The organism is Arthrobacter oryzae, assembly GCF_003634095.1.
Taxonomy (GTDB): Bacteria; Actinomycetota; Actinomycetes; order Actinomycetales; family Micrococcaceae; genus Arthrobacter; species Arthrobacter oryzae.
Genome location: NZ_RBIR01000002.1, coordinates 403701 through 460497, shown reverse-complemented (window position 1 = coordinate 460497; position 56797 = coordinate 403701). Strand labels below are relative to the sequence as shown.

Here is a 56797-nt window from a genome sequence, read left to right as displayed (position 1 = left end):
ACAACCCGGCCGAGGTCCAGGTCAAGTCCAAGACCACCACGGGCGCCAATACCCGCCAGCGCTACCTGCAGGTCATGGGCCCGCACAAGCTCGATGCGCTGACCCGCATCCTCGAGGTCGAAGAGTTCGAGGGCGTCATCGCTTTCGTGCGGACCAAGATGGCCACCGAGGACCTTGCCGACAAGCTGCGCTCCCGCGGCTTCCAGGCTGCAGCCATCAACGGCGACATCCCGCAGCAGCAGCGTGAGCGCACGGTCGAGGCCCTGCGCGACGGCAAGATCGACATCCTGGTTGCCACCGACGTCGCCGCCCGCGGTCTCGACGTCGAGCGCGTCAGCCACGTGGTCAACTACGACATCCCGCACGACACCGAGTCCTACGTCCACCGCATCGGCCGCACCGGCCGCGCGGGCCGTTCCGGCGACGCGATCCTGTTCATGACGCCGCGGGAGAAGTACCTGCTGCGGTCCATCGAGAAGGCCACGCGCCAGCCGGTTGAGCAGATGCACCTGCCCACCGCCGAGTCGGTCAATACCCTGCGCCTGGGCAAGTTCGCGGAGAAGATCACCGAGACGCTTGCCTCCGAGGACGTCGCGGCCTTCCGCGACCTCATCGCCTCCTACGAGGAAGAGCACAACGTCCCGGCCGCCGAGATCGCCGCCGCACTGGCCGTCATGGCCCAGGGCGGGCAGCCGCTCCTGGTCAAGGAACTGCCGGCCGCGCCGGAGTTCCAGAAGCGCGAGCGCTCCAAGGACGGCTTCGGCTCCCGCGGCCCGACCCGCACCCTGACCGAGGGCAACGCCACCTACCGGATCGCCGTCGGACGCCGCCAGCGCGTCATGCCGGGTTCCATCGTGGGTGCCATTGCCAACGAAGGCGGCATCTCCTCGGCCCAGATCGGCGGCATCGACATCCGTTCGGACCACTCCCTCGTGGAGCTCCCGGCGGACCTGAGCGCCGATCAGCTGAAGGCCCTGTCCCGCACCCGGATCGGCGGCGAGCTGATCCACCTCGAGCTCGACAACGGCCGCAAGCCCTCCGGTGACCGCGGCTCCTACCAGGGCAACCGCGGCGGCGACCGCGGTGGGGACCGTGGCGGCTACTCCGGTGGCAGCGGCAACTTCAAGGGCAACGGCGGCTTCAAGCGCGAGTTCCGCAAGGACGGCGAGCGGTCCTCCGCTGACCGTGGCGGCCGCTCCTTCAGCGAGCGCTCCGAGCAGCGCACCTTCGGCGCCGACACCCGCAAGCCCCGCACCGAAGGCGGCTTCAAGCCCCGCAACAAGTGGTAATCACCAGCACTAACTGAGAACGGGCCGGCTCTTGAGCCGGCCCGTTCCGCTTTAACCATTCCACCCGCATGTTCGCTTCATCACACCCCGCGCAGAATGCCGTCCGGGGGTGGCGCTCTTGGCTCCCCGGAGCGCCCCGGAAGCCCGGATTTCCGCCACATTCGGCAGGTCCGACGCCGTCCGGCCGCCGATTTGTTGGTGGACGAATCTTCCGGTAGAGTATTTACTCGTTGCCCCCCTAGCTCAGTGGTAGAGCGCGTTCTTGGTAAGAACGAGGTCACCGGATCGATTCCGGTGGGGGGCTCTGAATGAGGGCCTGTGTCAAGGCGGTTTTTGACCGGCTTAGCGCAGGTTTTCCTCATTTATGGCGGTGTAGCTCAGTTGGTTAGAGCGCACGACTCATAATCGTGAGGTCGGGAGATCGAGCCTCCCCACCGCTACAGAACAACCCCGCAGGCCAGGCCTGCGGGGTTCTTTTGTCTTAACCCCGGTTGCCCTATCACGTATGGTCCCCACCGGCGCCCGATAGCAGCCACAGGTGATAGCGCAACGGGGACGCGGGACCGGGCGGAACCGTGACAAGCGCCCCGGTTCGCCGTAGCTTTGCTGCATCTGACGGACGGGGATATCGGTGGACCTTTTGGGATCGGTCTTGGCGCCGTTCAAATGGCTGGTCTCGGCCATCATGGTCGGCTTCCATGACGGACTCAGCACCATCGGCATGGCGCCGGCCGGCGGCTGGACCTGGACTCTGTCCATCATCGGGCTGGTGCTGGTCATCCGTGCCGCCCTAATTCCCGTCTTCGTCAAACAGATCGAGGCCCAACGCCGGATGAGGCTCCTGCAGCCGGACCTGAAGAATCTGCAGGACAAGTACAAGGGCAAAACAGACCAGCTGTCACGCCAGGCCATGGCCCAGGAACAAATGGCGCTGTACAAGAAGCACGGCACCAACCCGTTCTCGGCCTGCCTGCCCATGCTGATCCAGATGCCGTTCTTCTTCGCACTGTTCCAGGTCCTCTCCGGCATCGGCTCGGCGGCCGGCCAGAATCAGGGCATAGGCGCCATGAGCGCCGAGCAGGTCAAGCAGTTCGACGAGTCCACCATCTTCGGCGCCCCGCTCTCCGCGTCCCTGCTCCATGGCAGCGACGGCAACCAGACCGCCGTGTGGATCCTCTCCATCGTGATGATCCTGGCCATGACGGCCTCACAGTTCATCACCCAGCGGCAGATCCTGGCCAGGACCGTGGCCGAGGACGCCGTGCCGAGCCCGCTCATGGCCCAGCAGAAGATCATTCTTTACAGCCTGCCGGTCGTCTTCGGCGTGGGGGGCATAGTCTTCCCCATCGGTGTGCTGATCTACTGGACCACCACAAACCTCTGGACCATGGGGCAGCAGTTCTTCGTCGTGTGGGACAGAATAGGTCCATGACGCGCATCGCAATCATCGGCGGCCACGGCAAGGTGGCTTTGGAACTGTCCAGGATTCTCGCAGCAGACGGGCAGGAGGTCACCTCCTTCATCCGCAACCCGGCCCACGCGGCCGACGTCGCGGCCACGGGCGCCACGCCCTCGGTCCTGAACGTGGAGAACGCGGCGACGGCGGAGATCGCCGACGCCCTGAGGGACCACGACGCCGTGGTGTGGTCCGCCGGTGCCGGCGGCGGCAGCCCCGAGCGGACCTACGCCGTGGACCGGGACGCAGCCGTCCGCTCGATGGACGCAGCGGCGGAGGCCGGCGTCGGGCGCTATGTCATGGTGTCCTATTTCGGCGCGGGGCCGGATCACGGTGTCCCCTCGGACAACGGCTTTTACGCCTATGCGGAAGCGAAGGCCGCCGCGGACGCCTACCTGCGCGGCTCGGGGCTCGAGTGGACCATTCTGGGCCCCGGGGCCCTCACGGACGGACCCGGGAACGGGATGATCGACGTCGACCCCGCCGATACGTCAAAGGGAACCGACACCGCCCGCGCAAACGTCGCCCTGGTGGCGGCTGCGGTCCTCGGGCTGCCGGCCACGATCGGGCGCACCATCGAGTTCCGGGACGGCACCTTACCGCTTGCGGCCGCACTGCAACCCGAGTCCTAGGAGCCCCCGCCGGAGCCGTTCGCCCCGCACCGGCGGCGGAACCCAGGCCGATAGGCTAGTGGGGGAGGTCCGTGCATCCACCCGGGATGTGCGCGGACGCCTCCTTGGGAAGCAGGCACATGGACCAGCTGGCGCTCATCGTCGGACTGCTGCTGGCCACCGTGATGGCCGTGGGGCTGGGAGACCGGCTCAGGCTGCCCTACCCGGTGCTAATGCTGCTCTTCGCGGCCGCCCTGACGTTCATTCCGGGCTTCCCGGAAGTGCAGATCCCGCCCGAGCTGATCCTGCCGGTCTTCCTTCCGCCGCTGCTCTTCGCAACGGCCCAGCGCAGCTCATGGGCCGTCTTCCGGGTCCGCTGGCGCACCTTGCTTATGCTCGCGGTCGCGCTCGTGGTGGTGTCCACCGCGGTGGTGGCCGGCGCGGCCTGGCTCATGATCCCGGGCATCGGCGTCCCGGCCGCGATCGCGCTGGGGGCGATGGTGGCCCCGCCGGATCCCGTCGCCGTGGATTCCATCGCCAGCCGGGTGCACATGCCAAGGCGGCTCATCAATGTTCTGCAGAGCGAGGGGCTCTTCAATGACGCCGCCGCCATCGTCATCTTCCAGGCCGCCGTGGCCGCCGCGGCCGCCGGCACGAAAATCGCCTCCGACGTCGTCCTCCAGTTCGTTCTCGGCGCCGCGATCGCAGTGCTCGTCGGGATCGGCATGGGCTGGCTCACGAGCCTGATTACCCGGCTCGTGGCCTCGATGGTGGCCCGCAGTGCCGTGACCCTCGTGGTGCCGTTCGCCGCCTACATCCTGGCCGAGGAAGTGCACGCCTCCGGGGTGATCGCCGTCGTCGTCACGGCCCTGGAAATACAGCGCCACTCCAGGCCGCAGGATGCCGCCGAAAGGGTCACCCGCACCGCGTTCTGGGATGTGGTGGAGCTGCTGATCACCGGGCTGGCGTTCGGGCTGGTGGGGCTGGAAGTACGGCAGGTCATTCAGGAGGAGGGCAGCGCCGTCCTTGGCATGGCCGGGAGCGCGGCCGTTGTGTGCGTCCTGGTGTTCGCCGTGCGGTTTGCGTGGCTGGCCATGATGTCCGGCTTGTCGCGGGCCAGGAAGGACGTCCTGCGCCCTACGTCCGCGAAGGACGTGCTGATCCTGACTTGGTGCGGCATGCGCGGGTTGGCCACGCTGGCGCTGGCGCTGGCCCTCCCCTTGACCATCGCGGACGGCACGCCGTTCCCGGCCCGGAGCCAGTTGCTGGTGATCGCCTGCGCGGTCCTGCTGGCCACCCTGGTGTTGCCCGGGCTCACGCTGCCGTGGCTCATGCGGGTCCTGAAAGCGTCCGAGGACGGCTCGGAGGAACGCGACGCGGCCCGCGTCCTCGCCCGCCGCGCGCAGCAGGCAGCGATCGCCGCGCTGAAGGACAACGCGCTCATGAAGGAGCTGCCGGCGGAGAAAGTGGCGTTGGTGAAGGAGAAGATGACCAGGCTGCATGCGGAGCTGCTGGACGGCAGCCTGAAAAACGAAACCGCGGGGGAAAAGCGCAAGCGCGGCCGCGAACTCGCCATTGCGGTGCAGACGATCGCCCTCGATGCGGCCCGCCAGGAAGTGGTGACGGCCCGGAACGAGCCGGGCATGGACCCGGAAGTCGCGGACCGGGTGCTGCGGCAGCTGGATTTGCGCACCATGATCATGCCCGAGTGATGAGCCCCTGGGGTTTAACCCGGGTGGGATGGAACGGTAACGGGGGCGCCCGGGCGGTTGGTGGCCCGTCAAGGCCGGCGGCCGCCGGCTGAGTGCAGCAACCAGCCTAGGGGAGCACTACGCTGCCTTGCGCGGCAGACCAAGTGATCGTTCCGTTTTGGAATCGCTGGCTGCAGGCGCCGGTGACCAGATCGCAGTTCTGCGCTGAAGCCGGATAGCCAAGCCGTCCCTTTTCATAGCCAAGGCTGCCCCAGGTGGTGCGGATGGGACCCGAGGTGGCGAACGCGCCGGTCGCGGGGGACCAGTGGATGGTGCCGCCCTGGAAGCTCTGATAACAGCCGCCGTTGATCAGCCCGCAGGTTTCTTTGCCGGCGGGGTAGCCCAGGTTGCCTTTTTCGAAGCCGAGGCCCGCCCAGGTGGTGCGGATGCCGCCCCAGGTGGCGAAGGCGCCCGTGGCGGGGGACCAGTGGATGGTGCCGCCCTGGAATGCCTGGTAGCAGCCGCCATTGACCAGCCCGCAGATTTCATTGCTGACGGGGTACCCGAGTTTGCCGTTTTCATAGCCGAGGCCGCCCCAAGCCGCACGGATGGCTCCCCAGGTGGCGAAGGCGCCGGCGGCGGGCGACCAGTGGATGGTGCCGCCCTGGAAGCTCTGGTAGCAGCCGCCGTTGGCCAGCCCGCACGTTTCCTTGCCGGCGGGGTAGCCGAGTTTGCCCTTTTCGAAGCCGAGGCCCGCCCAGGTGGTGCGGATGCCGCCCCAAGTGGCGAAGGCGCCGGTGGCGGGCGACCAGTGGATGGCCCCGCCCTGGAACGCCTGGGAGCAGCCGCCGTTGACCAGTCCGCAGACCTGGCTGGCTACGGGGTAGCCGAGCTGTCCTCGGGAGGAACCAAGGGCCGCCCAGGCGGTCCCGATGGGCCCAGAGGTTGCGATGGCGCCCGCCGCAGCGGTCCAGTGAATGAATCCTCCCTGGAAGGACTGATCGCAGCTCCCGTCCTGTCCGCAGGTTGCGTTGGTGGTTGGGTAGGCGAGTTTCCCGTTTTCGTAGCCCTGGGTGCCCCACGCCTTACGGATCGGGTCCCACGTGGCGAACGCTCCGACGCCGGGCGCGTAATAGACGGCACCGCCCTGGAACGCCTGGGAGCAGCCTCCCTGAACCAGCCCGCAGACCTCACCGGCGGTAGGGTAGCCGAGCTTCCCGTTTTCGAAACCGAGGTTCGCCCACGCGCCGCGGATACCGCCCCATGTGGCAACCGCGCCGGTGGCGGGCGACCAGTGGATGGTGCCGCCCTGGAACGTCTGGTAGCAGCCGCCGCTGGTCAGGCCGCAGGTTTCAGTGCCGGACGGGTAGCCGAGTTTGCCTTTTTCATAGCCCAGGCTCGCCCAGGTGGCGCGGGTGGCACCCCAGGTCGCGAAGGCGCCGCTGGCCGGCGACCAGTGGATGCTCCCGCCCTGGAACGTCTGGTAACAGCCGCCCCCGGTCAGTCCGCAGATCTCATTGGACAAGGGGTAGCCGAGCTTGCCGTTCTCGTAGCCCGTGGCGCCCCACGCCGTGCGGATCGCGCCGAGGGTTGCGATGGCCCCGCTGGCCGGCGACCAGTGGATGGTGCCGCCCTGGAATGCCTGGTAGCAGCCGCCCCCGGTCAGGCCACAGCTCTGACCGCTGGTCGGGTAGCCAAGCTTGCCGTTTTCATAGCCCAGGGCGCCCCAGGAGGCGCCGATCGCACCGACTGTTGCCACTGCTCCGGTGCCTGGTGTCCAGTGGACAGAGCCGCCTTGAAAGTTTCTGTAGCACCCGCCGGCCCGGAGACCGCACGTGACGGTGGATGTCGGGCTTCCCAGGGCGGGTGTGGCGGTCGCGACAGGGTCGATTGCCTTGCCGGCGATGGAGAGCAGGGACTCCACCGTGACGCTTGCCGAGGTGGAGGTGATCGCATCGATGCTTACCCGCGTGCCTGCGTGGGTGGTAAAGGTCTGTCCCGGCTGCCAGGTCTGGCGGGGGTTGTAATAGCCGGCAAACGGCCTGGAATCCGGCAGCAGAATCAGCGAGCCGGCCCCCAACTGCTGGACGATCTTGACGCCACTGTTGAGATCCACAGCCTCGGTGGTGTCATAGCTGACAGGCAGCCGCAACTCGAGGAAATAGGTTTCGCCGCTCACGGGATCCGTGAACTTTGCTGCCCGGCTCGCGGCGGTACCGGCCCATGCCGTCAGGGTGAATTTCTTCATGCCGGTGAGCGGCCCTGCGTCAACGATTTCATCGCCGCGGCCAAAGCCGCCATAGGCCCAAAGAGTTGAGCTGATGGCGGGCTGGGTGCGCTGGGAGATGCCCATCAGATCCAGGCTGTCGCCGTATTCACGGATGCTGCAGCTGGAATCGGCGAACGTCCCGTCCGGGTTCGTGGCAACATCCTGGGCGCCGCTTCCACACTGGAGGCTGTTTGCGTGCATGAGTCCGAGCACGTGTCCGAACTCGTGCGTCAGGACGCTGTTGGTCAATGTCGCCGGGAGCGGCATGATGACCCGCCCGCTGAGCCCCGGATAACTCCAGCCCGCGCCATATGCGCCGTCAGAGAGCGTGGGCGTGGACACGAAGATCACAAGGGCGGTATTGGTGCTGGGAGTCCACCCGAGTTCCCCGGCAATGGTGTTCATCATGTCCGGGTAACGCTGCGTCGAGGTGGCCTTGCTGGTACGGCTCTCCACCTTGGTCACCGTCATCGACAACCGGCCGTTGGACATGGTCTTCCAATAGTTGCTGCTGTTGGTGATGGCAGCCTGTGCTGCTGCTTGCGGGATGGTCGCCTTCTTGTCGGCCAGCTGGACCAGGACCAGGCGTACTTTGATGTCGCCGGAGCGGGTCAGCGCGAAGGACTGTGTGGTGAATGCCGTCGCGGCGGCGCCGGCGGGTGCGCCCTTCCTGCCGGCCGGGGGCGGGTTTTCGAACGTGTGCGCAATGAACGGCTCGCCGGAGCCTCCCCCCGGCAGTGACTCCATGGTCGTGAGCGGCGGGTTCACGCCGGCAGTGGCGGAGGAAGTCGGAGACGGCCGGGCCGTCGTCACGCCGGGTGCTGGGGCGGTGGTGGCTGACGGCGTCGGGGTCGTTGCCGGAGCGGCGAGAGTTGCCGGAGCAGCGGCAGTCACCGGAGCTGTTGGCGTTCCGGTCGCGACCGGCGTCGGTGACTGCACAGCGTAAGCTGGCGTGCCGGCAGCCGAAACCAAGCCAAGGACAAGCGCGGCGAACAACGCAGTCTTCATCCGTAAAGAGTTCACGTTTATCTTTCATGAGACCGCCGTCCAGCCGACGGGTCAGCTGAACGGCCGCGGGAGACCGAAGAATGACGTCAGTCTACGGATGGCGGGCCGGAACAACGGGAATTCTGCGCCAAACCTGCGACTCGCGTATCCAATCGTTGTCGAATCTTGAGAAACGGCCGGCGGTGCACGGCAGGTGCTCAGCCGGCCGGTGCCAGATCCAGCGCGTTCGCCTCGACGTAATCCAGCGCGTGCCGGACCGCGCCGACCGTGACGATCGCGTCGCCCAGCGGCGAGACCGTCACCCTCGGGGGTGTGGCCGTGAAACGAGGAAGCGCGGCGGTGATGCCGGGCAGCAGGGCGCCTGCGGACTCGGCGACGGCGCCGCCGATCACCACCTGCTCGGGATTGATCAGGCTCGCGATCGAAGCGATGACGCGTGCCATCCGCTCCGACATCCGGTCCAGGATGGCCAGCGCCGCCGTGTCGCCTGCCGCCGCGTCCTCGAAAACGCGCGGCGCGCTGGCGGGACCGCCTGCGGAAGGTCCGCCGTCGGCCGCGGACCACCGCCTCGCGAGGGCGGCGATTCCGTCGCTGGAGCCAACGCCCTCCACCATGTCCAGAAATCCCATCTCGCCTGCGGCCCCGCCCCTGCCATGGAGCAGCCGCCCGGATTCCATCACCCCGGCACCCAGGCGTTCGCCCGCCAGGAGCACCACCAGATCGTCTACGCCCGCGCCGGAGCCCCGCCAGCGCTCGCCGAGCGCGGCCAGGTTGGCGTCGTTCTCCAGGAGCACTGTCCAGCCGTGCAGGTCCTTCAGCGCGGAGCGGAGCCCGACGTCGAACAGGCTCCAGAACCGCTGGGTCACGAGCACGTTCCCGTCCCGGTCCACGGGCGCGGCGATTCCGGCCCCGACGGCCAGCACCCTGCCCGGGCCTGTTCCCGCGGCCTCCAGCGCCTGGCGGCAGACCAGGTCGATGACGCTGATCCGCTCCTGCGCCGGGATGTCCTCTGCGCGGAAGCTCTCGCTGGACCGGCCGATGACCGTGCCGCGGAGATCGGCCACGGCGGCGGTGGTGGTTGCGGCGCCGATGTCGAGGCCCAGCACCACGCCGGCCTCCCGGTTGAAGGCAAACCGCCGGGCCGGGCGGCCCTTCCGCGGGTTGTCCGGGTCTGTCCGGGGCTGGTCCACTTCCACGATCCAGCCGCGGCTGATCAGGTCCTCGCAAACGGCGATCACGGAGGCGCGGGTCAGGCCGGTCAGGGCCATCAGCTCGGATCCGGTGGCGACGTCCACGCCGCGGATGTGGCGCAGCACGGCCTGGGCGTTGACGCGGCGCAGCAGCTGCGGCGTGGCGGCGGCTGCGTGCGGCATCACTTCTTGACCTCTTCTGTTCCCGGACCCATAATTGTTCAGGCAATATATTTAGCTTGTATCTAAAATAACAGAAGCTCATTCCCGGCCCCGAAGGATCATCCCTTGTCCAACACCGCCACGCTGGCAACCCTGTCCGGTTCCGACCTCGCCGCCGACCCCAACTGGTGGCGCCAGGCCTCGGTATACCAGATCTACCCGCGGAGCTTCTCCGATTCCAACGGTGACGGCCTGGGCGATATCAAGGGCATCACCGCCAAGGTCCCGTACCTGAAGGAACTCGGGATCGACGCCGTCTGGCTGTCCCCCTTCTACCCCTCGGCGCTGGCCGACGGCGGCTACGACGTCGACGATTACCGCGACGTGGACCCCAAGCTCGGCACCCTGGCCGACTTCGATGAGATGTCCGCCGCCCTGCACGCCGCCGGCATCAAGCTGATCGCGGACATCGTCCCCAACCACTCCTCGAACCGGCACGAATGGTTCCGCGAGGCCCTGGCGTCCCCGAAGGGCTCGGCGGCCCGCGAGCGCTACATCTTCCGCGACGGCCAGGGCGAAAACGGCGAGATCCCGCCGTCGGACTGGGAGTCGGTGTTCGGCGGCCCCGCCTGGGAGCGCATCACCGAGCCCGACGGCACGCCCGGCCAGTGGTACATGCACATTTTCGCCAAGGAACAGCCGGACCTGAACTGGGCCAACCGCGAAATCCGCGAGGACTTCCTCAAGACACTGCGCTTCTGGTCAGACCGCGGCGTGGACGGCTTCCGCGTCGACGTCGCCCACGCCCTGACCAAGGACCTCACCGAGCCGCTCATCTCCAAGGTGGAGCTGAGCGCGGCCAACACCGGCACCGACGGTTTCCCGGACGGCTCGCACCCGTTCTGGGACCGGGACGAAGTCCACGAGATCTACGCCGAATGGCGTGAGGTCTTCAACGAGTACCACCCGCCGCGCACCGCCGTCGCCGAAGCCTGGGTGCACGAGAGCCGGCGCGCCCGCTACGCCAGCCCGCAGGGCCTCGGCCAGGCATTCAACTTCGACCTCCTGCAGGCCGACTTCGACGCCGGAGAGTTCCGCGAAATCATCACCCGGAATCTCGCCGACGCCACGGAATCCGGCGCCTCCTCCACGTGGGTCTTCTCCAACCACGACGTCGTCCGCCACGCCACCCGCTACGGGCTGCCGAAGGGCGGCGGCAAGCACGCCCAGGGCCAGGACGGCAAGGGCTGGCTGCTGGCCGGCGCACCGCCCGAGGAGCTCGACGTCGAACTCGGCCTGCGCCGGGCCCGAGCCGCCACCCTCCTGATGCTGGCCCTGCCGGGATCCGCCTACCTGTACCAGGGCGAGGAGCTGGGCCTGCAGGAAGTCGCGGAGATCCCCGACACCGAGCGCCAGGACCCCACCTTCTTCCGGAACAAGGGTGTGGAGATCGGCCGCGACGGCTGCCGCGTGCCGCTGCCTTGGTCCCCGGAGGGCGACTCGTTCGGTTTCGGCGCCGGCGGCGCGCACCTGCCGCAGCCGGCCTGGTTCAGCCGCTACGCCGTTGCCGCGGAAGACGGTGTGGAAGGGTCCACCCTGGAGCTCTACCGGCAGGCCTTGAAGCTGCGCCGCGAACTCCAGACCTCGGAGGAACTCCAGTGGCTGGAGTCCGGCGCCGCCGACGTGCTGCACTTCAGCCGCCCGGGCGGCTGGCAGACGGTGACCAACTTCGGCGATACACCCGTTGAACTGCCCCTTGGCGAGGTGCTGGTCAGCAGCGGCCCGCTCGACGGCGGCCTGCTGCCGGCCAACACCACCGTCTGGCTGCGGTGAGCCCCGCACCGGCCGCGGCGTCCGGCACGTCCGCCGCGGGAGTGGCGCTGGGCCAGGAGCTCATCTATGGCTGCATGGGCCTGGGCGGCAGCTGGTCCGCGCAGCCGTACTCGTCCGCGGATGTGGACGAGGCGGCTGCCGCCGTCGAAGCGGCACTGGACGCCGGGATAACGCTCTTTGACCACGCGGACATTTACCGCAACGGCAAGGCCGAGGCCGTCTTCGGCGAGGTCCTGGCCCGCACCCCCGGGCTGCGGGAAAAGATCCGTCTGCAGACCAAGTGCGGCATCCGGCTGGGCGAACAGGGCCTGGAGGCGTATTACGACCTGAGCCGGGACGGCATCCTGGAACGGGTGAACGAAAGCCTGGCCCGGCTCCGGACGGACTATGTGGACGTGCTCATGCTGCACCGGCCCGATCCCCTGATGGACCCGGCGGAGGTGGCGTCCGCCGTCGGGGAGCTCATGGCCGAGGGCAAGGTGCGGGCGATCGGCGTGTCCAACATGTCGGGGCCGCAGATCGAGATGCTGCAGGACCGCCTCGAGGCGCCCGTCGTGGCCAACCAGCTCGAAATGAGCCTGCTGAAGCGGGCCTGGCTCGAAAGCACCGTGCTGGTCAACCATGCCGAGGGCACGGACTACAGCTTCCCGCACGGAACCGTTGAGCATTGTGTCCGGCATGGCATCGGGCTGCAGGCCTACGGCTCGCTGGCCCGCGGGCTGTACACCGGGGCGCCGGCCGCCGAGCCGTCGCCGGCGGAGGAGGCCACCAGCGCCCTCGTGGCCGCCCTGGCCGCAGAGAAGGGAACCACGGGGGAGGCGATCGTGCTGGGCTGGCTCATGAAGCACCCGGCAGGGATCGCGCCCGTGATCGGCACCGCCAAGCCCGGCCGGATCCGCGCCTGCGCCGGTGCCGCCGAGGCCGCCGCCGGCCTGACCCGCGCCGAGTGGTACGGCCTTTGGGTGACGGCGCGGGGCAGCAACATCCCCTAGCCTCCCCTTTGTTCCCGACCGGCTGGCAGGGATGCCGTTTGAGCGCTGAAAAACGGCTCCTGCTGCCAGCCGGTTGGGCGCGGATGTGATTTTGGTCGTAATGGTCGCCCCGGAGGGCCGGATCGCTTAGCCGCAAAGGCCCCCGGGCGGCTAGCGTAGATGCATGACCTCTACCACCACCACCGCCGAATCCCTACGGCCCCAGCGCAACATCCCGGCCGACATCGCCCGCTCCTGGCTGCTGGTCAACGCGATGAAGCCCGAACTCTTTGACCAGTCCGCCGTCTCCCGGGCCGATGCGATCATCCTCGACATCGAAGACGCAGTGGACCCGTCGCAGAAGGACACCGCCCGCGCCAACGTCGTGAACTGGCTGACCGCCGGCGGCAGCGCGTGGGTTCGGATCAACGACGCCACCAGCCCGTTCTGGGCCGATGACCTCGCCGGGCTGCGCGGCACCCCCGGCCTGCTGGGCATCATGCTGGCCAAGACAGAATCGGCCGACCAAGTCACGGAGAGCTTCCACCGGATGGACGGCAAGACGCCGGTGATTGCGCTGGTGGAATCCGCCGTCGGCATCGAGGAAGCCAACAACATCGCCAAAGCCCAGGGCGCCTTCCGCCTGGCCTTCGGCTCCGGCGATTTCCGCCGCGACACCGGCATGGCGGCCACCCCGGAGGCCATGGCCTACCCGCGCGCCAAGCTGGTAGTGGCCAGCCGCGTCGGCAACCTGCCCGGCCCCATCGACGGCCCCACGGTCGGCACGAACCACCCGATCCTGCGCGAACAGACCGGCATCACCGTGATGATGGGGATGACCGGAAAGCTCTGCCTGGCGATCGACCAGACCCCGGTCATCAACGAGGTCATCAGCCCCACCCCGTCCGACGTCGCCTGGGCCACGGACTTCATGGCCGACTTCGAAGCCAGCGGCCGCGTCATCCGGGACGGCTCCGACCTGCCGCGCCTGGGCCGGGCCGAGAAGATCATGAAGCTCGCGGTAGCCTTTGGGGTGCAGCCGGCCCTGTAGCGGCCCCACCACTTGAGGAGACCCCGTGCCCGATGCCCGTTATCTGGTTCACGGGGTCTTTTGGGAGGGTCAGGCGTCGGTTCCCGTGCTGCGGCTCCAGGACAGCGACGGCGTGTTCACCGACCTGACGCTCGACGCCGGAACCCGGCTCGGCTTCCGGATCGCCGCGGAGGGGAAGTCCTGCCTCGGGCGCCACGTGGTGCACGGACCGGCGGCCCGGGACCACGTCCTGTGCCCGGAGCAGGCGCCGGCCGTGAAGAGCAGCCAGTGCGAACGGTGCTTTGTGCTGGACGACTCCCGGCTCATCCACGACTTCCACCGCGGCGGCCGGGTTCCGCCCGGCCTGCGCGCCTACCTCATGCAGCCGCACTGGCTCTATGTCGCCACCTTCGCCGGCGGTGCCAGCAAGGTGGGAACCGCATCCCACCTGCGCAAATGGAACCGGCTGGCCGAGCAGGGCGCCGTCGTCGCCCGCTACGTCGCCCGTGCCGACGACGGCCGGCTGGTTCGGATCCTTGAGGACATGATCACCCGCGACGCCGGGCTGCCGCAGCAGGTCCGGTCCGCCGCCAAGGCCGCGGCACTGGTGAGCCCGGCAGCCGCCGTCGAACTCGATGCCCTGAACGGACGGCTGGCCGGGGAGGCCCGGACACTTCTGTCCAGGGTCCCGGCGGGCGGCTTCGGAATCGTCGACGAACCATGGCAACGGCCCGGCCTGTCGGAGCGCGCCTGCCTGCTGGACGGCGTCCGCGGGAGGGCCGCCCGGCACCCGTATCCGCACGGGTTCGACTCGGGGGACCACGGCTTCGAGATCGCCTCCCTCAGCGGCAGCATCGCGGTCGCGGCGCTGGACAGCAGCGAACTGGAATTCGTGGTGAACCTGGGGCAGCTCAAGGCCCGGGTGATCGAACTCGGGAATCACAGCTCCGACGTTCCGGCCGTGCAGGAAGCATTCTTCTGACGCGGGAATTGCCTCGCGACGCGCGAAATGCCCGACGCGCCCGTATGCCGGTGTCGCCAGATAAATGGCGCCTCCCGGGGCCCGCCCCGCCGCCCGCGTCGTGCGCCCCGGTAGACTGGCACGGTGCTGAATGAATTCTGGGCCACCGCGTCAACCACCTACAAGGTGCTCGTCTTCGGCGCCATGGGCCTGATCGCCGTAGGCATCGTCCTGAACGTGGTGGGCAACAGCACCGGCAACCAGGCCCTCGCCGTGGCCTCGCTCCCGGTCATCGGGCTGGGCCTGATCCTGCACCTGGCCGGGGTCGTCGTCCGCGGCCAGTCGGTCCGTAAGAACCTCAAGCGCTAGCGGCCGCGTTCCGCACCACATGGCTCCGGGCATGCTCGACGGCGTCCGCGAGGGACGTGAACAGGTGCTTGTGATGGCGCAGTGAGCGGATGACGCCCACATTGGTCACGAGCGCCAGATGCTGCGGCTGGACCCCCTTGAGCAGCACCGTCACGCCGCGCAGCTCGAGCGCGGAGATCACCTCGACCAGCATGTGGGCACCGGTAGCATCCAGCATCCGCAGCTGGGACAGCCGGATGATGGCCACCTGGACGTCCTTGACTTGGCTCATCTCCTGCAGGACCCGCTCCGCGGCGCCGAAGAACATGGCCCCGTCCAGCCGGAAAATGGCGATGTGCTCGTCCCCCGGAACCGAGGGCCCCGGCAACGCCTCGCGCCGGACCCCGCTCAGGGACGCGAACGTCCGCAACGTGAAGACCGCTGCCGCGGCGAGTCCGATCTGGATGGCCACAATGAGGTCGAAGGCGACCGTGATGAGGGCGGTGGTCACGAACACCGCGGCGTCGGCCCGGGTCGACCTGAGGATCGCCGTCACCGTGTACCGCGAGACCATGCGGGTGGCCGTGACCATGAGGATGCCGGCCAGCGCCGCCAGGGGGATCCTGCCGACCAGCCCAGCCGCCAGATAGATGATGGCCAGCAGCACCAGGGCGTGCACCACGGCGGCCAGCCGCGTCTTGGCCCCGGAGCGGACGTTCACGGCGGTTCGGGCGATCGCGCCGGTGGCCGGCATGCCTCCGAAGAAGCCAGCAGCGATCGACGCCAGCCCCTGGCCCGTGAGCTCCCGGTCGGGGCTGTACGCGCCGGACGGACGGCCGTCCGGACCCACCATGCCCGAGGCCACCCGGGCCGAGAGCAGGGATTCGATGGCGGCGAGAGTGGCGACGGAGACGGCAGGCATGAGCAGGCCGCCCAGTGCGGCGGGGTCCACGGACGGCATGGAGGGCGCCGGCAGGGAGTGCGGGAGTGCGCCGATCCGGGGTATGTCCAGGGCCAGCGCCTCTGTCACGACGGTGGCGAGCAACACCGCGATCAGGCTCGCGGGCAGGGACTTGTTGAACCTGGGGAGCACATACATCACGGCCGCGACTCCCGCCACCACGGCGAGCGTCTGCAGCACCGTCGGCACCGTGGCCTGTGCAGCGCTCTCGACGGCGGCCACCAGGGTGTTGTGGCCCGGCGTCCCCGCCGTGCCCGTGGCCAGGGGCACCTGCTGGAGGAAGATAATGGCGGCAATGCCGAGGGTGAATCCCTCCACAACAGGCCAGGGGATGAACGCGACGGCCCGGCCGAGCCCGCTGGCTCCCAGGACCACGACCAGCAGCCCGGCCAGTACCGAGACCAGGGCAATGCTGCCGACGCCGTGGGCCGCGACCACCGGGGCCAGGACCACCACCATGGCGCCGGTCGGACCGGAGACCTGGACAGGGGACCCGCCCATGACGGCGGCGACCAGCCCGGCCACCACCGCGGTGATCAGTCCTGCCTCAGCCCCCACCCCGGAACTGACCCCGAAGGCCAGCGCCAGGGGGAGCGCCACGATGCCCACCGTGATGCCGGCGAACAGGTCGGTCTTCCAGGCGGAGCGCAGGAGCTCGTAATCGCGGCGCGAGGGCACAAACCGGGCGAAGCGGCCCCGGCCCCTGGTGGCTGCCCCGGCCGGGCCTGACGCGCGGGTGGAGGTCACGGCGCTGCGCTGCCGCGTTGACCTGCGCCGCCCAGCTGACCTGCGCCGTCCAGTTGACCTGGGACGTCCAGCTGATCTGCGCCGCCCGGACCGGCCACGGCGGCTGGGTTTGCTGCGCTCTCGAGGTGTCCGCCAGGCAGTCCCCGCGCGATCCGCAGCTGTTCGCTGGAGCCGGCCAGGGTGTCCAGCAGGAAGACGCGGGCAATCGCGAGCAGTTCAGAGATCTTGGGGTGGGCCAGCCGGTAGGTCACCACGTTTGCCGACCTGACGGACGTCACCACCCCGTGCCGGCGCAGCGTGGCCAGGTGCTGGGACAGGTGCGAGGCCTCCAGCCCGGTCTCCGCCAGCAGGTAGCTGACCGGGGCGGCAGTGTCCGGTGCAGCTGCCAAAAGCTCAAGGATCCGGATGCGGGCCGGATGGGCGAGGGCCTTGAACAGATTGGCCTTGATCTCATACAACGGGGTTTGCGCGGGGGAGATCATCGGCGGCCGACGGGCTGGGCGGGAACGAAACTCATGGCAGGAAGGCGCTTTCCCGCAAGGCGGCGCGGCGGGGCGCCGGCAATGCGCGGGTTGATGGAATGATGTTTTCATCATATCCTGCCGGTCAAGAGCCGCCGCAGCCCGGCCCGTACCTGTCATGAACCGAGGCTGCAGCAGCCGTGCCGATAGGCTGGAACCATGACTATCAATCCGGATCTGCAGGGGCGCAGCTACCCTGCCGCAGAGGTGTATGACGTCGGCCGCGAGAAGATCCGCGAGTTCGCGCGCGCGGTCAAGGCCACCCACCCCGCCCACTTCGACGTCGCCGCCGCCCAGGCGCTGGGGCACAACGACCTCGTGGCGCCCCCGACCTTTGCCATCATCGTGGCGCAGCGCGCCGATGCCCAGCTGATTGAGGATCCGGAATCCGGAATCGATTTCTCCCGGGTGGTCCACGCGGACCAGCGGTTCACCCACCACCGCCCGATCGTCGCCGGCGACCGGCTGGTCGCCGAGCTGCACGTCGACGGCGTGCGCGCGATGGGCGGCGGAGCCATGATCACCACGCGCTCGGAGATCTTCGCGCTTGCCCCCGACCTTGCCCCTGACGCTGGCGCTGACGCTGATGCCGCGGGCGTCCGCGAGCCGGTCGCCACCGCCACCTCGTCCATCCTGGTCCGCGGAGAGGGACAGTAGCCATGAGCATCAATTTCGCAGAACTCACCGTCGGCCAGGACATCGGCAGCCGCAGCATCGCCGTCACCCGCACCGACCTCGTCAAGTACGCCGGCGCATCCGGTGACTTCAACCCGATCCACTGGAACGAGGCCTTCGCCACGGGCGTCGGGCTGCCGGGCGTGATCGCCCACGGCATGTTCACCATGGGCGCCGTCGTCCAGCTCGTGACTGACTGGGCCGGCGACCCCGCCGCCGTCCTCGACTTCCAGACGCGCTTCACCAAGCCGGTTCCGGTCGCCGACACCACGGGAACGCCGGAGGCCGGTGCAGTGATCGAAGTGAGCGGCGCCATCGGAGCGCTCGACGCCGCTGCCGGCACCGCCCGCGTCGACCTCACGGTCGTTTCGGCCGGCCAGAAGGTCCTCGTCAAGGCCCAGGCCGTCGTCAGGCTGGCGTGACCATGACGCTGCCTCGATGACGAAGGACACCTTCGTCCCGGCCGCGGAGATCACACACTGGCGGAACGCCGTGGTGGTGGCCTACGCGGCCAGCGGCATCGCGTTTTCCACATGGGTGTCCAGGCTGCCGGCCATCCGCGACGGCCTGCACCTGACACCGGGCACGGTCGGGCTGCTCCTGCTCTGCCTGACCGCCGGGTCCTTCCTGTCCGTGTCCGCCTCGGGCCTGATTGTTCTCCGGCTCGGCTCCAAGCGCACCATCCGGATCGGCAGCATCATGGTCGGCGTCGGGCTGACCCTCGCGGGCTTCGGGACGTCCGTGCTCGCCAATCCGGTGGTGGTCGCCACGGGACTGACCATCATCGGGCTGGGGACCGCCAGTTGGAACACCGCATCCAATGTCGAAGGCGCCGCGGTGGAACGCGCGGTCCGGCGGCACATCATGCCCCGGCTGCACGGCTCCTTCAGCCTGGGAACAGTTGCGGGGGCCGGCCTGGGCGCGTGGGCTGCCGGCGCCGGAATTCCGGTCTTCTGGCACCTCGCCGCCGCCGGCCTGCTGGTGGCGGCCTCGGTGACCACCGCCGCGGCATGGTTCCGCGCCGACGTCACGCCGGTGCAGGCGGAACGCCAGTTCACTGCGTCCGGGACGGATACCTTCGAGGATCCGTCCACCGGGCCCATTCCCATCGTCAGGCAGACCGATGCCGTCCCCGAGCAGCCGCTGGACAGCAAACGGCAGATCGCCCAGGCCTGGCGGGACCGCCGCACCCTGCTCCTTGGCGTCCTGGTGCTGGGCCTGGCCCTGGCCGAAGGGGCGGCGGGGGACTGGGTGGCCCTGGCCCTGGCCGACGGCCACGGCCAGTCGGACGCCGCCGGAGCCGCCGGATACGGCCTGTTCGTGACGTTCATGACGATCGGCCGTTTCGCCGGCACCTTGGTCCTGGACCGCTTCGGCCGCGTCCCGGTGATGCGCTGGTGCGCCGCACTGGCGGTGCTGGGCCTGGGGTTGTTCGTGTTTGCCCCGCAGCCGTGGCTGGCCTACGTCGCGCTGGCCATCTGGGGACTCGGCGCCTCGCTAGGCTTCCCCGTGGGCATGTCCGCCGCCGCCGACGATCCCGTCAAGGCCGCCGCGCGGGTGTCCGTGGTGTCCACGATCGGCTACGGCGCGTTCCTGTGCGGGCCGCCGCTGCTGGGCCTGCTGGCCGAGCACGTCGGCATTCTGCACTCGCTGCTGGCCGTCATGGTGATGCTGGCTGTCAGCTTCCTGCTCTCGCCGGTGACGCGCAAGCTCGCCGAGCCCGCCCGGCTGGCTCGCTAAGGGCATGGACAGCTAGTACCGGCTTAGGCCACCGGATGATCCCGGCTAGGCTGGTCAGGTGACCCAGATCCAGCTCTCCACCCTGACCACCGCCGCCGTCGGCGGCCCCGCCGGCAGCTACAGCGAGGCCCGCAGCGAGGCCGAGATCATCGACGCCGTCCGGGCGGCCGACGACGCCGGCCGGCCGCTGCTGATCATCGGCGGCGGCTCCAACTTGCTGGTCTCCGACGACGGGTTCCCCGGCGCGGTCCTGAAGATCGCGTCGCAAGGCTTCACGGTCAACGCCGAGGACTCCTGCGGCGGCGTGTCAGTGGTGGTGCAGGCCGGCCACAACTGGGACGCCTTCGTTGAGCACGCGGTAAAGCACGCGTGGTCCGGCGTCGAGGCGCTCTCCGGGATCCCCGGCGCCACGGGGGCCACTCCCGTGCAGAACGTCGGCGCCTACGGGGCCGACGTGTCACAGACGATTGCCGCAGTACGCACCTGGGACCGGGAACGCAGTGCGGTGAAAACCTTCACCAATTCCGAACTCAAGTTCGGCTACCGTGACTCGGTCCTGAAACGGACCACCGTCAACGGCTCGCCGCGCTATGTGGTGCTCACCGTGGAATTCCAGCTCCCGCTCGGCCGGATGAGCGCACCGGTCCGCTACGCCGAACTCGCCCGGGCGCTCGGCGTCGAGCAGGGGCAACGGGCCTACGCCAACGACGTCCGGCGCGAAGTGCTGCGGCTCCGGGCGTCCAAGGGCATGGTCTGGGACGCCGGCGACCGGGACACCTACTCCACGGGGTCCTTTTTCACGAACCCGATCGTCACCGGCGAGGTCGCGGCGCGGCTGCCGGAGGAGGCCCCGCGGTACCCCGGAGGCGGGGACGGGCTGACCAAGCTCTCGGCGGCCTGGCTGATCGACCAGGCCGGGTTCGGCAAGGGCTTCGGTCTGGACCCGGACAGCGTCTCCGGCGGCCGGGCGTCGCTTTCGACCAAGCACACGCTCGCCATCACCAACCGCGGCGGGGCGACCACCGCGGACATGCTGGCCGTGGCGCGCGAGGTGCGCGACGGCGTCGTGGAGCGCTTCGGGATTGAGCTTCACCCGGAACCGCTGCTGATCGGCGTGGAGCTCTAGGCAAGCCGGCCACGGCCGGCCCCACGCTCACGCGGCGGCCTCGACGGGCTTCTTGGCGTCCTGCCTACCGGTCTGCTTACCGGTCTGGCTGCCAGTCTGGGCGGCGGCGTGCGGCCTTGCTGAAGAGCATGAAGGTGAAGCCGGAGGCCGCTGCGCCGAGCAGGAAGACCTGGCAGAACGCCACGGACTGAACGCTGGGCCCACTCGGCAGGACCAGCCCTGCACACGCAAATGCGACGGCACCGGCAAGCAGCGCCAGCGAGCCGAGCAGGAACGTCTGACCCCTGGCGGGGAACTCTCCGGAGTACTCGAGCCGGAGCTCCTGCCCGCGCGGGGCGACGGGGCCGGGGTTCACATCCTCCCGCGTCCGGGCCCGCGGCCGCATCGCGGCCGCGATGACGAAGCTGCCCACGGACACAGCCATGCACGTTCCGGCCACCAGCTGCAGCGTGCTCATCATGGGAGAAAGCCGGGTGCCGCTGGCAATAGCGACGGCGAGCCCGGCAGCCATGCCGGCGGCGCTGGAGGCCCAGCCCAGCAGGGCCAGCTTCCGGCACAGGGGCCGCAGCTGCGGCCACACCTCACTCATAGTCATGCATCAAGGGTAGAGAGGCCCGCTGTACGGCGGCTGGGAACAGTCAGGCAACAACCCGGGCAACTGCCGTGCCGGCCGCTAGCAGTTCGCGCAGGCGTCCCGCCCATGGCCGCCCGACCCGAGACCGGCTTACCATGGGGTCCGTGGCAACAGTGACGGACGCCCGGCTCAGCCCCGGAATCATCGGCCGGTTGCGGCTGGCCGCCCAGGGCCTGCTGGGACCCGGGTTTGGGTCCGTCGCGGACGCAGCCCGCGGCATGACGGCGATGCAGGCCCAGGACCTGCAGGCTGTGCTGTGGGCTGTCGGCCAGCGGGTGCCGGGCTCCCGGGTCGAAGACGTCCGCGGGGCATTGGACCGGGCGGAGATCGTCCGTTCCTGGCCCATGCGCGGCACCTTGCACGTGGTGGCGCCCGAGGACTTGAAATGGATGCTGGCCATTACCTCTGAACGGCTGATCCGCGGCCTGGCCGGGCGCCACCGGGAGCTCCGGATTAGTGCCGCGGATGCCGACTCGGCCGGGGTGGCCGCCTTGCGGCTGGTCTCCGCGGGTGCGGCCAGCCGGGCCGAGCTGTTCCAGGCGTTCGAACGGGCGGGCCAGTCCGCGGCCGGCCAGCGCGGCATCCACCTGCTGGGAATCCTGTGCCAGCGGGGATTGCTGGTGCAGGGTCCGCTGGCAGGCAACCAGCAGCTCGTGGTGGCGTTCGGCGACTGGATCAAGGAGTCGCGGGCCCTGGACCGCCCGGACGGCATTGCCGAGTGGCTGCTGCGCTACCTGTGCAGCCATGGGCCCGCCACGGTGCGTGATTTTTCCTGGTGGGCCGGCATTCCCCTCACGGAAGCCCGCGCGGCCCTCGACCGGGTCAAGGACCGTCTGGTGGAGCTGGAGTTCGGGGGTGCCAGCTACTGGCTCTCGCCGGCAACGGCCGCGCTGCTGGACGACGGCGTGCCGGGGCAGCGCACGGTCCTGGCGCTGCCGGGGTTCGATGAATTCCTGCTCGGCTACGCGGACCGGTCCCTCGTGCTGCCCCCGGCGCACGCAGACAAGATCGTCCCCGGCGGTAACGGGGTGTTCAAGAAAACCATTGTTGCGGGCGGCGCGGTGATTGGCACGTGGGCGGCGCAGTCGGGCGGCCGGGACGCCGGTGTCCTGCCCCAACCCTTCGATGCCGTTAACGGGCTGCGGCCTGCCGCTCAAAAGTCCTTTGAACTGCAGGCCGCGAAGTACCGCGGGTTCCTTGGTGACGGAAGGCGCCCTGTACGGCTCTAGAGGTTTCCGGTGGCGATGCGGAGCATGCGGCGCAGCGGCTCGGCGGCGCCCCACAACAACTGGTCGCCGACCGTGAACGCGCTGATGTACTCCGGGCCCATCTCCAGCTTGCGGATGCGGCCCACCGGAATGTCCAGGGTGCCGGACGCCGCCACGGGAGTGAGCTCGGCCATCGAGGCTTCCTTCGTGTTTGGCACCACGCGGGCCCATTGGTTGTCGGCGTCCACGAGCTTCTCGATCTCGGCCACCGAGAGGTCCTCGCGCAGCTTCAGGGTCAGGGCCTGCGAGTGCGAGCGCATCGCGCCGATCCGGACGCACAAGCCGTCCATGACGACGTGGTTCTCCGCCGAGGTGCCGAGGATCTTGTTCGTCTCGACGCCGGCCTTCCATTCCTCCTTGGACTGGCCGTTGCCGAGGTCGGCATCGATCCAGGGGATCAGGGAACCGGCCAGCGGGACGCCGAACTGCGTGGCGTCGACGCCGGAGCGCTGGTGCGCGAGGACCTTCCGGTCGATCTCCAGGATCGCCGATGCGGGGTCGGCCAGTTCGGCGCTCACCTCTGCGTTGAGGCTGCCGAACTGGTTCAGTAGTTCACGCATGTGGCGTGCCCCGCCGCCGGAAGCGGCCTGGTACGTCATGGACGTGCCCCACTCGACGAGGCCGTTCTTGAACAATCCGCCAAGCCCCATGAGCATGCAGGACACGGTGCAGTTGCCGCCGATGTAGTCCTTCACCCCGCCGGAGAGGCCGGCGTCGATGACGTCCCGGTTGATGGGGTCGAGCACGATGATGGAGTCATCGTTCATGCGCAGGGTCGATGCGGCGTCGATCCAGAGGCCGTCCCAGCCCCGGCTGCGCAGCTCGCCGTGAACCTGCTTGGTGTAGTCCCCGCCCTGGGCGGTGACAATGATGGGCAGCTTCGCCAGCGTCTCGACGTCGAACGCGTCCTCGAGCTTGCCGGCCGCGCCCGCCGCAGCACCGGCAATGGCCGGGGCGGCGCCGCCCGCGTTCGAGGTGGAGAAAAATACGGGGTTGATGGTGGCGAAGTCGCCCTCGTCCTGCATGCGCTGCATCAGGACGGAACCGACCATGCCGCGCCAACCGACCAGGCCGACGGACGGGGTAGCTGCTGTAGTCATGGGCCCAGTTTAGACTTCAGGGGCCGCCGGGCGCAGTCGGTTACGTCACGGAAGGAGGCGATGGGGTGATTTCCCCGTCGCCTCCTTCCAAGACCAGGGCGGTCCGTGCGGGCAGCGCTAGTTGCCGTGCGGCTCTTCCAGGAGCGCAGCTTTGCGCCGGCGCAGGGCAAAGACTGCCCCGAACGTGAAGACCTGCGTCACCACCACCAGCACGATCGCGCCTACGATCTTGTTCCCGCCCAGAATCATGGTCAGGCCCACGATGGCCGAGAGCAGCGCCAGCAGGGGCAGGAGCATGTACCCCAGGACAAAGAGTGTCTCGGGCTTCCTCAGCACTACTTGGCCTCCGTCCGGCGCCACAGCGTCATCCGGTAGCGGGTGCCGTTGGCCGAGGTCAGCCAGCCGTCGGCGGGAAGGCTGGCGGCGGCGGTCCAGTCGTAGCCGAGTTCGGGGGCGAAGGTATCCCCTTCGCTGGTGGTGTCGATAGTGGTCACGACCGCGACGTCGGCAAGGTCCACTGCCTGCGCGAAGATCTCGCCGCCGCCGATGATCCAAACCATTTCGTGGCCGGGGGCGAACTGGGACTCCAAGAGTGCATCGTCGAGGGTCTTGACCGCGGTGGCGCCCTCCGCGCCGGGCGTCCCGCCCCAAGCCTCCTGCCGGGAGATGACGATGTTTGTCCGGCCGGGCAGGGGACGATATTTGTCCGGGAAGGATTCCCAGGTCTTCCGTCCCATGATGACCGGATGGTCCTTGGTGAGGCCGCTGAAGTGCTTCATGTCCTCGGGAAGGTGCCACGGCATGGCGCCGTCCTTGCCGATGACGCCGGTGCTGGTCTGGGCCCAGACGAGGCCCAGGCCGGTGGTAGAGGCGCGGAGTTGCTCAGTGAAATCGCCGGGCTGCACGCCCGGGGTGTCTGCTTTGCTCATACGGCTATCGGGGCCTTAATCGTCGGGTGGTGCTGGTATCCGACCACGTCGAAGTCCTCGAGCGTGTAGTCGAAGATGGAATCCGGCTTGCGGGTGATTACCAGCTGCGGGTAGTCGTAGGGCTCGCGGGCGAGCTGCTTGAGGACCTGGTCCATGTGGTTGTCGTAAATGTGGACATCGCCGCCGGTCCAGACGAATTCGCCCGGTTCCAGTCCGGTCTGCTGCGCGATCATGCACGTCAGCAGGGCATAGGAGGCGATGTTGAACGGCACGCCCAGGAAGGTGTCCGCCGAACGCTGGTAAAGCTGGCAGGAGAGCTTGCCGTCTGCCACGTAGAACTGGAAGAACGCGTGGCAGGGAGGAAGTGCCATGTCCTTGAGCTCGGCGACGTTCCAGGCCGAGACAATGTGCCGGCGCGAGTCCGGGTTGGACTTGAGGTTCTCGATCAGTTCGGCGATCTGGTCGATGTGGCCGCCGTCAGGTGTGGGCCAGGAACGCCACTGGACGCCGTAAACGGGCCCCAGTTCGCCGTCGGCGTCTGCCCACTCGTCCCAGATTGTCACGCCCTGGTCCTGCATCCATTTGACGTTGGTATCGCCGCGCAGGAACCAGAGCAGCTCCACGGCCACGGATTTGAAGTGCACCCGTTTGGTGGTGATGAGCGGGAAGCTCTTGCTCAGGTCAAAGCGGAGCTGACGGCCAAAAACGCTAAGGGTGCCGGTTCCGGTCCGGTCCGATTTGTGCGTGCCGTGCTCGAGGACGTCACGCAGGAGGTCTTCATAGGGCGTAGGAATGCTCACGGTTCCAGTCTACTGAGAAGTCGCCGCCGGTCCTTATCCGTCTTGCTGGGTGAGCTTTGCCCGCAGGATTGCCAGCAGTGCGGTGTCGTCGAAACCGGCGCGCCTGCCCTCGGCAATGTATTGCTCGACGGCGGTGGTCACCGCCGCGGCGACGGCCCCCGGCCCCGGGGTGACTGACGGCGCGCCAATGACGGGACGGCGGCCCGCGACTACGGTCCCGTTCCGCCGCCGGGTCTCGACCAGACCGGCCCGTTCGAGTTCCTTATAGGCCCGCGCGACCGTTCCGGCGGCGAGGCCGAGATCGCCGGCGAGGCTCCGGACGGCCGGCAGCCGGGTCCCCGGTGCCAGCGCCCCGACGGTGATCAGCGAGGCGATCTGCTCCCGGATCTGCTCGAAGGGGGGAACAGGTGACTGGAGATTGACGGAGATCCCCGCGGTCACGCGGCGACTTCCTGCCGCGGCAGGGGAGCGGGGGGCCGCCGGACAGCAATGCCCACCGGGATGACCGCGATGACCGCGGCAGCGACGCCGAGAACCGTGCCGGCCGCGATCGCAGGCCCCCAGAAGGTCGCGGCCGGGTCGGTCCCCCCGAAAGCATCGCGGCCCAGCACCGCCGCCCAGGCGTTGCTCCGGGTGAGCAGCAGGACGGCGGCCTGGGCCGTGACGGTGGCCGTCAGGGTCCGCACCACCCGGTGGACGGTGATGGCGCGCAAGGCTGCGTCCAGACCGCCGGGCGCCCCGCGAACACCCCGGCGGAACCTGGCCGTGAGCAACGCGGGGAGGGAGGCGACGCATGTTCCGGCCGTGAACAGCCCTGCCGGAACCCAACCCGGGCCTTCGGCCAGCCGTGCCTGCCCCGCCGCCGTGACACCCAGGACGGCGACGAAGACCAGCAAGGCCAGGACAGCCGTGGTCAGCCTGGCGGGGCTCACCGGTTGCCGGGGCCAGCCGCGCGGCGCCTCGGAACTGCCATAGTTGCGCTGCAGCAGCAGCTCGCCGGCGGTGATGACGAACAGGACGGAAACGGCCGCGAGCGCGAGGAAGCCCGCAATGCCGGAGCCATCAGCGGCAATGAGGGCCTGGGACAGGAAGACGCCGGCCACGAGCGGCACGGTGGCCGCCAGCCCGAGCAGCGCCCCGAGGGAGGCGACCAGCCTGGCACCCGGGTGCTGGCGGCCGGTGGCCGCCACTGCTCCCCGGCGGTTCCGGCGGCCGGGTTCGGCGGACGCGAGCCGAGGGGGCCGCCACCACCACATGACCAGCAAGACCACGGTGCACGCCAGGCCGGCCGGATTCATCCACGCCGCCGGTCCCTGGGCTGGATCCGGGCGGGCAGCGAAGTTCCCCGCAATGGCTGTCAGTCCTGCGGCCACCGTCGAGACCGTGCGCAGCAGCCTGTTCATCGCGATGGTCCGCAGCACGGCGTTGTCGGCGGCGTCGAGGGATTCCAGTTGGCGGCGTCTTGCGATCAGCCGCAGCACCAGCCACGTCCCTGCGGCCAAAACCAGCAGGGCACTTCCGATCCAGCAAGCCACCTCGGATCCGGGAATGCGGCCGTCACCGCCGCCGACGTAGTGGCCGTCCGTGCCGTCGCTGACCGTGGCGGGAGCTACGGCCGGGAATCCCGGCAGAGTGGCAGTCCGGGTGATCGCCACAGCGGCCGTAACAAAGATGGCTGCGGTGGTCACCGCCAGCCGGCGGGGTAGGAAGTCGCCGATATGCCGGACCGAAAGCACGGCCTGCCGCCGCATTCGCCGCGGGCCCGGGTAACTGATCTGCCCGAGGGCGTGTACCGTCAGGCAGCCCAGGACCGGCCACGCCAAGGCCGGAGCGATCGTCTCGGCACTGACCAGGGCGCCGCCGGCCGATGGGCTGGCCGGGATAATGCCCAAAGTCGTCGCGCCCTGGAGAGAGCTCGCGAGCCAGCCGATCACGCCGACCCACAGCCCGTGCTCGGATACGGTCTGTGGCGACGTTCCGGTTCCGGGAGCCCAGATCACCCAGCGCAGCACGGCGTACACCACCAAGGCCGCGACGGCGGGGCCGAGCAACACCATCGGCGGAAGGTAGAACTGGAACGGCATGAAATCCCCCAAGATTCAGCAGCAATGTACCAAGTTATTGATACAAACTAGGGCTGCCGTCCCCGGTGGTCAAGGACTTCAGTCGTCGAAGGGCTTGAACCGCTCCACGGCAACGACCTTTTTCTTGCTGCCGTGTGCCACGTGGCACACGATGATCTCGCCCGGGGCCAGGAACGGGTCCGAGGACGGCAGCAGGTCCCGGAGCCGGGAGTTCATGTGTTTTGCCAGTTGCTTCAGGACGGTCGGCAGCGCCGGCCGGTGGGTGCACAGGGCCACGGCCCGCTGTTTGTCGAACAGTCCCTCAACGACGGCGGCCGTCTTTTGCGGGCTGCGGCCGTGCCGGTGCTCGGTGAGGGCCTCGTTGAGCTTCACCTTGGCTTCCGCCGCCTTGGCGTAGGGCGCAATGGTGGCCACGCACCGCAACCACGGGCTCGAGACGATCCGGGCCGGCTTCCATGCCTGCAGGAGCCGTCCCACCGACTGCGCCTGGCGCATGCCGGTGGCCGCCAGCGGCCGGTCGCCCTCGGCCTTGGTCCACGAAGAGCGGGGTTTGGCCTTCGCGTGCCGCACGATCAGCAGCGGCCACGTTGCGAGTTCCCCGCGGTCATGGGCGTTCACGAGGTGCTGCAGGGGCTCCATGTCGCTCGGGTTGCTGAGGAGGCGGGCTGCCTTCTCAGGCGGGCACCACATGATGCTGTCGACCTCCCTGCCGTCCGGCACCAAGACAGCGCCGTCGACGTCGACCGCCCAGTAGTGGACCACCTTCAGCCCGGCGGGCACGTGGTAGTGAATGGGCGGCAGGGGGATCCCCAGCGGAGCGGAGAGCCCGATCTCCTCCACCACTTCGCGGACGGCGCACTCCGGGATGGTCTCGCCGGGGTCAATCTTGCCTTTCGGCCAAGACCAGTCGTCATACCGCGGGCGGTGGATGAGCAGGACCTCGAGCTGGTCCTTGTCTACCGAATTGAGCCGCCAGGGGATGGCGCCAGCAGCCGTGACGGCAACTTCTTCGTCCGGACGATCCGTCTGGTCCGCAACCATTGCATCGCTGCTCACACTCACGGCCCCTACCGCAGGCTAGTCGTGCGTTGACGCGAGCGGGAAGCCAGCAGCCAGGACTGGACGTCGTCCAGGTTCCGGCCGTCTTCAGCGAGGTGGTGCCGGGTCCATTCGCCCTGCTTGTCCAGATGCCAGCTGGCGGTTTCGGGATCCATGTAGCGTTTGAGCAGATCCAGGACGTAGCTGGTGTCGTCGCCGCTCGAGAGCTGCACGAGGGCCTCCACCCGGCGGTCCAGGTTCCGGTGCATCATGTCGGCCGAACCGATGAAGACCACCGGGTCGCCGGCATTCGCGAAGGCAAAGACGCGCGAGTGCTCCAGGAAGCGGCCCAGCACCGAGCGGACGGTGATGTTCTCGCTCAGGCCGGGAACACCGGGCCGCAGGGAGCAGATGCCGCGGACAATCACATCCACCGGCACACCGGCCTGGGACGCGCGGTACAGGGAATCGATGATGGCCTCGTCCACCATCGAATTGACCTTGATCTGCACCCGGGCGGGGATGCCTGCCCGGGCGTTCTTGATTTCGGTTTCGATCCTGTCGATCAGCCCGGACCGGACCGAGCGCGGCGCCACGAGCAGCCTCTTGAACGTGGACTTCGGCGCGTAGCCGGACAGCTGGTTGAACAGCTTGGAGAGGTCCTCGCCCACCTGCTCGTTGGCCGTGAGCAGGCCCAAGTCTTCGTAGTAGCGGGCCGTGCGGGGATGGTAGTTGCCGGTGCCGATGTGGCAGTAGCGGCGCAGGCCGTCCACTTCCTGGCGGACGACGAGGGAGAGCTTGCAGTGGGTCTTGAGCCCCACAATGCCGTACACCACATGGACGCCGGCCTGCTCCAGTTTCCGGGCCCAGGAGATGTTGGCCTGCTCGTCGAAGCGGGCCTTGATCTCCACCAGGGCCAGGACCTGCTTGCCGGCCTCGGCGGCGTCAATCAGGGCATCGACAATCGGCGAGTCCCCGGAGGTGCGGTACAGGGTCTGCTTGATCGCCTGGACCTTCGGATCCGCGGCTGCCTGTTCCAGGAAGGCCTGGACGGACGTGGAGAAGGAGTCGTAGGGGTGGTGCAGGAGGATGTCCCGTCGCCGCATGGCGGCAAAGACGTTCGCCGCCTTCGAGGTCTCCGATTCGTTCAGGTACCGGGACGTGTGCGGGACGTGCTTGGGGTAGTGCAGGTCCGCCCGGTCGATTCCGGCAATAACGGACAGGCCGCGCAGGTCCAGCGGCGCCGGCACGGAGTACACCTCGGATTCCTCGACGCCGAGCTCGCGGATCAGCAGCGCCCGGATGTTCGGGTTGATGTCATTGGTGACCTCCAGCCGGACCGGAGGGCCGAACCGGCGGCGCAGGAGTTCCTTCTCCAGCGCCTGCAGGAGGTTCTCGGCGTCGTCCTCTTCGACCTCCACGTCCTCGTTGCGGGTCACGCGGAAGGTGTGGTGCTCCAGGACCTCCATGCCGGCGAACAGCTGGTCCAGGTGCACCGCGATGACTTCTTCGAGGGCGATGAACCGGGCCACGCGCCCGGGGACGGAGCCGGCGCGGGCGCCGTCGATGGAGATCAGGCGCGGGAGCTGGTCAGGGACCTTGACGCGGGCGAAGAGCTCTTTGTCGCTGACCGGGTTGCGGACCACCACGGCCAGGTTCAGGGACAGCCCGGAAATGTAGGGGAACGGGTGGGCCGGATCCACGGCGAGCGGGGTCAGGATGGGAAAGACTTTTTCCGCGAACATGGCGCTGAGCTGGTCTTTGGCCTGGGAGTCGAGTTCTTCCCAGTGCATGAGGTGGATGTGCTCGTACGCCAGCGCCGGCCGGATCTGCTCGGCATAGACCCGGGCATGGCGCTGCTGCAGCCGGTGGGCCTCGTCGCCGATCTGCTCCAAGACCTGCATGGGGCTCAGCCCTGCGGGGGAGGGGACGGCCAGGCCCGTGGCGATCCGCCGCTTCAGCCCGGCCACCCGGACCATGAAGAACTCGTCCAGGTTGGAGGCGAAGATGGACAGGAAGCTGACCCGCTCCAGCAGGTACAGGTTGGGGTCCTCGGCCAGTTCCAGGACTCGTTCATTGAAGGAAAGCCAGCTCAACTCGCGGTCCAGAAACCGGTCGGGGCTGATTTCGCCCTCAGGTTCCAGGTTCGGGGCGAACTCCGGAATGTCGATCCGGTCCTGCGTGGCACGTGAGGCCGGCACTTCCGAGGAGCCAAAGCGGGCACGCGCCGGGCGCGCCCGCTTTTCCGGCGTAGCGGGTTCAGACGTGGATGTCCGGGCAATTTCCCGTGGCATGATGTCTCCTCAATGCTGGCGCGATGTAGCTCCAACCTTACAAGCAATCACGGCCCGATGACCCGGATTTCGGCCCGGACGGCCCGGTGGTCCGCCGACTTGACCAACGCCTGTAACGCCGGGCCGCCGGCGCCCCGGCGTTAGTGCCCAGGGGTTAGTGCCCAGGGAGCGGCGCGTACATGACGTCGACGTCCCAGCGAGTGAAGCCGAGCCGGCGGTACAGCGAGACGGCGGGGACGTTGTCGGCGTCGACGTAGAGCATGACGGCGCGCAGCCCGAGGTCCCGCAGGTGCTTGATGCCGGCGATGGTCAGGGCCTTGCCCAGTCCGGAACCCTGTGCCTCCGGGGTTACGCCCACCACATAGACCTCCCCGATCGCGGGGTGCTCGCCGTGCCGCGGGTGCACCTTGGTCCAATGGAATCCCAGGAGCCGGTCCGCCGGGTCCACGGCCAGCAGGAAGCCCGCGGGGTCAAACCACGGCTCGGCCATCCGGGCCTCGAGATCGGCGCGGGACATGTTCCCCTGCTCCGGGTGGTGGGCGAAGGCGGCCTTGTTTGCGGCCAGCCAGGCGTCCTCGTCGCGGCCGGGAACGAACGCGCGCAGCTGCACGCCCTGGGGGAGTTCGACCTCCGGCAGTTCCGCCGTCGCGGTCATGAGCCGCATTTTCCACAGTTTGCGGACGGGGCCGTAGCCGTAGCGGGCCGCGAGTTCCGCGGCGGCCTCGTGGTTTCCGTGGGACCAGGCGTTCAGTCCGGCGAAGCCGCGAACGCTCCGCAGGTGGCCCACTAGGCGGTCGGCCACGCCCTGGTTGCGGTAGCTGGGGTGGACCGCGACCTCGAGAACGCCCGTGCCGTCGGGCTCCTCGATGACGACGGCGACGCCGGTCAGGTCCTGACCCGTCGCCGGATCTGACTTCTCCTCCACGGCGTAGACGGCAATGGCCAGCACCGAATGCTCGCCCGCGTCGGCCGCCCGCAGCGTTACGAGGGTCTGTTCGGACAGTGGAGGATTGCCGTCCGACTCTTCCGCGGCGGCGACGAGGGCTGCGACGTCCCGCAGCAGCGCGCCGTCCACGGGGCCTTTTACGGCGAGGACGGGCCAATTTTCCGGGTGTGCAGGGCTCATGGTGCAAGGCTAGCCGGTGCCGGGCCGACGGCGGCCGATTTTGTTCAACCCCGGACGGGACGTATAGTCGTTACGTCGTCTGGCGCTGAGCCGGATGCGAGGGGGATCCACCACTGGGGTGGCCTCGATACGTTCGACCCGTATGTCCTCCACTAAACGCACAAGGCTCCGGACTCTGGTTTCAGAGTCCGGGGCCTTTTGCGTACACGGCGGTATGCAGGCGGCGGGCGCGGCGGCATACAGACGGCCGGCGCGGCGTCGGGGTTCGGTGCGCAGGTGCGGCGCTCAGGCCTCGGTGAGTTCGTCCTCGGGCTGGCGGACCAGGGTCAGCCGGTAGCCGACGTTGCGGACAGTGCTGATCAGGTTTTCGTGGTCGGCGCCCAGTTTGGCCCGCAGCCGCCGGACGTGGACGTCCACGGTGCGGGTGCCGCCGTAGTAGTCGTAGCCCCAGACTTCCGTCAGCAACTGCTGGCGGGTGAATACCCGGCCGGGGTGCTGGGCCAGGTATTTCAGCAGTTCAAATTCCTTGAAGGTCAGGTTGAGTGCGGCGCCGTTGACCCGTGCGGTGTAGCTGGCCTCGTCGATTACGACGCCGGCGGCCCGGATTTCGGTCGGGGCGTCGTCCTGCTCGGGGACGGCGCGCGCCACGCCAAGACGGATCCGGGCTTCGACCTCTGCCGGGCCCGCTGATTCGAGGAGGATATCGTCCACCGCCCATGCCGAGGAGACGGCGGCCATGCCGCCTTCGGTGAGGATGAGCATCAAGGGGGCGCTGAGGCCGGTGGCCTTGAGCAGCTGGGTGAGGGAACGTGCGCCGACCAGATCCTTGCGGGCATCCAGCAGGACGATGTCGCAGGGGTCGGTCTCAAGCAGGGCCGTGGGCTCGGCCGGAAGAATATGCACCCGGTGGTTTAGCAATTCCAGAGCAGGCAGGACGTCCACGGATGTTCCGGTGCTGTTCGTCAATAGCAGGATGTGCGACATTGTTCCTCCAAGGGGTGTCCGCGCATCATTGGGCGTCTGTGGTGCTGATCTCGAGTATACCCAAACACCCCTTTCCGGCCATGGTCCCGTCACCTCCGGCCGGTCCCTTTGCGACACATAGGGTTCATATAAGGCAGGATTGAACCGTCAGGGCCCGCGGCCCTTCGAAAGTGAGCCGAATCGAATTGGGGTCCGCAGTGAGCGAAGGTACGACCACGACTGGTCTGCCGATGGCGAGTCAACGGTGAAGCCGTGGAGCGTCGGGATAATCGGCCTGGCCGGTCTCGCGGCCGTGGTGGCCGGTGCCTACTCCACGCCCGGGGTCCTGCTTGCCGTCGCAGTCCTTACCGCCATGGGGATCGGCATCGGCTGGCCCTATTTCCTCGGCATCCCCGCCAAGAAGACCCTCGCAGTCCTGATCGGCCTGCCGGGCGTCGGCTCGGCGGTGGCCGCCACCTACCTTCCCGCTCCCGGGTTCCTGAACTGGACGCCGTCGTTCATGGCCGTCGGGGTCATGGCCATCTTCATGATGCAACTGCTCCGGGGTACCGGCCAGGCCCAGCGGCTCGAATCCACCCTGGGCTCGTGCGCCGGGGTCCTGCTGTCCTGTCTCGGCGCCGGCTGGATTGCGAGTTCGCGCTTCAACGGTGTCCGGGAGATGCTGCTCGTGGCCGCCATCAGCGCGGCGATGGCCTTGTTGGCGGGACTGATCCGCTGGCCGGACCGCATCGTGGCCCCGCTGGGCATCGTCAGCGCCGGGCTCGCCGGGCCGCTGGCCGGGCTGGTGTTCTCCGACATTGCCGTCCTGCCTGCCGCCCTCGCCGGCGTCGTCGTGGGGGCGGTGCTGGTGAGTTTCCGCCGCCTCGTCATCCTCAGCGGGGAGAGCCTGAACGTTTGGGCGGCCGTGGGAATGGGGCTGGGGCCGGTTTCGGCGGTCGGTTCGCTGGCGTACTTCATAGACAAACTACTCATCTTCTAAGCGTTAGGATGGCATCATGTCCGTACTTGCATATGAGATCTTCTTCCTTGTCCTGCTCGGCGTGGCCGGCCTGTCCATGGCGTGGTTTGCCGGCTTTGTCGTGTACCGCCTCTTCAAAGGCCAGAAGTAACACCCACGCTTCCCAGACCCCGTAGTTTCCAGAGGTAGTTGCCGTGCCGATTGAAATTCCCACAGACCTGACCCCTGAAATCGTTCCGCTGTCCTGGCTCATCGGTGAGTGGGAGGGACGCGGCCGGCTCGGAGCCGGCGACGAGGACTCAGAGCACTTCCTGCAGCACGTCTCGTTCACGCACAACGGCCTGCCGTACCTGCAGTACCGCGCCGAGAGCTGGCTGACCGACGACGAGGGCACCAAGCTGCGGCCCCTGACGGTCGAGACCGGCTTCTGGGCGCTGGAACGCAAGCAGCGCGAGGAGGACGGCGGCCCCGGCCTGATCCCGGCCGACATCGTTCCCGTGCTCAAGAGCGCCGATGAGGTCGAGGCGCTGCGCAACAGCGACGGCGGATTCGACATCTCCGTGTCGATCGCGCACCCCGGCGGAATCTCGGAACTCTACTACGGCCAGATCAAGGGACCCCAGATCCAGCTCAGCACCGATATGGTGATGCGCGGCAGCCACTCCAAGGAGTACACGGCCGCCACGCGGATTTTCGGGCTCGTGGACGGGAACCTGCTCTGGCGCTGGGATGTCGCTACCGGCAAGGAATCGGGTTCCGGCGGCGGCCTGGAAGCCCATGCATCGGCCATCCTCGCCAAAGTAAGCTAAACGCACGGTCTCACAGATTTTTCCGTTGTCAGCATCGACCAGGGAGAAACGCCGTGAACGAGGAAGCCAGCAGCACAACCACCAGCGCAGCCACCGGCACCACCGGCTATGCCGATCTCAAAGCCGTGTACTTCAACGGCACCCTGAAGAAGTCCCCGGACGTGTCCAACACCCAGGGCCTGATTGAGGTCAGCCGCAGAATCATGGAGAAACACGGTGTCACCACCCGCGTGATCCGGACCGTGGACCACGACGTCGCCAGCGGGGTCTACCCGGACATGCGCGAACACGGCTGGGCCACCGACGAATGGCCGGAGCTCTACCCGGCCGTTGAGGAAGCGGACATCGTGGTGGTGGCCGGACCGATCTGGCTTGGCGACAATTCTTCGCAGACCAAGAAACTCATCGAACGCCTGTATGCGCACTCCGGGCAGCTGAACGCGAAGGGCCAGTGGGCCTACTATCCCAAGGTCGGCGGTTGCCTCATCACCGGCAACGAGGACGGGATCAAGCACTGCGCCATGAACGTGCTCTACAGCCTGCAGCACATCGGGTTCACGATCCCGCCGCAGGCCGACGCCGGGTGGATCGGTCCGGTGGGGCCGGGGCCGAGCTACCTTGACGAAGGTTCCGGGGGCCCGGACAGCGATTTCACCAACCGCAACACCACCTTCATGACCTGGAACATGCTGCACCTGGCGCGCATGCTCAAGGACGCCGGCGGCATTCCGGCATACGGCAACCTCCCCGACGCCTGGAAAGCCGGCACCCGCTTCGACTTCGAAAATCCGGAATACCGCTGAGCCGGCCCCTGCCCCCTGAATCCCCGCCCCTGAAACCCCTGCCCCCCGAAACCCCGGCAGCCCGGACCCCCGGGCACCCTCCCGCGTCCCTGACCGTCGGCGCCGGAATACGACCACAGTTAAGGACGTTCCTTTCAATATGACTACCAAGAGCCCCCTGTTGTCGCGCCCGGCCGCTGTCGAGGCCGGCGGTGCCGACGCCGGCGTCGCCGCCCACTACGGGGAGCCGCTCCGCGAGCAGCGGGCGCTGGCCGCGGGCACCGCCGTCGTCGATCTTTCAAACCGCGGGGTGGTGACCGTTAGCGGGCCGGACCGCCTCAGTTGGCTCAACACCCTGTCCTCCCAGCAGCTCACGGGCCTGGCCCCCGGGCAGTCCACCGAGCTGCTGTTGCTCAGCGTCCAGGGCCGGATCGAATTCGACGCCCGGGTGGTGGATGACGGCGCCACAACGTGGCTGATCGTCGAGGGAGCGGAAGCTGGCCCGCTGGCCGAATGGCTCACCCGGATGAAGTTCATGCTCCGGGTCGAGGTCGCCGACGTCTCCGCGGACTGGGCCGTGCTCGGCTCCACCCGCCGGATCCAGGAGTGGCCGCAGTTCCTGGTCTGGGAAGATCCCTGGCCGCATGTGGGCGCGGGCGGCTACTCCTATGCCGTCGTGGGCGAGGACGCCCATCCCGGCTTGGAGCGGCCATGGTTCGAGTACCTCGTGCCGGCCGCCGACCTTGCCGCCACGGTGGGGGACCGGGCCCTCGCCGGCACCCTCGCTGCCGAGGCGCTGCGGATCGCCGCATGGCGCCCCCGGTGGGGCGCCGAAACCGACGACAAGACGATTCCGCACGAGCTCGACCTGCTCCGCACCGCCGTTCACCTGTCCAAGGGCTGCTACAAGGGCCAGGAGACGGTCGCCCGCGTCCACAACCTGGGCCATCCGCCGCGGCGGCTCGTATTCCTGCAGCTTGACGGCTCCCAGCACACGCTGCCGGCCGTCGGCAGCGAGGTGCGGGCGGGCGAGCGCAAGGTGGGGACCGTGACCTCCGTGGGGCAGCACTACGAAATGGGGCCGGTGGCCCTGGCCGTCATCAAGCGCTCGGTCGCCCCGGACGAGGTCCTGACCGTCGCCGACGGCGACGAGACTTATGCCGCGGCGCAGGAGCTCATTGTGGCACCCGACGCCGGCCAGGTGGTGGGCCGCCAGACCGGCTTCCTGCGGGGTACCCGATGAACGGCGAGTCCACGCCGGGCGAGCCGGCCGTAAGCGATCCGGCAGTAGACGAGTCCGGTGCCGCTCCCGACGACGCGACGCTGGCGCTGGCGCACGCGCTCTTCGATGCGGCCCGCGAGGGGAACTCCGCCGTGCTCGGCAGCTACCTGGCCGCCGGCGCCCCGGCCACGCTGACCAATGCTTCCGGTGACTCGCTCGTCATGCTGGCGGCCTACCACGGCCATGCCGGCACGGTCCGGCTGATCCTGGACCACGGCGGTGACGCCAACCTCGCCAATGACCGCGGCCAGACCCCGCTGGCCGGCGCCGTCTTCAAGGGCTACACGGACGTGGCCCGCGAGCTGCTGGAAGCCGGGGCGGATCCGGACGCCGGGACCCCCTCCGCCCGGGCAGCCGCGCAGATGTTTGCCCGGGCGGACATCCTGGCGCTGCTCGGCTGACCAAACCGGCTTCCCGGGCCGGTGACATGTGTCCCGGGCAGGGAAGGTTGCCTCCATATATTCCGCGTGGAATAATCGTTATGGAGTAATCACAAGGTCGCACGGAAAAGGACACAACACCATGGCCCGGGCATCCGCCTTGACACCGTTGGGTGTCGCCGCGCTCTCCTTGCTCGTGGAAGAACCGATGCATCCCTACGAGATGTACCAGCTCCTGATCGCACGCCATGAGGACCGCCTGATCAAGGTCCGGCCAGGGACGCTCTATCACGCCGTCGGGCGGCTGGAGGAGCAGGGCCTGGTTGCGGCCACCGGAACGGACCGGGAAGGTAACCGCCCGGAGCGCACCACGTACACGATCTCGGCAGCCGGCCGGGAGGCGCTCACGGCGCGGCTGCAGGACATGCTCGCCACCCCGGCCAACGAATACCCGTCCTTCCCCCTGGCCATCTCCGAGGCCTACAACCTGCCTGCTGGCGTCGTGGTTGAACTCCTGGACCGGCGGCTCGAGGCGCTGCAGCAGCAGCTCGATTTCCTCGACTCCGGCGAGGAACTGCTCCGGAAGAAGGGCGTCGAGCGCAAGTACTGGGTCGACGTTCAGTACCAGCAGAGCATGCTGCGCACCGAAGCCGCATGGATCCGCAGCCTGCAAAACGAGCTCAGCAACGGCGACCTTCCGTGGTGACGGCCTCACGGCACCCCGCTCCGGACCTCCGCCGCCCCCACTATTGCCCATCCAGCATCCGCACCAGCCCCTAAGGAACCCCATGGAAAACGTAGCCCGGCCATGGCCGGCACTCTGGTCCCTGGTGATCGGCTTCTTCATGATCCTGATCGACACCACCATCGTCTCGGTGGCCAACCCCAGCATCATGAAGGGCCTGAACACCGATATCAACTCGGTCATCTGGGTCACCAGCGCCTACCTGCTCGCCTACGCCGTGCCGCTGCTCATCACGGGCCGGCTCGGTGACCGATTCGGACCGAAGAAGCTCTACCTGTCCGGACTCGTCGTCTTCACCCTGGCATCGCTGTGGTGCGGGCTCTCCGGCGATGTCCAGACCCTCATTGCGGCGCGGGTGGTCCAGGGCTTCGGCGCTGCCATGATGACGCCGCAGACCATGGCCGTGATCACCCGGATCTTCGCGCCGGACCGCCGCGGAGCCGCCATGGGCATCTGGGGTGCCACGGCCGGCGTCGCCACCCTGGTCGGCCCGATCCTAGGCGGCGTCCTGGTGGACGGCCTCGGCTGGGAATGGATCTTCTTCATCAACATCCCGGTCGGCATCGCGGGATTCGTCCTCGCGATGCGATTCGTCCCGTCGCTGAGCACCCACCCGCACAAGTTCGACATTCCCGGCGTGCTGCTCAGCGCCCTTGGACTCTTCCTGCTGGTCTTCGGCATCCAGGAGGGTGAGACCTACGACTGGGGAACTATCGCGGGCCCGATCACCGTCTGGGGCCTGATCATCAGCGGCATCGTCGTGCTGGTTGTCTTCGTCCTGTGGCAGAAGTTCAACAAGGGTGAACCGCTGCTGCCCCTGTCCCTCTTCAAGGACCGGAATTTCTCCCTCGCCAACATCGCGATCACCACTGTGGGCTTCACCGTCACGGCCTTCAGCCTGCCGCTGATCTTCTACTACCAGATCGTCCGCGGCCTGACCCCCACCCAGTCGGCCCTGATGATGGTGCCGATGGCGCTGATCTCGGGCGGTCTGGCGCCCGTCGTCGGCCGCATCATCGACAGGGTCAACCCGAAATTCATCACCGCGACGGGCCTGGTCCTGATGTCCGTGGCACTGTTCTGGAATTCGCTGCTCATGCACCCGGACACCTCCATCTGGCTGTTCCTGCTCCCCAGCGCCGTGCTGGGCTTCGCCAATGCGGGAATCTGGGCGCCGTTGAGCTCCACCGTCACGCGTAACCTGCCGCCGCGGCAGGCCGGCGCCGGCTCAGGCGTCTACAACACCACCCGCCAGATCGGCGCCGTGCTCGGCAGCGCCGCCATCGCCGTCCTCATTCAGGCGCGGCTGGCGGCCGAGCTTCCCGCCCGTCCCGGAGCAGGCGGGAACACCAGCCCGATGGGCTTCGGCGGGGCCTTGCCGGAACCGCTCCGTGAAGGATTCTCGACGGCGATGGGCCAGTCCATCCTGCTGCCGGCGGCAGTGATCCTGCTCGGCGCAGCCGTGGCGCTCTTCTTCGCCAAGCCCAAGCCGGTCCAGGGCTGGGGCGCGCCGGCTCCGGCCGCGGCAACAGCCACGGCTGCTTCGGCGGAAACTGCAGCTCCGGTTGCAGACACGGACGCCGGCGCCGACAGGGCCTCCGCAGAGCGCCGCTAGCCCCAAGGCCTCCTTCGGCGCCGCGGCATCCGGATCAGCCCAGCAGGACGCTGGTCTGGATGCCGCCCGCGGAGAAGCCGAGACTGCGGGCAAGCGCGAGGGATCCCTTGTTGCTGACCTCGGAGCGCCACTGCAGGGTCAGCCCGGCGGCGAGGGCCTCGTGCGCGGCTATCGAGGCGGCCAGTTTGCCCAGACCGCGGCGGCGCCATTCCGGGGCCACCAGCACTCCCAGATGGGCCAGGAGCCCCTCCCACTCGGTGTATGCGCCGCAGGCCACGGGTGTCCGGCGCCCGTCTTCGATATGCATGACGGTGAAGCGGTGTTCGAGGTCCGCGATGCCCACCTCGTTGACGTCGTCGGGCGGGCAGAACGACTCCAGTTCGATCGCTTCAGGGTTCCCGTGCGAGACGGTCAGCTCCTCGGAAGGCTGCTGCAGGGGCAGATCGTCGGCGAAGAAGAGCGCGGCTGCCCCCAGCCCGTGGCCACCGTGGCCGCGGGTGATGGTCAGCAGCGTCACGTGCTGGGCAAGTTCTCCGTCGGAGAGGCCGGCGGCGGCATCCAAGGCCCACTGCGGGCCCACCAGGGCGGAGTTGCCGAACAGGCGGACAAACTGCACCGACCGGGCAGCTTCATCGGCCCGGGTCAGCCGTTCACCTGCGGCGGCCGCGAAAGCGCCGTCGTCGAACCCCAGCCGGCGGGCCCATGCGAGCTGGACTATTTCAGCGGAACCGGGCTCGAGAGTCATGCATTAACCCTACCCACCGCGGCGCCGGGCCCGGCTGAGGTGTGCCGGGCCCGGCATGCCGCAACGGTATTGGCGACTTCAGGCCGCGTTCCCGTCGGCGGCCGCTTTAGCCGAAGAGGACGGCGGCCTCGTCATAGCGGGTCTGTGGCACGGACTTGAGATTGCCGAGTGCGGCGTCGAAACCGACATGGACAATGTCCGTGCCGTGCAGCGAAACCATCGTGCCCCAGCGCTTCTCCACCACCGAGTCGATGGCCGCCATGCCCAGGCGAGTGGCCAGGACACGGTCGAACGCCGTCGGGACGCCTCCGCGCTGGATGTGGCCAAGGACCGTGGCCCGGGTCTCGATGCCGGTACGCTGTTCCAGCTCGGGGGCCAGCATTTCGGCGATGCCGCCGAGCCGAGGGCGGCCGAAGGTGTCCAGTCCGCGCTCCGAATGCGGGGACTCCTGGCCCTCCGGCACGAAGCCCTCGGCAACGACAACCAGCGGGGCGCGCCCGCGGTCGCGGGCGGAGACCACCCACTCGGCGATCTGTTCCATGGAGGCTTTCTGCTCCGGGATCAGGATGGCGTGGGCACCGGATGCCATCCCGGCATGGAGGGCGATCCAGCCCACGTGACGGCCCATGACCTCGGCGATCATGCACCGGTGATGGGACTCTCCTGTGGTGCGCAGCCGGTCTATCGCCTCGGTGGCGATTTCCACCGCGGTGTCGAAGCCGAAGGTGTAGTCCGTGGCATCGAGGTCGTTGTCGACCGTCTTGGGCACACCCACGATCTTCAGGCCGGCGTCGGTGAGCCGCTTCGCCGCGGCCAAAGTGCCCTCGCCCCCGATGGCGATGATGGCGTCGATCCCCAGCCGGTCCATGTTGGCTTTGATGACCTCGGGGCCGCCGCCGTTCTCGAACGGGTTGGTGCGGGACGTGCCCAGGATGGTGCCGCCCTGCTTGGCGATGCCGCGGACCATGGTGCGGGGAATTTCAACGATGTCGCCCTCGACAACCCCGCGCCAGCCGTCCCGGAATCCCACGAACTGCTGGCCATGGACGGCGATGCCCTTCAGAACGGCGCCGCGAATGACGGCATTCAGTCCGGGGCAGTCTCCGCCGCTGGTGAGGATTCCAATTTTCATATCTCGGCTCAAATCCTGGTTTGAAGGGGTACAGGCAGAGCGCCACGCTGAGCTCACCTAGAGTCTAGTGGCGCGTGTGGGGCAGGACACAAACGGTTACACAGGAGTGCCCCCGCGGTGAGGCGGGGGCACTCTCGCGTGCCGGGGAACTGCCCGGCTGGCGTCTTGCGCGCCGGCGTGGGCCGCCCGGCGCCGCATCGGCCGCCAAGGCCGCCCGGGCCGCCCAAGGGCCGGGCTAGGACCGGGAGGATCGCTTCGCGAGGAAGGTTTCCAGGATGATTGCGTTCCGCTGGTCCGGAAGGAGGAGCCAGGCCGCGAGGTACAACACGAAGGCCGGGCCGGGCAGCAGGCTCAGGAGCAGGTAAGCGATGCGGACAAAGGCCACGTCCACGTTCAATTTGGCGGCAATCCCGCCGCAGACGCCGCCAACCCAGCGCTGCGGACCACGTTTCAGGCCGAAGCCCCGGATGGTGTCGAAGAATTTATCCATGGTTCAAGACTTCCCTGAAGTTGATTTATTGTCACGCCTGCGTGCCGAGAGTAGTCCGCCGACAATGAGGGCGGCGCCCGCCCCGACCATCAGGCCGATCAGGACATAGGTGCCATTGAGGGCCACGATGCCGAGCGTGGAAACGATGATCAATGCGGCCAGGGCCAGAACTATCAGTCCCCAAACCACTGTCCCCACCCGGGCGGGGGATCCGGCAGCTTCCGCGTCCTGCCCGGCGGCCCGTGAGTCGTCATAGCTGCTCATGTCAGTTGCCTTCCTTGATGGTCACGTTGCTGACGGTCCCGGAGATCTTCACGACCATCGGGGCGCCTGGTTTGGAGGTGTTGTAGTCGCTCTGCTGGTTAGTCATGCCGCCGTGGTCCTGGTTGCCTTCGTGGAGGTTGCCCATGGTCAGGTCCGCCTGGATCCGGACGGGGACTGTGGCGGGGATGACGACGGTCAGATTGCTGGCAGTCGCGTCGATCGGCACAACGAGGTCGGAACCCAGCGGCGGGTTCAGCGCCATTTTGGTCAGGTCCACCGTTCCTCTGCCGCCGGTAATCTCGAAGCCGCCGCTGGCCTGTTCAATGCTTGACGGCGTCCAGTCGGCATTCTGGAACCGGAACCGGTCTCCGTGCGGAACCACACTGAAAATCCCGCCGATCAGCAGGGCCACGACGGCGAAGAAGCCAAGGATCCCCGAAGTCCGGCCACGCAGCCCGGCAACCAGGATCCCTAGGCCCAGGATGGCGGCGGCAACGGCCCAGACCAGTGCATTGCCGTAATCGCCGAGAGCGATCACGTGGGCGGCGTCGAGCGCCTTGATCCCGCCGCCCACCATCAGGGCTGCCCCGACGGTAATCGCGACGGCGGGTGTGCCTGGGCCAAGGTTGCGCGGCGTGGCCGGAGGGGGCGTAGCGCCGGCGCCATAGCCGCCAGGCGGAACCGGGCCGGGCGGAGTGGGTCCCGACGGCGGGGGAGGTCCCCAGGCCTGGCCGGGTGCGGAGCCGTCGACAGCCTGCCCGAAGGCAGGGGCGCCGGCCGGCGGGAAGCCCCCGGCCGGGTGCGGCTCAGCGCCGGCGCGGGCGGCACCGGCAACAGTCCCGGCGCCGGCCAGACTACTGGAGTCGTAGCGCGACGGCATGGGAGCGGCTCCGTTCCGGGTCTTGTTGCGCTGAGTGAGGTAGTAGACGAGGTAGATGGCGCCGCCCACCCAGAAAGCGGTCCAGACGAAGGCGCCAAAGCCGAACCTGTCCCAGCCCCAGACTCCGGTGCCCAGGCTGGGGAACCCGATGACCGTGGTGATCAGCGCGCCGGTCATCCCGGCTGTCCACCGGCCCGCGGCGGCTTCCTGGACATGAATGCGGCCGTCAGGTTCGGGCAGCAGGGCCCACGCGACGCCGTAGGCGAGCACGCCAAGCCCGGCGAAAATCGTCAGGACAATCAGGACGCCGCGAATTATCAGGGGGTCGACGCCGAGCCGGTGGGCAATGCCGCTGGCCACGCCACCGATCCAGCGGTCGCGTCCGCGGTAGATGCCCTGGCTGCGGATCCAGTCGAAGAAGTTCTGTCCCTGCCCCCGGGGCGTCTGTCCGCCCGGCCACGGGCCGCCCGCCGGCCCACCCGGCGATGCAGCCGGGTCACCAAGCGGCGGGAGGGCATACGGCCCTTCAGGATCGCCGGGCGGGTAGAGCCGCGGGGGCTCCGGGGGGCCGCCCGGCCCGGCGCCGGGAGCAGCGGCGGGCAGGTCAGCTGCCGGAACGTCGGGGGAGGCTTGTTCAGCTGCCGGGGCGTCGGGGGAGGCCTGGTTAGCTGCGGGGGCGTCGGGGGAGGCCTGGTTAGCTGCGGGGGCGTCGGGGGAGGCCTGGTTAGCTGCGGGGGCGTCGGGGGAGGCCTGGTCAGCTGCCGGAACGTTGGTACCGGAAAGGTCCGGGGTGGGCCGACCCGAGGCGGGAAGCTCGGCGTCTGGCCGATCGGTCGACGGCCGGCCTGCGGAGGCCTGGCCTTCATCGGGGTGCGGAGTGTGCGGGTTCATACTTCGATCCTGCCCGTTCCCCGTGACGGGCTCTACTGGGGAACACCCTGAACCGTCCCTGAGCGGCCCCCGGTTCGGCATGCAAACGCGTCCGGGAAACCCCGATCCGTGCTTGGATTGATCCATGACCTCCCCGCCCGTCCGCCCGCCGCTGGTCCGCAGCAGCGACCGCGTGATTGCCGGCGTGTGCGCAGGCCTCGCCGCCCACTTGGGCTGGCCGGTCCGCATGGTCAGGATCGGCATGGTGGTGGCTGCGCTCGCGGGCGGGGCAGGAGTGGCCTTTTACGCCTGGCTTTGGATCATGGTGCCCACGGCGGACGAAAGCGCCAGGCGAAACGCCCGCCGGCCGGCGTCGCCAATCGCCCCCGCCGTCAGCGCCCCGGAAGACACCGCGGCCGCCGATCCTTCCGGGACCCAGACGGTGGCGCCGCGAGAGGCCCGGCGGTCCAGGGTCCCGGGTTTGCCGTTCGGCAAAGAGATCCTGCTGGGCGCGGGCCTGCTGCTGGCAGCCGGAATCCTGATCGCCCGTAACTTCGGCATCGACGTACCGCTGGGCACCCTGATCCCGGTCGCGGCAATCCTGGGCGGTGCCGCGATCGCCTGGATGCAATTGGACGAGACCCGCCGGGCGGGTCTCGTGGACAAGACCAAGGCCAACCAGGCCGGCGGCTGGGCGCGCCTCGCGGCCGGGCTGGCCCTGGTGGTGGCCGGCGTGCTGGTGATGGTATCCGGCTCGGGGTCCTGGGAACAGACCTGGCTGGCCCTTCTGGCCTCGGTGGCGGTGCTCGGCGGCGTGGCCCTCGTGCTGCTGCCCTGGGGGCTGAAATTTTGGCGGGACCTGGAGACAGAACGCGCGGGGCGTGTGCGTGCCACCGAGCGTGCCGAGATCGCCGCGCACCTCCACGACTCCGTGCTCCAGACCCTCGCCCTGATCCAGCGCCGTGCCGGCAACGAGCACGACGTCATCAGGCTGGCCCGTGCCCAGGAACGCGAGCTGCGGGGCTGGCTGTACCGGGATGCCGGCAACGATTCCGGCCAGCTGTCCGAAGGCATCAAAGCCGCCGCCGCCGAGGTGGAAGACTCCCTGGGACACCCGGTCGAAGTGGTCACCGTGGGGGACTGCGCCATGACCCAGCGCCACGAGGCCCTCGTCCAGGCGGCCCGCGAGGCCATGCTGAACGCCGCGCGCCACGGAGGCGGCGCGGTGTCCGTCTACCTGGAAGTCACCGATGCCGCCGCAGAGGTATTCGTCAAGGACCGGGGGCCAGGTTTCGACCCGGATTCGGTTCCCCCGGACCGGCTCGGCGTGCGGGAGTCGATCATCGGACGGATGAACCGCCATGGCGGCACCGCCGCCATCCTCAGCAGCCCCGACGGCACCGAGGTGCGGCTCCGGCTGCCCGTCACGGCCCCCGCATCTGCCGCAGCTGCCGGAACTGCCGCCAACAACACCAACGGAGAGGCCAGGCCGTGACCAACCCAGTACCAGGAAACCCTTTGCCAGGACAGCCTGCGCCAGGAAACCGGCCTGCACCGGCAAGCCGGGCGCCGGGGCAAGCCCTACCAGGAAGCCCTGCAAGCGCCGACCGTGCCCCGGTCCGGGTGGTGATTGTGGACGACCACGCGATCTTTCGCTCCGGGTTGAAAGCGGATCTGGATCCGGACATCGTCGTCGCGGGCGAGGCAGGCACCGTGGAGGAGGCGATCGCCGTCGTCGCGGCCCAGCGTCCCGACGTCGTGCTGCTGGACGTCCATCTCCCCGGTGGCCGCGGCGGCGGCGGACGCGAGGTGCTGGCCGGCTCGGTGCCGCTGCTGGGCAGCACGCGGTTTCTGGCGCTGAGCGTCTCCGACGCCGCCGAGGACGTGGTATCCGTGATCCGGGCCGGTGCGCGCGGCTATGTCACCAAGACGATTTCAGGGGCCGAGATCAGCCGTGCCGTCCGCCGCGTGGCCGGCGGGGACGCCGTCTTCTCGCCCCGGCTGGCGGGATTTGTCCTGGACGCGTTCGGCACCGCCCCCGCGGACATCGCCGATGACCAGCTGGACAAGCTCTCGGCGCGGGAGCTCGAGGTGATGCGCCTGATCGCCCGCGGCTACAGCTACAAGGAAGTGGCCAAGGAACTGTTCATCTCGATCAAGACAGTCGAAACCCACGTCTCGGCGGTGCTGCGCAAGCTCCAGCTCTCCAGCCGCCACGAACTGACCCGCTGGGCCGCCGAGCGCCGCCTCCTATAAACCCAGGATGCGCTATCACTTAAGGTTCTTCTGCCGCGGCAATAAGGACCCCAGGTGATAGCGCATCGGGAGGTTGGGGCGGGCTACTTCGCCTTGCCGAGGAAGTCCTGCAGGCGGGCGACGCCCGTAGCCAGGTCTTCGTCTCCCAGCGCATAGGACAGGCGCAGGTAGCCGGACGGACCGAACGCCTCGCCGGGAACCACTGCGACCTCCACCTCGTCCAGGATCAGCGTGGCCAGTTCGGCGGAGGTGGCGGGCCGCACCGGACCGTTTGCCGACGGGAACTCCTTGCCCAGCAGCGCGCGGACGTCCGCGTACACGTAGAAGGCGCCCTTCGGCGTCGGGCATTCAACACCGTCAATCGCGTTCAGGCCCGCGACGATTGCCTTGCGGCGGCGGTCAAAGGCCACCTTCATCTCATCGACGGCGGTCAGCGGCCCGGACACGGCGGCGAGGGCCGCAATCTGCATGATGTTGGAGACGTTCGACGTCGCGTGGGACTGCAGGTTGGTGGCGGCCTTGATGACGTCCGCCGGTCCGATCATCCAGCCCACGCGCCAGCCCGTCATGGCGTAGGTCTTGGCGACGCCGTTGAGGATGACCACCTTGTCGCCCAGTTCGGGAACGGCCGTGGCGATCGAGGTGAACGGCACGCCGTCGTAGGTGAGGTGCTCGTAGATCTCGTCGGTGACAACCCACAGGCCGTTGGCCGCCGCCCACTGACCGATCGCCTTCACCTGCTCCGGCGAGTACACGGCGCCGGTGGGGTTCGAGGGGGAGACGAAGAGGAGGATCTTGGTGCGATCCGTGAGTGCGGCCTCCAGCTGGTCCACGGTGACCAGGTACTCCTGCTCCGGGCCCGCGAAGACCTCGACGGGCACGCCGCCGGCCAGCCGTATGGCCTCGGGGTAGGTGGTCCAGAACGGGGTGGGAACGATGACCTCGTCGCCCGGGTCCAGGAGCGTGGCGAAGGTGTTGTAGACAGCCTGCTTTCCGCCGTTAGTCACCAGCACCTGGGATGCTTCGGCCTTGTAGCCGGAGTCCCGGAGCGTCTTCTCCGCGATGGCCTGCTTGAGCTCCGGCAGGCCGCCGGCGGGGGAGTAGCGGTGGTACTTCGGCTGACTGGCGGCCTCGATAGCGGCCTGCACAATGTAGCCGGGGGTCGGAAAATCGGGTTCCCCGGCGCCGAAACCAATGACCGGCCGGCCGGCTGCCTTCAGCGCCTTCGCCTTGGCATCGACGGCCAGAGTGGCGGATTCGGCTATGGCGGAAATGCGCTGGGAAATGCGGGCAGCAGACATGGGCGGGTCCGTTCTTCGCTGGCAGCTGGAAGGCTGGATGTGGGAATCGACGAAATCTACTCTATGCTGTTCAGCGGATCCCCCGGGGTGCCGGATCGGAAATGTGACTGACTGCTGTCAGTTGGTTTTCGCGGGCACGCAGGGGTCCGAGAGAGGGCCGGTTCGACGTAGGCGCAGTTGTTGCGTAGACTGGTTCTCCGGTGTTGAAAACACGATGATGGCCTGCGCCTCAGGGAAGCCTGCGGATTGCATTGGCCGGAGCGGATTTTCGCCCCGAAGGGTAGTGGCGCAATTGGTAGCGCAGCGGTCTCCAAAACCGCAGGTTGCAGGTTCGAGTCCTGTCTGCCCTGCGCATGCTGTTCCGGATCATCCGGAGCAAGCGCAGCAACCATGGTTCAGTTCAGAGCCGGGTATCCGATCATTGCGAGGATGAGTGAGGACCAGGTGACCGAAACGGCTGCCAGCAGCTCCAAAGGCCGCCCCGCCAAGAATGCCGTCAAGCCCGGCTTCTTTGCTCGCATCGCGATCTTCGTCCGCCAGGTCATTGGCGAGCTGAAGAAGGTCGTCGCACCGACCCGTAAAGAACTGATCAACTACACGATCGTGGTGCTGGTGTTCGTGACCATCATGATGGTGATCGTCACCCTGCTTGACCTGGCCTTCGGGACCGCGGTCAGCTGGGTCTTCGGCGGCAGCGGCCCCGCGAACCGCTAAGGCGACCGCTCCGCAGACTGCGTGGAGGCCCCGGGAAACCGGAGATTCCGCGGGGTGTGCGGAATTGAGTCATTTAAATAGGCATGTTAGGCAATGAGGAAGCAGGAGACCAAGTGTCTGAGCAGGAGCTCGAGGTAACTGAGACTGAGCTGGATAAGAGCCAGGACGCCGCGGTGGAAGCCGCGGAAGAGTCCGAGGCTGTGTCTGCTGCGCCCGAATCCGACGTCACTGACGAGGCCGTAGCCACGGAAGGCGACGCCGAGGCAGCTGTTGCCGAAGCTGGCGATGCTGAAGAAACCGACGCCGAAGCCGGCGACGCTGAGGACACGGACGCGCTGGCAGCGGCGGCCGCCAAGGCCGACGTCGACCCCGCCGATGAGTTCAAGGCCAAGCTGCGCCGCCAGGAGGGTGACTGGTACGTCATTCACTCCTACGCCGGTTACGAGAACCGCGTCAAGGCCAACCTTGAGACCCGCATCCAGACCCTGGACATGGAAGATTACATCTTCGAAATCCAGGTTCCGATGGAGGAAGTCGTTGAGATCAAGAACGCTCAGCGCAAGGTCATCAACCGCGTCCGCATCCCCGGCTACGTCCTGGTCCGCATGGACCTGACGGACGCCTCCTGGGGCGCCGTCCGCCACACCCCGGGTGTCACCGGCTTCGTGGGCAACGCCCACAACCCGGTCCCGCTGCGCCTCGACGAGGTCTTCTCCATGCTCGCCCCGGTCTTCGAAGAAGAGCAGGCCGAGAAGGGCAAGCCGGTCAAGCACGCCGCCGCCCAGGTCGACGTCGACTTCGAGGTTGGCGAGTCCGTCATCGTCAAGGAGGGCCCGTTCGAGACCCTTCCCGCCACGATCTCCGAGATCAAGATCGATTCCCAGACCCTCGTGGTGCTGGTGTCCATCTTCGAACGCGAGACTCCGGTCACCCTGGCGTTCAACCAGGTCAGCAAGATCTAGCTGACCCACTAGAATTCGCCCCGGACTGCCCGCTTAGCAGCCACGGGGCGGCCGGCCGCCTTGCCATGGCGGCCACCAACCTGAGACACGCTCCTGTGTCCCAGGACGTATTTGAGAGAAGGACCTACATTGGCTCCCAAGAAGAAGGTCACCGGCCTCATCAAGCTGCAGATCCAGGCAGGTGCCGCTAACCCGGCCCCGCCGATCGGTCCTGCGCTTGGCCAGCACGGTGTCAACATCATGGAATTCTGCAAGGCGTACAACGCTGCGACGGAAGCCCAGCGCGGCAACGTTATCCCCGTGGAAATCACGGTCTACGAAGACCGTTCCTTCACGTTCATCACCAAGACCCCGCCGGCCGCAGAGCTCATCAAGAAGGCTGCAGGCGTCGCCAAGGGTTCGGCTACCCCGCACACCGTCAAGGTTGCCAAGCTGACCCAGGCCCAGGTCAACGAGATCGCCACCACCAAGATGGAAGACCTCAACGCCACCAGCCTCGAAGGCGCAGCGAAGATCATCGCCGGCACCGCCCGCTCCATGGGTATCACCGTCGAAGGCTAATAGCCTTATCCGCCGGGCAACCGGCACCACCTAAATAACTAAGAGCGGAATTCCGGAACGGATAAACCAACCGGAATGCCGCCTGTGGCAGGGCCCAGCGCGGTCCGCAGACCACAACTGCACAAGGAGAAATAAGCAGCATGGCAAAGCGCAGCAAAGCATATGAGGCAGCCGCAGCCAAGATCGACGCGGAGAAGTTCTACGCGCCGGTCGAGGCAGTGACGCTCGCCAAGGACACCAACCCGTCCAAGTTCGACGCCACCGTTGAGGTCGCTTTCCGCCTGGGCGTTGACCCTCGCAAGGCCGACCAGATGGTCCGCGGCACCGTTATCCTGCCGCACGGCACCGGTAAGACCGCCCGCGTCCTCGTCTTCGCAACGGGAGAGAAGGCTGAAGCAGCAATCGCTGCCGGCGCCGACTTCGTTGGTTCCGATGACCTGATCGAAAAGATCGCAGCCGGCTGGACCGACTTCGACGCCGCCGTCGCCACCCCTGACCTCATGGGCAAGGTTGGCCGCCTCGGTAAGGTCCTGGGTCCGCGTAACCTGATGCCGAACCCGAAGACCGGCACCGTGACCGCTGACACCGCCAAGGCTGTCAACGACATCAAGGGCGGCAAGATCGACTTCCGCGTCGACAAGCACTCCAACCTGCACTTCATCATCGGCAAGGTGTCCTTCGACGCCCTGAAGCTGGCCGAGAACTACGCAGCCGCACTGGAAGAGGTCCTGCGCCTCAAGCCGTCCGCTGCCAAGGGCCGCTACATCCAGAAGGCCACCGTGGCCACCACGTTCGGCCCGGGCATCTCGGTTGACCCCAACGTCACCAAGGTCCTGACCGAGGTCTAAGCCTCACCGGACAAACAGCGTCACCAGTTTCAAGCAAAAGGCCGTCCCGCAACCGCGGGGCGGCCTTTGGCGTACCGGCAGTCGGGGACTCGCAGCGGCCGGACGCCGGGCGGCACCATACCGGCCTGCGTCACCAATGGAACGCCGGCGCAAACCAGCATATGCTGACGGTTGAAGCCCGGTTTGAGCCGGGCGGAACCGATGGCGGGTGGCGGAACGGCTGGAATGGTGCCCTCTATGGCAAACGAAGTACGGATTGAGCAGCTGTGGATTCCCGATTCCCTTGACGCGCCCGATGCCGCCGACTTTCTCGCCGCCGTCGAAGTGGGCCGAAGGGTCCGGATGCAGACGTGGGGTACTGATGACCTTGCCTACGCGCCCCAGGAGAAGCTCCTTGAGATGGCGGACCCCTACGAACGCCAGGTGATTCTCGTGGCTAAGATCGACGGCGTGATCGTCGGGACAGCGGACATCGCCCTGCCGCTCGTGGACAATCTCGACCTGGCCGAGTTCACCCTCGACATCCTCCCGGAATACCGGCGCCAGGGCGTGGGGCGCCAGCTGCTGGAGGCCGCCGAGCATTTCGCCCGGGACGAGGGCCGCCACACGATCCTGATCGACACCAACCATCCCGGATCCTCGCTGCGGGACCCGGACGCTGAACAGCTGGTGCCCGGCAGCGGCGTCGGGTTCGTCCCGCTGGGAAGCCGCGATGTGGAATTCGCCCGCCACACCGGCTACACCCTGCAGCACATCGAGCAGTTCAGTTCGTGCGCCCTGCCGCTGGACAGCAAACTCGTTGCAGAACTTGAGGCCGAGGCCGAGGAAGCCAATGCCGGCCGCTATCGTCTGCACCACTGGACGGACCGCTGCCCGGACCAGTGGCTTGAGGCCGTCGCCGCCCTGGAGAACCGGGCAGGGGAGGACGAGGTGCCGGGGGTCGAGGCCGGGGACATGGTGTTCGACGGCCGGATTCTCCGGGAGGCGGAGGAAGTAACCATTGCCCAGGGCCGCCGGACGGTGGTCACCGCCGTCGAGCACATTGCCAGCGGAACGCTCGTGGGCCTGACCACCATCAGCGTCCTGGCGCTGCGCCCGGACGTCGTCTTCCAGGACGATACGGTGGTGCTCCAGGAACACCGCGGCAACAAACTCGGCCTGCTCATCAAGGTCGCCAACATGGAACGGCTCAGCGAACAGTTCCCGGACGCGCGGGTCCTGTACACGTGGAACGCCCCCGAGAACCGCTACCTCCTGAAGGTCAACCAGCAGCTCGGATTCACGACGGCGGGCGTGACGGGGCTGTGGCAGAAAGACCTGCCGGACTTCGGGCCGACTGTCAGCTGAGGGACGGCAACCGCCCGACAGTCAGCTGAAGGACGGCGCCCGCCCCGGTCCAGGGCGCCCGATTTGGAACACGCGCACCGTGTCCCGTAAGCTGGGGGGACCAAAGACCGTCGGTTGTTGGAAATCCACTCTCCCAAGCAAGACTCAATTCTGCAGTCGCGCCGGGAGAACGCAGTGGTTTTCCGGACGAAGGACCCTGAACATAGGGCGGCCGGCGCAGGTGAACGAAGCAAAGCTCCGCGGTCATGGTTCGCGTCGAGACAAGCCCCGTGCATCTGCGCGGGGCGTTTTTAGTTTTTAGCTCTTTTGAGCGGGGACCCGGACACACCGGCACTATCCCCGGAAGGAGGGTTATGGCAACGCCTAGCAAGGTTTCAGCAGTAGCTGAGATCACTAACGATTTCAAGGAATCGAACGCCGCTGTCCTGACCGAATACCGCGGGCTCACCGTTGCACAGCTCAAGCAGCTGCGTGTCTCTCTCGGCCAGGACACCAAGTTCTCGGTCGTCAAGAACACCCTGACCGCCATTGCAGCCAAGGAAGCTGGTGTCGCAGCATTCGACGATCAGCTCGCCGGCCCCACTGCAATCGCGTTCATCAAGGGTGACGCAGTTGCCGCTGCCAAGAGCCTGACGGATTTTGCCAAAGCCAACAAGCAGCTGGTCATCAAGACCGGTTACTTTGAGGGCAAGGCACTGAACGCCAGCGAAGTTGCTGCCCTGGCAGCACTCGAGTCCCGTGAGCTGCAGCTCGCCAAGGTTGCAGGCATCCTCAAGGCTCCTGCCGCCGCTGCTGTACGCATCATCGACGCACTGCGCCTCAAGCTTGAAGAAGAGAACGGTGCACCGGCAGAAGCCGAAGCGCCCGCCGCTGAAGAAGCTCCCGCAGCAGATGCAGCAGTAGAGGCTGAAGCTCCGGCTGAAGCCGCAGCCCCCGAAGAGAACTAAACCTCTTCTCCATAAGACTCCGGTGCAACAGCGGGCCTCAGGCCCGCCGGGCACCACTATAGGAAGGACGCCACACCATGGCGAAGCTCACCAACGAAGAGCTCATTGAAGCTTTCAAGGAACTGACCATCATCGAACTCTCTGAGTTCGTCAAGCTCTTCGAAGAGACCTTCGAAGTAACCGCTGCTGCTGTTGCCGTTGCTGGCCCCGCTGCCGGCGCTGCTGCAGAAGAAGAAGAGCAGACTGCATTCGACGTCGTCCTGGAGCACCCGGGCGACAAGAAGATCGCAGTGATCAAGGAAGTTCGCGCCATCACTTCCCTGGGCCTCAAGGAAGCCAAGGACCTGGTTGACAGCGCTCCCAAGGCTGTTCTCGAAGGCGCCACCAAGGAAGCTGCCGAGAAGGCAAAGGCTCAGCTCGAAGAAGCTGGCGCCCGCGTTACCCTCAAGTAACTTCCGGCATCCGGGTCCTTCGGGGTCCGCACGGTTCCACGGAAACCCCGTCCACTCAGGTGGGCGGGGTTTCCTGCGTTTCCGGGCGTGTTTCGGGCGTTTCGCCCGGAGTTTCTCCGGGCGCGAGTGAGCATCGCGGGCGCCAGGTGAACGGTGTCCAAGGATTTGGCAAAGTTTTTCTGAGACCCCTGTCGCAGTTGCATGTGCGCCCCTAGACTGTGGATTTGTGCCCACCGGCCCCTACGCTCAGGAGTTCACCCACCATGTCGAACCCACACGATTCGCCCTCCCGCCGCGCGATGCTCACGGCAGCGCTCGTGGGCGGCAGCGCCGCCGCAGCCGCCCTGGCAGGAGCCCCCGCAGCCCAGGCCGCCGACAAGCAGTCGGACGGGGGCACTGCGGGCGGCAGGAAAAAATTCACCCTGACGGTGCTTGGCACCACCGACCTGCACAACAACGTCTTCAACTGGGACTACTTCAAGAACGTCCCCTATGCCGATGCCGCCGGGAACAAGATCGGGATTGCCCAGGCCGCGACTTTGATCAACGCCATGCGGGCCGAGCGCGGAGCGGCGAACACGCTGACCATCGACGCCGGGGACACCATCCAGGGCACGCCGCTGGCCTACTACTTCGCCAGGATCAAGCCCATCTCGGCGACCGTGAAACACCCCATGGCGCTGGCCATGAACGCGATCGGCTACGACGCCGCGGGGCTGGGCAACCACGAGTTCAACTACGGCGTCCCCCTCCTGCGCACCTGGGAAAAGCAGCTGGACTTCCCGCTTTTGGGCGCCAACGTCCACGACGCCGTGTCCGGCGGCCGCGCCTTCACCCCTTTCGTCCTGAAGCGGGTCAGGACGGACAACGGCTGGGTGACGGTCGGTCTGGTCGGCTTCGTAACGCCGGGCTGCGCGCTCTGGGACCGTGACAACGTCCAAGGCAAGCTCGACTTCAACGGCATCGTCGAAGAGGCCCGGGTTGTCATCCCGCAGGTGTTGGCCGCCGGCGCCGACGTCGTGATCGTCACCAGTCATTCCGGGGCGACGCCCGGATCCTCCTACGGCGATGCCCTGCCGTTCCCGGAGAACGCCTCCACCCAGCTCGCCGAGGAAGTCCCCGGCATTGACGCCATCCTGGTCGGACACGCCCACCTGGAAATCCCCGAGCGCTTCGTCACCAATAAGGCCACCGGCAAGCAGGTGCTGCTGACCGAGCCGCTGAAGTGGGGCATGCGGGTCTCCGTCATGGACCTCGAACTCGCCAAAGTGCGGGGGAAGTGGACCGTGACATCGGCCCATTCGCACCTGTTGGACGCCAAGACCGTGGACCCCGATCCCGCCGTCGTCCGGGCCGTGCAGGCCGGCCACGAGGCCACGGTGACGTACGTCAATGAGGTCATCGGGACCTCGACGGCCCCGCTCAGCACGGCCACGGCCTGCTGGGAGGACGGCGCCGCGATCGACGCCATCAACTATGTCCAGGCCAGCACCATCAAGGCCGAACTCGCCAACGGTCCGGCGGCGGGGCTGCCCGTGCTGTCCATTGCCGCGGCGTTTTCCCGTGCCGTCGACGTCAAGGCCGGCCCGCTGACCATCCGTGACGTCGCAGGGCTCTATATCTTCGACAACACGCTGCTCTCCGTCAAGGTCACCGGAGCCCAGGTCAAGGCGTACCTGGAATGGTCCGCCCAATACTTCAAACCGGTGGCCACCACTACGGCCGCGGCCCAGGACGTCACCAACGCCGTGACCGCCACGGCCCCGAACGGCACGCCGGACTACAACTACGACGTCGTCTATGGACTGGACGCGCCGCTGAACTATGAGATAGACCTCGCCCGGCCGGCAGGGGACCGGATCGCCAACCTGAGCTACGATGGCCAGCCGCTGCGGCCCGACCAGGAATTCGCCCTGGCCATCAACAACTACCGGCAGAGCGGCGGCGGCAACTTCCCCGCGGTAAAGAGTGCGCCCGTGCTCTCCAACAGCCAGCAGGAGATCCGGCAGCGCATCATCGACTACGTCGTGGACCGCGGAACCCTCGACGTTGCCTTGTTCAGCCAGGCCAACTGGCGGCTCACCGTCAACGGGGCACCCCTCACGGTCACGGCCTAAGAACAACGCGGGGTCACTTCGCGCCCGTCCTGACCGTCCGGATGGGCCGGAAGTGACCCCGTGTTGATTGTTAGCGTTGTTTGTTAACCCGGGTGGGCTAGTTGGGGTCGGTGATATCGGCGACGACGGCGCCCAAGGCCGCCGTCAGGGCGTCCGCGTCGACGAACGCACTGTAGCCGTGTTCGCCGGCGCCCATGGAGATCCGCCGGCCCTGGATGCTCTGGTCGGCATAGACCGGCCAGGGGCGGGTGCTGCCGAGCGGCGTAATGGTGCCCCGCTCGTAGCCGGTGGCCTCGAAGGCCGTTTCCGCAGCCGGGAGCGAGAGCTTGTTGACGCCCAGCAATGCCCGCAGCTTGGGCCAGGAGATCTGCCGGTCGCCCGGGACCAGCGCGAAGAGGAAGCTGCCGTCCTTGTGCTTGACCACGAGGGACTTGACGATGTCCGCCGGACGGATTCCCAGGATGCCTGCCGCCTCCTCGAGGCTGCGGGCGGCGGAACGTTCCACGATCTCGACGTTCAGACCGCGGGCCGCGGCATCGGCCAGGAACCGCTCGCGTCCGCCGCCGGCTGCTGTCTGCTCTGCCATTCCGGTCAAAACCTCTCCCTGCTGCTCGTGCACTCTCCTGCGTTTCTGCGGGCACCCGCTCTCCTGGCCCTGCTCTCGGGCCCTGCTCTCGGGCTCTGCGGCCGCGGGTTCAGTCGCGGTAGAGCAGCAGCGCCTCGCCCTGTCCGCCGCCTCCGCACAGCGAAACGGCTGCCTTGCCGGTGCCCCGGCGCTTGAGTTCGTGGGCCGCGTGCAGGGCCAGCCGGGCGCCGGAGGCTCCGATCGGGTGGCCCAGGGCGATGGCTCCGCCGTGGATGTTGCACCGCTCCAGCGGGTAGTCGAGGTCCTTCAGGGACTGCACCGCCACGGAGCCGAAGGCCTCGTTGATTTCGATGAAGTCGAGGTCGGCGGCGGACCAGCCGGCCTTGTCCAGGGCGCTCTTGATGGCGTTGGACGGCTGGGAGTGCAGCGAGTTGTCAGGACCGGCCACCTGGCCCGGCTTGCCGACCACGGCGAGGTAGTCCAGGCCGTGGTCCTCGGCAAACTTCCGGCTGCACAGCACGAGGGCGGCGGCGCCGTCGGAGAGGGGAGAGGAATTGCCAGCGGTGATGGTCCCGTCCGTGACGAACGCCGCGCGAAGGCCGGCCAGGGATTCGACAGTGGTGTCCGGCCGGATGCCCTCGTCGGAGGTGACGGCGAGCGGATCGCCCTTGCGCTGCTTGACGCTCATCGGGGCGATCTCGCCGTCGAAGACGCCGTCCTTGGCGGCACGGGCAGCCCGCTGGTGCGACTGGGCGGCCACCTCGTCCTGGGACCTCCGGTCGATGCCGAGGGTCAGGTTCTTGGTCTCCGTCGACAGGCCCATCGACTGCCCGTCGAAGGCGTCGGTCAGGCCGTCGTGGGCGGCGACGTCGAGGGCCTGCACCGTGCCGTAGGCCCAGCCCTGCCGG

Annotated in this window: 53 protein-coding genes, 3 tRNA genes and 1 pseudogene (2 of these 57 only partly in view); 34 read left to right on the top strand and 23 right to left on the bottom strand. The window is 67.9% G+C overall.

Annotation, left to right across the window (positions count from 1 at the left end; translation table 11 throughout):
- From C8D78_RS06460 to C8D78_RS06435, 6 genes and pseudogenes are all read left to right on the top strand, one after another.
- On the top strand, positions 1–1289 hold the 3' portion of the coding sequence (locus C8D78_RS06460) for a DEAD/DEAH box helicase (protein ID WP_120951261.1). The gene continues 838 nt to the left of window position 1, outside the view; only the last 1289 of its 2127 coding nucleotides appear in the window; its start codon lies beyond the left edge, outside the window; the stop codon is at positions 1287–1289.
- A 232-nt stretch (positions 1290–1521) separates the two neighbouring features.
- Positions 1522–1593 (top strand) — tRNA-Thr (locus C8D78_RS06455).
- Between the two features lie 62 nt (positions 1594–1655).
- Positions 1656–1729: transfer RNA gene (locus tag C8D78_RS06450), tRNA-Met, on the top strand.
- Positions 1730–1920: 191 nt separating this feature from the next.
- Positions 1921–2700 (top strand): annotated as a pseudogene (gene yidC / locus C8D78_RS06445) (membrane protein insertase YidC); the annotation flags it as partial.
- A 17-nt stretch (positions 2701–2717) separates the two neighbouring features.
- The gene (locus C8D78_RS06440) at positions 2718–3377 is read left to right on the top strand and encodes an NAD(P)H-binding protein (protein ID WP_120951257.1); all 660 of its coding nucleotides are present in this window, start codon (positions 2718–2720) and stop codon (positions 3375–3377) included.
- A 119-nt stretch (positions 3378–3496) separates the two neighbouring features.
- Positions 3497–5068, top strand: coding sequence for a Na+/H+ antiporter (locus tag C8D78_RS06435; protein ID WP_120951255.1), 1572 nt, complete (start codon positions 3497–3499; stop codon positions 5066–5068).
- Between the two features lie 106 nt (positions 5069–5174).
- Here C8D78_RS06435 and C8D78_RS06430 read toward each other — a convergent pair whose 3' ends face one another.
- Positions 5175–8324 (bottom strand): M43 family zinc metalloprotease, encoded by a 3150-nt coding sequence (locus C8D78_RS06430; protein WP_120951253.1) that lies wholly within the window; start codon positions 8322–8324, stop codon positions 5175–5177.
- 197 nt (positions 8325–8521) lie between these two features.
- Positions 8522–9697: an ROK family protein gene (locus C8D78_RS06425; protein ID WP_120951251.1), complete on the bottom strand. Its 1176-nt coding sequence runs from the start codon at positions 9695–9697 to the stop codon at positions 8522–8524.
- A 105-nt stretch (positions 9698–9802) separates the two neighbouring features.
- Here C8D78_RS06425 and C8D78_RS06420 point away from each other — a divergent pair, with 105 nt between their 5' ends.
- The 5 genes from C8D78_RS06420 (at position 9803) to C8D78_RS06400 (ending at position 14840) form a co-directional block, all read left to right on the top strand.
- A complete protein-coding gene (locus tag C8D78_RS06420; protein ID WP_120951249.1) occupies positions 9803–11509 on the top strand; it encodes a glycoside hydrolase family 13 protein in 1707 nt (568 codons plus the stop codon).
- A gap of 41 nt (positions 11510–11550) precedes the next feature.
- Positions 11551–12501, top strand: coding sequence for an aldo/keto reductase (locus tag C8D78_RS06415; RefSeq protein ID WP_167467875.1), 951 nt, complete (start codon positions 11551–11553; stop codon positions 12499–12501).
- Between the two features lie 163 nt (positions 12502–12664).
- On the top strand, positions 12665–13531 hold the full coding sequence (locus tag C8D78_RS06410) for an HpcH/HpaI aldolase/citrate lyase family protein (RefSeq protein ID WP_120951245.1): 867 nt from the start codon (positions 12665–12667) through the stop codon (positions 13529–13531).
- 25 nt (positions 13532–13556) lie between these two features.
- Positions 13557–14492 carry a DUF2797 domain-containing protein gene (locus C8D78_RS06405; protein ID WP_167467863.1) on the top strand — a complete coding sequence of 312 codons (936 nt, stop codon included), beginning with the start codon at positions 13557–13559 and terminating at the stop codon, positions 14490–14492.
- 123 nt (positions 14493–14615) lie between these two features.
- Complete coding sequence (locus C8D78_RS06400) at positions 14616–14840, top strand: DUF3188 domain-containing protein (RefSeq protein ID WP_120951243.1); 225 nt, start codon at positions 14616–14618, stop codon at positions 14838–14840.
- Here the strand turns inward: C8D78_RS06400 and C8D78_RS06395 are convergent.
- Both C8D78_RS06395 and C8D78_RS06390 read right to left on the bottom strand, forming a co-directional pair.
- A complete protein-coding gene (locus C8D78_RS06395) occupies positions 14830–16458 on the bottom strand; it encodes a SulP family inorganic anion transporter (protein WP_167467874.1) in 1629 nt (542 codons plus the stop codon). The two genes, C8D78_RS06400 and C8D78_RS06395, sit on opposite strands and share 11 nt — an antisense overlap.
- A 65-nt stretch (positions 16459–16523) precedes the next feature.
- Entirely contained in the window at positions 16524–17009 is a 486-nt protein-coding gene (locus C8D78_RS06390; RefSeq protein WP_341867110.1) for an ArsR/SmtB family transcription factor, read from the bottom strand.
- Positions 17010–17207: 198 nt separating this feature from the next.
- On the opposite strand from C8D78_RS06390, the gene C8D78_RS06385 reads away from it, so the two are divergent.
- The 4 genes from C8D78_RS06385 to C8D78_RS06370 are packed head-to-tail and all read left to right on the top strand — an operon-like array spanning position 17208 to position 20589.
- Positions 17208–17705: an FAS1-like dehydratase domain-containing protein gene (locus C8D78_RS06385; protein ID WP_120951238.1), complete on the top strand. Its 498-nt coding sequence runs from the start codon at positions 17208–17210 to the stop codon at positions 17703–17705.
- 2 nt (positions 17706–17707) lie between these two features.
- Positions 17708–18145 carry a MaoC family dehydratase gene (locus C8D78_RS06380; RefSeq protein WP_120951236.1) on the top strand — a complete coding sequence of 146 codons (438 nt, stop codon included), beginning with the start codon at positions 17708–17710 and terminating at the stop codon, positions 18143–18145.
- A 16-nt stretch (positions 18146–18161) separates the two neighbouring features.
- Positions 18162–19463, top strand: coding sequence for an MFS transporter (locus C8D78_RS06375; protein ID WP_120951234.1), 1302 nt, complete (start codon positions 18162–18164; stop codon positions 19461–19463).
- Between the two features lie 58 nt (positions 19464–19521).
- Positions 19522–20589, top strand: a complete 1068-nt coding sequence (locus C8D78_RS06370; RefSeq protein ID WP_120951232.1) for a UDP-N-acetylmuramate dehydrogenase — start codon at positions 19522–19524, stop codon at positions 20587–20589.
- 76 nt (positions 20590–20665) lie between these two features.
- Here C8D78_RS06370 and C8D78_RS06365 read toward each other — a convergent pair whose 3' ends face one another.
- Positions 20666–21184, bottom strand: coding sequence for a hypothetical protein (locus tag C8D78_RS06365; RefSeq protein ID WP_244208275.1), 519 nt, complete (start codon positions 21182–21184; stop codon positions 20666–20668).
- Between the two features lie 134 nt (positions 21185–21318).
- On the opposite strand from C8D78_RS06365, the gene C8D78_RS06360 reads away from it, so the two are divergent.
- Positions 21319–22452, top strand: coding sequence for a winged helix DNA-binding domain-containing protein (locus C8D78_RS06360; RefSeq protein WP_120951228.1), 1134 nt, complete (start codon positions 21319–21321; stop codon positions 22450–22452).
- Here the strand turns inward: C8D78_RS06360 and asd are convergent.
- From asd to C8D78_RS06310, 10 genes are all read right to left on the bottom strand, one after another.
- A complete protein-coding gene (asd, locus tag C8D78_RS06355) occupies positions 22449–23591 on the bottom strand; it encodes an aspartate-semialdehyde dehydrogenase (RefSeq protein ID WP_120951226.1) in 1143 nt (380 codons plus the stop codon). The two genes, C8D78_RS06360 and asd, sit on opposite strands and share 4 nt — an antisense overlap.
- Positions 23592–23708: 117 nt before the next feature.
- Positions 23709–23927: an NF038396 family protein gene (locus C8D78_RS06350; RefSeq protein ID WP_120951224.1), complete on the bottom strand. Its 219-nt coding sequence runs from the start codon at positions 23925–23927 to the stop codon at positions 23709–23711.
- A complete protein-coding gene (locus C8D78_RS06345; RefSeq protein WP_120951222.1) occupies positions 23927–24520 on the bottom strand; it encodes a dihydrofolate reductase in 594 nt (197 codons plus the stop codon). The genes C8D78_RS06350 and C8D78_RS06345 overlap by 1 nt, the downstream gene beginning before the upstream one ends.
- A complete protein-coding gene (locus tag C8D78_RS06340) occupies positions 24517–25320 on the bottom strand; it encodes a thymidylate synthase (protein WP_120951220.1) in 804 nt (267 codons plus the stop codon). The genes C8D78_RS06345 and C8D78_RS06340 overlap by 4 nt, the downstream gene beginning before the upstream one ends.
- 33 nt (positions 25321–25353) lie before the next feature.
- Positions 25354–25761, bottom strand: a complete 408-nt coding sequence (locus tag C8D78_RS06335; protein WP_120951218.1) for a GntR family transcriptional regulator — start codon at positions 25759–25761, stop codon at positions 25354–25356.
- Positions 25758–27404, bottom strand: coding sequence for a hypothetical protein (locus C8D78_RS06330; RefSeq protein WP_244208274.1), 1647 nt, complete (start codon positions 27402–27404; stop codon positions 25758–25760). The genes C8D78_RS06335 and C8D78_RS06330 overlap by 4 nt, the downstream gene beginning before the upstream one ends.
- A gap of 78 nt (positions 27405–27482) precedes the next feature.
- Entirely contained in the window at positions 27483–28460 is a 978-nt protein-coding gene (locus C8D78_RS06325; protein WP_120951216.1) for an NUDIX hydrolase, read from the bottom strand.
- A gap of 11 nt (positions 28461–28471) precedes the next feature.
- Positions 28472–30736, bottom strand: a complete 2265-nt coding sequence (locus C8D78_RS06320) for an RNA degradosome polyphosphate kinase (RefSeq protein WP_244208273.1) — start codon at positions 30734–30736, stop codon at positions 28472–28474.
- Between the two features lie 154 nt (positions 30737–30890).
- Positions 30891–31862, bottom strand: a complete 972-nt coding sequence (gene mshD, locus C8D78_RS06315) for a mycothiol synthase (RefSeq protein WP_120951214.1) — start codon at positions 31860–31862, stop codon at positions 30891–30893.
- A 285-nt stretch (positions 31863–32147) separates the two neighbouring features.
- Positions 32148–32846, bottom strand: a complete 699-nt coding sequence (locus C8D78_RS06310; protein WP_091251927.1) for a winged helix-turn-helix transcriptional regulator — start codon at positions 32844–32846, stop codon at positions 32148–32150.
- A gap of 244 nt (positions 32847–33090) precedes the next feature.
- On the opposite strand from C8D78_RS06310, the gene C8D78_RS06305 reads away from it, so the two are divergent.
- From C8D78_RS06305 to C8D78_RS06275, 7 genes are all read left to right on the top strand, one after another.
- The gene (locus tag C8D78_RS06305) at positions 33091–33825 is read left to right on the top strand and encodes a permease (protein WP_120951212.1); all 735 of its coding nucleotides are present in this window, start codon (positions 33091–33093) and stop codon (positions 33823–33825) included.
- A 173-nt stretch (positions 33826–33998) separates the two neighbouring features.
- On the top strand, positions 33999–34613 hold the full coding sequence (locus C8D78_RS06300) for a nitrobindin family protein (RefSeq protein ID WP_120951210.1): 615 nt from the start codon (positions 33999–34001) through the stop codon (positions 34611–34613).
- Between the two features lie 53 nt (positions 34614–34666).
- Positions 34667–35416, top strand: a complete 750-nt coding sequence (locus tag C8D78_RS06295; protein ID WP_120951208.1) for a flavodoxin family protein — start codon at positions 34667–34669, stop codon at positions 35414–35416.
- A 139-nt stretch (positions 35417–35555) separates the two neighbouring features.
- Positions 35556–36638 carry a CAF17-like 4Fe-4S cluster assembly/insertion protein YgfZ gene (ygfZ, locus tag C8D78_RS06290; protein WP_120951206.1) on the top strand — a complete coding sequence of 361 codons (1083 nt, stop codon included), beginning with the start codon at positions 35556–35558 and terminating at the stop codon, positions 36636–36638.
- Positions 36635–37078: an ankyrin repeat domain-containing protein gene (locus C8D78_RS06285; protein WP_120951204.1), complete on the top strand. Its 444-nt coding sequence runs from the start codon at positions 36635–36637 to the stop codon at positions 37076–37078. The genes ygfZ and C8D78_RS06285 overlap by 4 nt, the downstream gene beginning before the upstream one ends.
- A gap of 121 nt (positions 37079–37199) precedes the next feature.
- Positions 37200–37763: a PadR family transcriptional regulator gene (locus tag C8D78_RS06280; protein ID WP_120951202.1), complete on the top strand. Its 564-nt coding sequence runs from the start codon at positions 37200–37202 to the stop codon at positions 37761–37763.
- 82 nt (positions 37764–37845) lie between these two features.
- A complete protein-coding gene (locus tag C8D78_RS06275) occupies positions 37846–39417 on the top strand; it encodes an MFS transporter (RefSeq protein ID WP_120951200.1) in 1572 nt (523 codons plus the stop codon).
- Between the two features lie 34 nt (positions 39418–39451).
- Here the strand turns inward: C8D78_RS06275 and C8D78_RS06270 are convergent, their stop codons facing one another.
- From C8D78_RS06270 to C8D78_RS06250, 5 genes are all read right to left on the bottom strand, one after another.
- Positions 39452–40162, bottom strand: coding sequence for a GNAT family N-acetyltransferase (locus C8D78_RS06270; RefSeq protein ID WP_120951198.1), 711 nt, complete (start codon positions 40160–40162; stop codon positions 39452–39454).
- Between the two features lie 106 nt (positions 40163–40268).
- A complete protein-coding gene (locus C8D78_RS06265; protein WP_120951196.1) occupies positions 40269–41294 on the bottom strand; it encodes a 6-phosphofructokinase in 1026 nt (341 codons plus the stop codon).
- A gap of 235 nt (positions 41295–41529) precedes the next feature.
- Positions 41530–41784, bottom strand: coding sequence for a PspC domain-containing protein (locus C8D78_RS06260; RefSeq protein WP_120951194.1), 255 nt, complete (start codon positions 41782–41784; stop codon positions 41530–41532).
- 3 nt (positions 41785–41787) lie between these two features.
- Entirely contained in the window at positions 41788–42048 is a 261-nt protein-coding gene (locus C8D78_RS06255) for a hypothetical protein (RefSeq protein ID WP_120951192.1), read from the bottom strand.
- 1 nt (position 42049) lies between these two features.
- Positions 42050–43819: a PspC domain-containing protein gene (locus tag C8D78_RS06250; RefSeq protein ID WP_120951190.1), complete on the bottom strand. Its 1770-nt coding sequence runs from the start codon at positions 43817–43819 to the stop codon at positions 42050–42052.
- Between the two features lie 124 nt (positions 43820–43943).
- On the opposite strand from C8D78_RS06250, the gene C8D78_RS06245 reads away from it, so the two are divergent.
- Entirely contained in the window at positions 43944–45293 is a 1350-nt protein-coding gene (locus C8D78_RS06245; protein WP_120951188.1) for an ATP-binding protein, read from the top strand.
- Positions 45294–45421: 128 nt separating this feature from the next.
- Positions 45422–46054, top strand: a complete 633-nt coding sequence (locus C8D78_RS06240) for a LuxR C-terminal-related transcriptional regulator (protein WP_120951186.1) — start codon at positions 45422–45424, stop codon at positions 46052–46054.
- Positions 46055–46137: 83 nt separating this feature from the next.
- Here the strand turns inward: C8D78_RS06240 and C8D78_RS06235 are convergent, their stop codons facing one another.
- Entirely contained in the window at positions 46138–47355 is a 1218-nt protein-coding gene (locus C8D78_RS06235) for a pyridoxal phosphate-dependent aminotransferase (protein WP_120951184.1), read from the bottom strand.
- Positions 47356–47632: 277 nt separating this feature from the next.
- On the opposite strand from C8D78_RS06235, the gene C8D78_RS06230 reads away from it, so the two are divergent.
- The 9 genes from C8D78_RS06230 to C8D78_RS06190 all read left to right on the top strand — a co-directional run bounded on the left by C8D78_RS06230 (position 47633) and on the right by C8D78_RS06190 (position 55303).
- A tRNA-Trp gene (locus C8D78_RS06230) sits at positions 47633–47705 on the top strand.
- A 79-nt stretch (positions 47706–47784) separates the two neighbouring features.
- Entirely contained in the window at positions 47785–48069 is a 285-nt protein-coding gene (gene secE, locus C8D78_RS06225; protein ID WP_120951781.1) for a preprotein translocase subunit SecE, read from the top strand.
- A 113-nt stretch (positions 48070–48182) separates the two neighbouring features.
- Positions 48183–49031, top strand: a complete 849-nt coding sequence (gene nusG / locus C8D78_RS06220; RefSeq protein WP_120951182.1) for a transcription termination/antitermination protein NusG — start codon at positions 48183–48185, stop codon at positions 49029–49031.
- A gap of 129 nt (positions 49032–49160) precedes the next feature.
- Positions 49161–49592 carry a 50S ribosomal protein L11 gene (gene rplK, locus C8D78_RS06215; RefSeq protein ID WP_018773647.1) on the top strand — a complete coding sequence of 144 codons (432 nt, stop codon included), beginning with the start codon at positions 49161–49163 and terminating at the stop codon, positions 49590–49592.
- Between the two features lie 140 nt (positions 49593–49732).
- On the top strand, positions 49733–50440 hold the full coding sequence (gene rplA / locus C8D78_RS06210) for a 50S ribosomal protein L1 (RefSeq protein ID WP_120951180.1): 708 nt from the start codon (positions 49733–49735) through the stop codon (positions 50438–50440).
- Positions 50441–50677: 237 nt separating this feature from the next.
- Entirely contained in the window at positions 50678–51787 is a 1110-nt protein-coding gene (locus C8D78_RS06205; RefSeq protein WP_120951178.1) for a GNAT family N-acetyltransferase, read from the top strand.
- A 353-nt stretch (positions 51788–52140) separates the two neighbouring features.
- Positions 52141–52734 (top strand): 50S ribosomal protein L10, encoded by a 594-nt coding sequence (gene rplJ, locus C8D78_RS06200; protein WP_120951176.1) that lies wholly within the window; start codon positions 52141–52143, stop codon positions 52732–52734.
- 77 nt (positions 52735–52811) lie between these two features.
- Complete coding sequence (gene rplL, locus C8D78_RS06195) at positions 52812–53186, top strand: 50S ribosomal protein L7/L12 (protein WP_120951174.1); 375 nt, start codon at positions 52812–52814, stop codon at positions 53184–53186.
- Between the two features lie 263 nt (positions 53187–53449).
- Complete coding sequence (locus C8D78_RS06190; RefSeq protein WP_120951172.1) at positions 53450–55303, top strand: bifunctional metallophosphatase/5'-nucleotidase; 1854 nt, start codon at positions 53450–53452, stop codon at positions 55301–55303.
- A gap of 97 nt (positions 55304–55400) precedes the next feature.
- Here C8D78_RS06190 and C8D78_RS06185 read toward each other — a convergent pair whose 3' ends face one another.
- Both C8D78_RS06185 and C8D78_RS06180 read right to left on the bottom strand, forming a co-directional pair.
- Positions 55401–55889, bottom strand: coding sequence for an aminoacyl-tRNA deacylase (locus C8D78_RS06185; RefSeq protein ID WP_120951170.1), 489 nt, complete (start codon positions 55887–55889; stop codon positions 55401–55403).
- Between the two features lie 109 nt (positions 55890–55998).
- Positions 55999–56797 carry the 3' portion of an acetyl-CoA C-acetyltransferase gene (locus C8D78_RS06180; RefSeq protein WP_120951168.1) on the bottom strand. Its footprint extends 401 nt past the window's final position, so 799 of the gene's 1200 nt are visible here — the last part of the coding sequence; the start codon falls outside the window, past its right edge — the gene reads right to left on this strand; the stop codon is at positions 55999–56001.

Excerpts from the sequence above, each read along its gene's own strand:
- C8D78_RS06440 (WP_120951257.1), top strand. The coding sequence starts at position 2,718 with ATGACGCGCATCGCAATCATCGGCGGCCACGGCAAGGTGGCTTTGGAA.
- C8D78_RS06435 (WP_120951255.1), top strand. The coding sequence starts at position 3,497 with ATGGACCAGCTGGCGCTCATCGTCGGACTGCTGCTGGCCACCGTGATG.
- C8D78_RS06430 (WP_120951253.1), bottom strand. The coding sequence starts at position 8,324 with ATGAAGACTGCGTTGTTCGCCGCGCTTGTCCTTGGCTTGGTTTCGGCT.
- C8D78_RS06425 (WP_120951251.1), bottom strand. The coding sequence starts at position 9,697 with ATGCCGCACGCAGCCGCCGCCACGCCGCAGCTGCTGCGCCGCGTCAAC.
- C8D78_RS06410 (WP_120951245.1), top strand. The coding sequence starts at position 12,665 with ATGACCTCTACCACCACCACCGCCGAATCCCTACGGCCCCAGCGCAAC.
- C8D78_RS06390 (WP_341867110.1), bottom strand. The coding sequence starts at position 17,009 with ATGATCTCCCCCGCGCAAACCCCGTTGTATGAGATCAAGGCCAATCTG.
- C8D78_RS06385 (WP_120951238.1), top strand. The coding sequence starts at position 17,208 with ATGACTATCAATCCGGATCTGCAGGGGCGCAGCTACCCTGCCGCAGAG.
- C8D78_RS06380 (WP_120951236.1), top strand. The coding sequence starts at position 17,708 with ATGAGCATCAATTTCGCAGAACTCACCGTCGGCCAGGACATCGGCAGC.
- C8D78_RS06375 (WP_120951234.1), top strand. The coding sequence starts at position 18,162 with ATGACGAAGGACACCTTCGTCCCGGCCGCGGAGATCACACACTGGCGG.
- C8D78_RS06365 (WP_244208275.1), bottom strand. The coding sequence starts at position 21,184 with ATGACTATGAGTGAGGTGTGGCCGCAGCTGCGGCCCCTGTGCCGGAAG.
- C8D78_RS06360 (WP_120951228.1), top strand. The coding sequence starts at position 21,319 with ATGGGGTCCGTGGCAACAGTGACGGACGCCCGGCTCAGCCCCGGAATC.
- asd (WP_120951226.1), bottom strand. The coding sequence starts at position 23,591 with ATGACTACAGCAGCTACCCCGTCCGTCGGCCTGGTCGGTTGGCGCGGC.
- C8D78_RS06345 (WP_120951222.1), bottom strand. The coding sequence starts at position 24,520 with ATGAGCAAAGCAGACACCCCGGGCGTGCAGCCCGGCGATTTCACTGAG.
- C8D78_RS06330 (WP_244208274.1), bottom strand. The coding sequence starts at position 27,404 with ATGCCGTTCCAGTTCTACCTTCCGCCGATGGTGTTGCTCGGCCCCGCC.
- C8D78_RS06320 (WP_244208273.1), bottom strand. The coding sequence starts at position 30,736 with ATGCCACGGGAAATTGCCCGGACATCCACGTCTGAACCCGCTACGCCG.
- mshD (WP_120951214.1), bottom strand. The coding sequence starts at position 31,862 with ATGAGCCCTGCACACCCGGAAAATTGGCCCGTCCTCGCCGTAAAAGGC.
- C8D78_RS06310 (WP_091251927.1), bottom strand. The coding sequence starts at position 32,846 with ATGTCGCACATCCTGCTATTGACGAACAGCACCGGAACATCCGTGGAC.
- ygfZ (WP_120951206.1), top strand. The coding sequence starts at position 35,556 with ATGACTACCAAGAGCCCCCTGTTGTCGCGCCCGGCCGCTGTCGAGGCC.
- C8D78_RS06285 (WP_120951204.1), top strand. The coding sequence starts at position 36,635 with ATGAACGGCGAGTCCACGCCGGGCGAGCCGGCCGTAAGCGATCCGGCA.
- C8D78_RS06280 (WP_120951202.1), top strand. The coding sequence starts at position 37,200 with ATGGCCCGGGCATCCGCCTTGACACCGTTGGGTGTCGCCGCGCTCTCC.
- C8D78_RS06275 (WP_120951200.1), top strand. The coding sequence starts at position 37,846 with ATGGAAAACGTAGCCCGGCCATGGCCGGCACTCTGGTCCCTGGTGATC.
- C8D78_RS06270 (WP_120951198.1), bottom strand. The coding sequence starts at position 40,162 with ATGACTCTCGAGCCCGGTTCCGCTGAAATAGTCCAGCTCGCATGGGCC.
- C8D78_RS06265 (WP_120951196.1), bottom strand. The coding sequence starts at position 41,294 with ATGAAAATTGGAATCCTCACCAGCGGCGGAGACTGCCCCGGACTGAAT.
- C8D78_RS06260 (WP_120951194.1), bottom strand. The coding sequence starts at position 41,784 with ATGGATAAATTCTTCGACACCATCCGGGGCTTCGGCCTGAAACGTGGT.
- C8D78_RS06255 (WP_120951192.1), bottom strand. The coding sequence starts at position 42,048 with ATGAGCAGCTATGACGACTCACGGGCCGCCGGGCAGGACGCGGAAGCT.
- C8D78_RS06250 (WP_120951190.1), bottom strand. The coding sequence starts at position 43,819 with ATGAACCCGCACACTCCGCACCCCGATGAAGGCCAGGCCTCCGCAGGC.
- C8D78_RS06245 (WP_120951188.1), top strand. The coding sequence starts at position 43,944 with ATGACCTCCCCGCCCGTCCGCCCGCCGCTGGTCCGCAGCAGCGACCGC.
- C8D78_RS06235 (WP_120951184.1), bottom strand. The coding sequence starts at position 47,355 with ATGTCTGCTGCCCGCATTTCCCAGCGCATTTCCGCCATAGCCGAATCC.
- secE (WP_120951781.1), top strand. The coding sequence starts at position 47,785 with ATGAGTGAGGACCAGGTGACCGAAACGGCTGCCAGCAGCTCCAAAGGC.
- rplA (WP_120951180.1), top strand. The coding sequence starts at position 49,733 with ATGGCAAAGCGCAGCAAAGCATATGAGGCAGCCGCAGCCAAGATCGAC.
- C8D78_RS06205 (WP_120951178.1), top strand. The coding sequence starts at position 50,678 with ATGGCAAACGAAGTACGGATTGAGCAGCTGTGGATTCCCGATTCCCTT.
- rplJ (WP_120951176.1), top strand. The coding sequence starts at position 52,141 with ATGGCAACGCCTAGCAAGGTTTCAGCAGTAGCTGAGATCACTAACGAT.
- rplL (WP_120951174.1), top strand. The coding sequence starts at position 52,812 with ATGGCGAAGCTCACCAACGAAGAGCTCATTGAAGCTTTCAAGGAACTG.
- C8D78_RS06190 (WP_120951172.1), top strand. The coding sequence starts at position 53,450 with ATGTCGAACCCACACGATTCGCCCTCCCGCCGCGCGATGCTCACGGCA.
- C8D78_RS06185 (WP_120951170.1), bottom strand. The coding sequence starts at position 55,889 with ATGGCAGAGCAGACAGCAGCCGGCGGCGGACGCGAGCGGTTCCTGGCC.